Source organism: Pseudochelatococcus sp. B33, from assembly GCF_053570585.1.
The window spans coordinates 56,835-104,113 of the sequence record NZ_JBSEFH010000023.1 but is presented as its reverse complement, the minus strand read 5'-3'; the positions used below and the strand labels follow the sequence as shown (position 1 = coordinate 104,113).

The window sequence follows — 47,279 nt, the reverse complement described above, 5'->3', positions numbered from 1 at the left end:
GGCGTCGCTCTCTCGTCCCGAACTTAAACGACCTCTGCCTCTCCCGAAGCAGGCGGTCTACGAGCGCCCTGTCCGGCCAGATCTGCCGGGGCGGCGCCAACACGAATCCCCCTGCCCACACGCCTGTGGCGACCCCGCGGCCACCGGACCGGCCGCATTCGCCATGTCGGTGTTTGGAGCGGGTGAAGGGAATCGAACCCTCGTCATCAGCTTGGAAGGCTGTTGCTCTACCATTGAGCTACACCCGCGCGGCACAGTCCCGGAACGGGTGGTGGAGGAGGTTGGATTCGAACCAACGTAGGCGTAGCCAACGGATTTACAGTCCGTCCCCTTTAACCACTCGGGCACTCCTCCAGCCCATCCCGGCAGACCACCGCACGTAACATCATGCTGCCGCAAAAACCGCAGCACAACGTCCGCATCGGCGGAAGCAGCGGGCGGTACTTAGAGCGGAGCGCATCGCAATGTCAACACCTAATCCGCCCCTTTCGCCGCCCCGCGACGCGGGCGGACGCATCGTCCGGCGCCGCGAATGCGGATTGGCAAAAGCGCGCCGCTCGTGCGACGTATGCGCTTTGCATCAAGGGCATCCGGAATGACCGACGAATTCGACCGCACACAACGTAGCAGCCCCGGCAACAACCCGGCCCGGCGGGCGGACGGGCAAAGGCCGCGCGGACGGGCGGACGGCCGCCGCGCCCCTGAACGGACCAGCGGCGACGAGGAGGACGGCGTCATCCTTTATGGCTGGCATGCGGTCCACGAGGCGCTCGCCAACCCCCGGCGCCGGTTCCGGTCGCTGCTCGCGACGGAGAACGCCGCCCGCCGCCTCGCCGAGGTTTTCCACAGCCTTCCCGTTTCGCCCACCATCGTCCGGCCCTCCGAAATCGACCGGCGCGTCAGCGCCGACGCCGTGCACCAGGGGCTGCTGCTGCACGCCGAATCGCTTCCCGCGCTGACGATCGAGGACCTCGCGCCCGAATCGCTCATTCTCGTGCTCGATCAGATCACCGACCCGCATAATGTGGGCGCGATCGTGCGCACGGCCTGCGCCTTCGGCGTCGACGCCATCGTCACCACCGCCCGGCACAGCCCCGCCGCCACGGGCGTGCTCGCCAAGGCGGCCTCGGGCGGGCTCGAACACGTCCCCTTCGTCATCGTCCGCAATCTGGCGGGCGCGCTGCAGACCCTGTCGGAACGCGGATACCTGTGCGTCGGCCTCGATTCGGAGGGCGAGCACCCCCTCGCAGCCATCGAGGTGCGCCGCCCGCTGGCGCTGGTGCTCGGCGCGGAGGGCAAGGGGCTGCGCCAGCTCACCCGCGAACGCTGCAACGCTCTCGCAAGGCTCGACGTGCCCGGAAAGATCAAGAGCCTCAACGTGTCGAACGCCGCCGCCGTATCGCTCTACGACGTCACCTCCCGTCTCGCCTCCCCGGTCTGAAACCCCATGTTGCAATGCACCTACGACTTTAGAATCGCGACTTATTGCCAAGGGACAACAGTTACATCCGCAACTACCATTGGTGCTGGAGGATTGTTTCAGGCGCCGGCGAGCTCAGAAAAGGAAGCCCCGTCTGGCAATTCCGTTTGATTGTCGGCGAGCCCCGGAAGAGGGCGCCCGGCGGTCTGGCCGGACGGCGGCTCCGCGGTCCATCCGGTCGACTTGAGGAAACGCAACGAGGGACCACATCAAATGAGCTTTGCCAGCGCGTCGCCAGGGGCCCCGCCGAAGGCAGCCCCCATGACCCGGGAAGAGCGCAAGGTGATCATCGCCTCATCGCTCGGCACCGTGTTCGAATGGTATGACTTCTATCTCTATGGCTCTCTGTCGGCGATCATCGCCGCGCAGTTCTTCTCGGGCGTGAACCCGACAGCCGGCTTCATCTTCGCCCTGCTCGCCTTCGCGGCGGGCTTTGCCGTCCGTCCGTTCGGCGCGCTGTTCTTCGGACGGCTGGGCGACCTCGTCGGACGCAAGTACACCTTCCTGATCACCATCATCATCATGGGCCTGTCGACGTTCATCGTCGGCCTGCTGCCCAATTACGCCCAGATCGGCATTCTGGCGCCGGTGCTGCTGATCGCCCTCCGTCTGCTGCAGGGCCTTGCGCTCGGCGGCGAGTACGGCGGCGCGGCGACCTACGTGGCCGAGCACGCGCCGCCCGGACGGCGCGGCTTCTATACGAGCTTCATCCAGACGACGGCGACGCTCGGCCTCTTCCTGTCGCTGCTGGTGATTCTCGGCATCCGCACATGGCTCGGCGAGGAAGCGTTCCAGAGCTGGGGCTGGCGTATTCCGTTCCTCATCTCGATCGTGCTGCTCGCCATCTCGGTCTGGATTCGCACGCAGCTCGAGGAATCGCCCTCCTTCAAAAAGATGAAGAGCGAGGGCACCGGTTCCAAGGCGCCGTTGACCGAGGCCTTCGGCACCTGGAAGAACGCCAAGATCGGCCTTTATGCCCTCTTCGGCAGCACCGCCGGTCAGGCCGTGGTGTGGTATACGGGCCAGTTCTACGCCCTGTTCTTCCTGACGCAGACGCTGAAGGTCGATTCGGCCACCGCCAACATCCAGATCGCGCTGTCGCTGGCGCTCGCCACGCCGTTCTTCATCGTGTTCGGCTGGCTGTCCGACAAGATCGGCCGCAAGCCGATCATTCTCGGCGGCTGCCTGCTGGCCGCGCTGCTCTACTTCCCGCTGTTCAACGCGCTCACCCGCGCCGCGAACCCCGATCTGGCGGCGGCGCAGGCGTCGTCCCCGGTGACGGTCGTCGCCGATCCGGCCGAGTGCTCGTTCCAGTTCAACCCCGTCGGCACGGCCCAGTTCACCACGTCGTGCGACCTCGCCAAGAGCTTCCTGGCGCGCAACTCGGTGAACTATGAAAACATCGCAGCGCCGGCGGGCACCGTCGCGTCGATCCGGATCGGCGACCGGACGTTCGAAGCCTTCGACGCCCGCAACCTGGCCGCCGAGGAGCGCACGGCGCGCACCGCCCAGTTCCAGAGCGATCTGACCGCCGCCATCCGCGAGGCGGGCTATCCCGCCCAGGCGGACCCGGCGAAAATGAACTACCCGCTGGTCGTCGCCATCCTGTTCGTGCTCGTGCTGCTGGTGACGATGGTGTACGGGCCGATCGCGGCGCAGCTCGTTGAGCTGTTCCCGACCCGCATCCGCTACTCGGGCATGTCGTTGCCCTACCACATCGGCAACGGCTGGTTCGGCGGCTTCCTGCCCCCGACCGTGTTCGCCATGGTCGCGGCCACGGGCAATATCTACTACGGCCTCTGGTATCCGATCGCCATCGCCGTGATGACGCTGGTCATCGGCCTGCTGTTCGTGCCGGAAACCTACAAGCGCGATATCAACACATACAACACGTGACGCGCGCAACGCGTGACACACGCGGCGCCATACGCCGATGGACCATTGCACGCCGGGGGGAAACCCCCGGCGTTCTCATGTCCAAAATCCCGATGCGCTGGCCGGATCGTTCAGGGCCGCGCGATCACGCCGCCCGTTGCGGGCGCGGGCACGCCGGTGGTCGTCGGCAGCGACAGAGGCAGACCGTGGAGGCTGCGCACGGCAAGGAAGGCGAACGCCTGCGCTTCCATCGCGTCGGCCGACCAGCCGAGTTCGTCCGCGATCACCACGCGCGCGCCCGTATTGGCGCCGATGCGGCGCACCAGCTCGCGGTTTCGCGCGCCGCCGCCGCAAACGACCCACAGCTTGGGTGCACCGGGCAGCAGCGGAACGATATGCGCCACGGCGCGGGCGGAAAATTCCGTCAGCGTGGCCGCACCGTCAGCCACCGAAAGCTCGGACAGATTGGGCGAGACGAACGCGTTCCGGTCGAGCGATTTCGGCGGCGGCCGGACGAAGAAGGCATGGTTCATCAGGTTGTCGACGATCGCCTCGTTCACCTCACCGCGGCTGGCGTTGACGCCGTCGCGGTCGACGGGAGAGCCCGTCCGTTTCAGCATGAAATCGTCGATGAGGGCGTTGCCGGGACCGGTGTCACAGGCGATCAGCACGTCGCTGTCGGCCGATTCGACATAGGTGACGTTGGCGACCCCGCCCAGGTTGAGCACCGCGACGGGCCCCGCCGCCCCCGCCTTGCGCACGAGCGCCCGATGGAACAGCGGCACCAGCGGCGCCCCCTGCCCGCCGAGCGCCACATCGGCAGCCCGGAAATCATGCACCACGGGCACGCCGACGTGGTCGGCGAGCGCGCCGCCATCGCCGATCTGCACCGTGAGCGCGTCTTCCGGACGGTGCACCACCGTCTGGCCGTGGAAGCCGATCAGATCGACATCCCCCTTCCCCAGCCGGCAGGAGGCGAGAAAGCCGTCCAGCGCCCGGATATGGCGATGCGTAACCATGGCCTCCGCCTCCGCCAGCACGCCGGGACGGGCGACGCGGTCCGTCAGATTCGCAGCGGCGGCGAGCGCCTGGCGCAAGAGGAGGCGATCCGCCGTATCGTAGGGATGAAAGCCCGCCGGGCCCAGATTCCTGACCGAAACACCATCCGTTTCGACGAGGGCTATATCGATGCCGTCCATCGACGTGCCGCTCATCAAACCGATCGCCCGCAATATCTGATCCGCCATGATGACACCCCTCCCGGCGCACGCCGTTTTCTCGACCGGATGCTTTAGCGCGCAATCATTAAGACATTGCCTGCGGCCGCCGCAAAGGGCCATTCCGCGCGGAAGGAAGGTATGAATGACCCGCACCGATCAACGGACCGGCCCGGCGCTGGCGGCGCAAGCCCCTCGACCGAGACACCCCCGCCCCCCATCGGGGCGCGTCTTTTTTCGGCGCCTTCCCCGGCGCTGATTTCCATTCGCTGAACAACCTGATATAGACCGCCACTGCCCGGCAGACGGGCAACCCGCCAATCCACCATGTAAAGCAGACTGATGACAGCCTTCCGTTCCGACTTCCTCCGCGCGCTCGACGAGCGCGGCTTCATCCATCAGGTTTCCGACGCCGAGGGTCTCGACGCCCTCGCTCTGGAGGGGCGGATAACGGCTTACGTGGGCTATGACCTGACGGCAGCGAGCCTCCATGTCGGGCACATGACGAACATCATGATGCTGCGCCGTCTCCAGCAGACCGGACACAAGCCCATCGTGCTGCTCGGCGGCGGCACCACCCGCATCGGCGATCCCTCGTTCCGCGACGATGCGCGCCCGCTGCTCGACGATGCGCAGATCGAGGCCAACAAGGCCAGCATCAAGAAGGTGTTCTCGCGCTTCCTGACCTTCGGTGACGGCCCCGCCGACGCCGTGATGATCGACAACGCCGAATGGCTGGATGAGCTGAAGTACATCCCCTTCCTGCGCGATATCGGCCGGCATTTCTCCGTCAACCGCATGCTGAGCTTCGAATCGGTGAAGTCGCGCCTCGACCGCGACCAGTCGCTGTCGTTCCTCGAATTCAACTACATGATCCTGCAGGCCTACGACTTCCTGGAGCTGTCGCGCCGCTACGGCTGCCGGTTGCAGATGGGCGGTTCCGACCAGTGGGGCAACATCATCAACGGCATGGAGCTCGGCCGGCGCATCGACAACACCCAGCTCTTCGCGCTGACCTCGCCGCTGCTCACCACGGCCTCGGGCGCCAAGATGGGCAAATCGGCGGGCGGCGCCGTGTGGCTCAACGAGGACATGCTGTCGGCCTACGATCTGTGGCAGTACTGGCGCAACACCGAGGACGCCGACGTCGGCCGCTTCCTGCGCATCTTCACCGACCTGCCGCTTGACGAGATCGCCCGGCTCGAGGCGCTGGAGGGCGCGGAGCGCAACGAGGCCAAGAAGATCCTCGCCACCGAGGTCACCGCCCTGCTGCACGGACGCGAGGCGGCGGAAGCCGCCGCCGAGACCGCGCGCAAAACCTTCGAGGAAGGCGCGCTGGCGCAGGACCTGCCGAGCCACGACGTGGCGCGCGGCGTGATCGAGGCGGGGCTCGGCGTCCTCTCCGCCTTCGGCCCCGAGCACGCCGGTCTCGTCGCCTCCACCAGCGAGGCACGGCGGCAGATCAAGAGCGGCGGCCTCAAGGTGAACGATGTCACGATCACCGATGAAAAGGCCAGGCTGACGCTTTCCGACATCGGCGGCGAAGGCGTCATCAAGCTTTCTCTCGGCAAAAAGAAGCACGTCCTGCTGAAAATCGCCTGAGCGTGACGGGAACCATTGATCTCCCTACTTCGTTTCAAGAGCATCCACGGCAAGAAACGCCGGATAGGCAAGCCATGACTTGGCTGTCCATATCCGGCCACAGCGCTCAACCCGTTGCTGCTGGAAGAACATGGAAGGCCACCCGCGCCTTTCGCCCCCATAGCAGAAGGAGGAAACCATGGGTCGTCTCGATACAAGCGGAACCCTGATCGGCGCCGACAAGGTCGCCGGCACGCCCGTCTACAATGCCGAGGGCGAGAACCTCGGCTCCATCCACGATATCATGATCGACAAACAGACCGGCCGCGTCGCCTATGCGGTGATGTCGTTCGGCGGCTTCCTCGGTATGGGTGAGGAGTATCACCCGCTGCCGTGGGAGGCGCTGAAGTATGATCCCGGACAGGGCGGCTACGTCGTGCACCTGACGCGCGAGCAGCTCGAGGGCGCGCCGCACTTCAACGAAGACGAGGTTCCCCAATGGGGAGACCGCGTCTACGAGAAGCGCGTGCACGACTATTACGGCATCGGCCCGTACTGGATGTAACCGGGCGCGCTATTGCGCAGCGTAGAGCCTGCGGGCGGCGTCGGTCAGCGCCGCCCGCGAGGCGTCGTCGCTGTAGAACATGTGGCCGCCCCGCAGCACCTCGAGCCGCACGCGCGGCGCATTCGCCCCTTCGGCTCCCAGCGGGGTCAGGCGATCGATGATCAACTGGCTGTCGAAATAGGGCGTCACCAGATCGGTGGCGCCGTGCACGACGAGCGCCCTCAGGGCGGGATCGAGCGCCAGCGCGTTGCGCAGGTCGTTGACGGCCTCGGGCACGTTGTCGCGGTTGGCGCCCCAGTTCCAGCCGCGGTTCACCTCGTCGTTGAGCAGGCGATAGGGCGCATCGACACGCCATCCGATCGTGCGGCCGATGAAATCCGCCGCCGCGCTCGTCAGCGGCGCGAGGCTGGCGTTGAGAACCGGGTCCCTGGGCCGGAACGCCAGCGCGAACGGCAGCGGATCGAGGCCGAGCACGGCGGCATCGTAGATGCTCGCGACCGACTGGGTGTCGCGGCCGAGTTCGCGCGCCACCTGGGCAATGTCGAGGCGCCCCGCCTGGTTGGCGATGAACGCGCGGTCGAGCCCGGTGAAGCCCGCGACCCTGTCGACGATGCGCGCCACCGCATCACGATCGCCCGGCCCGCGCAGGAAATCCACCACGAACTGGCCGCGCGCGTATTCCTCGACCTCGCCCAGCGCCGCGCGCGAGAGGGGCTCACCCTTCTTCTGCAGGGCGAGCGCCGCGAGCGACGGCAGGCGGGTGGCAAACGACAGGGGCGAGCCGTCGCTGTCCGACTGGGTGGTGAAGTCGAGCACCGGGGAGATCATGACGATGCCGCTGACGCCGACGCCCTCGGTGTTCTGCAGCCGCGAGGCGAGCTTGGGCACGCGGAAGCCGCCATAGCTCTCGCCGACAAGGAATTTTCGCGATTGCCAGCGGTTGTTGTCGGTGAGATAGCGGCGCACCACGGCCGCCAGTGCGTTGATGTCGCCGTCGACGGACCAGACCGAGTTGCGCAGCTCGCGGCTGTCGCTGACGAAGCGGCTGTAGCCGGTTCCCACCGGATCGATGAACACGAGGTCGGTGAAATCGAGCCACGTCTCGGGGTTGTCCACGAGCGCCGGCGGCGCGGACGGCCCCTCGCCCGCGTTGCCGAACGACAGGCGCTTCGGCCCCAGCGCGCCGAAGTGCAGATAGGCGGAAGCCGCGCCCGGCCCACCGTTGAAGGCGAACGTCACCGGCCGGTCGCCCGCCGCCCCGCCTTCCAGGGTGTAGGCGACATAGCCGATCTCGGTCTGCGGCTCGCCGGCGTCGTTGCGCAGCACGATCGCGCCCGCCGTCACCTTGTAGTCCATTTTCCTGCCGGGGATCTCCAGCGACTGGCTGATGGTGGCCGGCGGCGGCAGCCGCAGGGCCTCGTCCCCACGCGGCCGGGCCGGCTCCTGCCGCTGCGGCGCGCCCGCCGCAGGACGGCCGCCCTCCTGGGCAAGGGCGGCAGCGGCCGGCGCCAACATCAGAAAGGCCGCCGCGGCGGCGGCAACAGCGCGTTTCGGCATCGTTCCGATCTCCACGAGTCATCCCTTTTTCGACCAGCGGCCGTTGTCGTCCTGTTGCCAGTAGGTCGCCTCCAGACCCATGGCGCGCACCTTGCGCCACTCGTCCCGCGCGCGGGCGAGAGCCGCGTCGTCGGTGCCGTCGAACAGCAGCACGATGCGCTGATAGTGCGCCGCATCGTCCCCGATCGACGCGCCGTCGACCAGAAAGCGGATATCGGCGTCGTTGAGGTTGGCGCTGCCCGTCGTCAGCAGCACCGACTCATGGGCGCAGTCGGGTTCCTGATCCGTGCAATGGGGCAGGAATCCGTCGTCGCGGTATGTCCACAGGTGGTCGTCGAGGGCGGCCATGCGTTCCGCCCCCGGCACCTCGATGGCGACGCGCCAGCCGCGCTCGACGCTTTTCTCGACGAGCGCGGGCAACACCGCCTCCAGCGGCTGGCGCTGCAGATGGTAGAACAGGACTTCGGTCATTCGACCTCGTAATGGTCCCGCACCAGCCGGTCGAGCAGCCGCACGCCCCAGCCCGATCCCCACGACTGGTTGGTGTCGGTCTGCTTCGCCGCCATGCCGGTGCCGGCGATGTCCAGATGCGCCCAGGGCGTGTCGTTGACGAAGCGCTGCAGGAACTGCGCCGCCGTGATCGAGCCGGCGAAGCGGCCGCCGGTGTTCTTCACGTCGGCGAACTTGGAATCGATCAGCTTGTCGTATTCGGCGGCGAGCGGCAGCCGCCACACCGTCTCGCCGGTGGCCTTGCCGGCCTTCGCCAGCCGGTCGGCGAGCTCGTCGTCGTTGGAGAACAGGCCGGCGTTCTCCTGCCCCAGCGCCACGAGAATGGCGCCCGTCAGCGTGGCGAGATTCACGATGAACTGCGGCTTGAAACGGCCCTGCGTGTACCACAGCAGGTCGGCGAGCACGAGCCGGCCCTCGGCATCGGTATTGATGATCTCGATGGTCTTGCCCGACAGCGACGTCACGATGTCGCCCGGCCGCTGGGCCTTGCCGTCGGGCATGTTCTCGACGAGGCCGATGATGCCGATGGCGTTGACCTTCGCCCTGCGCTTCGCCAGCGCATGAATGAGACCGACGACGGCGGCAGCGCCTGCCATGTCGCCCTTCATGTCCTCCATGCTGGCGGCAGGCTTGATGGAGATGCCGCCGGTGTCGAAGGTGACGCCCTTGCCGACGAAGGCCACCGGCTGCGCGTCATCCGCGGCGCCGTTCCAGCGCAGGATCACGACCTGGCTTTCGGAGCGCGACCCGCGCCCCACGGCCACGAGCGCGTTGAAGCCGAGTTCGGTCAGCTCCTTCTCGCCGAGCACCTCGACCGCGACGTCGAGCTGCGACAGCTCACCGGCGCGCCGGGCGAATTCCTCGGGATTGAGCACGTTCGGCGGCTCGTTGACGAGCTCGCGCGCCAGATTGACGCCCTGCGCCACCGCCTTGGCCGCCTTGCGGGCGGCCTTGGCCCCGGCGGTATCGGCAAGCAGCACGGTTACCGTCTCGGGCGCGGCGTCGCTCGCCTCGCCGTTGTCGTCCTTCTTGGCTGTCTTGTAGCGCTCGAAGCGATAGCCCCGCAGCGCCAGGCCGAGGGCGAAGTCGCCGGCGGCGGCGGGTGCGGCCGCCTCGCCGCCCGGCAGGTCGAACACGATGTGCGGTGCCGCACCCGTCAGCTTGGCGAGCGTCACGCCGCCGAGCCGCGCCCAGTCGGCGGCGGCGATGTCCTTGGGCGCGCCGAGGCCGACGACGACGAGCCTGTCGATGTCGACGCCCTGGGGTGCGGCGAGCGCGAGCGTCTTGCGTGCCTTGCCGGTGAATTTTTCGACTTTCGCCGCGCGGCGCACGAATTCGAGCCCGGGTTCACCCAGCCATTGCGTGACGAAGGGCGAAAACGTCAGATTCTCATCCGAGAAAACAACCACTTCGCCCCCTTCGGGACGAACGAGATCCTTGAACTCAACCTTTGTGCGACCGCTCATGAAATTCCTCACAAGATCCCGCCGATCACGGCGCCCGCCGAGCGCGGGCGGCCATCAGAGCATTTTCCGGCGTCCGCGTCGATCTCCCCGCCCCGCATTGCACCGATTTTCCAGATAACCCGTCCCGGCGATCGGTCGTGGCCGACACCTGATTTTGAACGGCGCCGGGCTTCGGCGCAAACGCCGCTTCCGGCCATCCGGCGACGGCTGCGAACGGGTGCAACCTTGCGCAACGGACGCAGACCGATTAGTTCGGTAGTGCTTCATCCGTCCGCCAGCCGACCGTGGCCTGGCCGGCGCCCCATAACCGGCAGCTCATGGCTGACAATCCGCAGCCGGCAACCAGAGCGCAGCATAACGACAACGTGATGACCCTGATCGAACGCTACATCCTGCGCAACGTGACGGTGGCGTTCGTCGCCTGCTTTCTGGCGCTGACGCTGGTCATCTGGATCACGCAGATCCTGCGCCAGCTCGATCTCGTCACCGGCCAGGGGCAGACGCTGGGCATCTTCCTGCTGGTGACGCTGCTGTCGCTGCCGGCACTCGTCGTCGTCATCGCGCCGGTGGCGGTGTTCATCGCCGCGCTCTACGCGCTCAACAAGCTCAACGGCGACTCGGAGCTGATCGTCATGAGCGCCGCCGGCATCGCTCCTGGCCGGCTGCTGCGCCCGTTCATGACGCTGGGGCTTGCGACCTTCGCGCTGGTCGCCGCCATGACGCTCTACCTCATGCCGGAGAGCTTCAACACGCTGCGCGACGTCATCACCCGCATCCGGGCCGACTTCGTCGCCAACATCGTCAAGGAAGGCCAGTTCACCACGCTCGATTCGGGCATCACCTTCCACTACCGGGAGAAATCCGGCGACGCGCTGCTCGGCATCTTCATGCAGGACGAGCGCGACCCGGAGAAGATTTCCGTCTACATCGCCGAGCGCGGGCAGACGGTGACGGTCGGCAACGACAGCTTCCTCGTGCTCGAGAACGGCTCCGTGCAGCGGCAGGAGGCGAACAGCCGCGACGCCGCCATCGTCACCTTCCAGCGCTACGCGCTCAACCTGTCCGTGTTCGCGGCGAGCGAGGCGGAGACCGTCTACCGCCCGCGCGAGCGCTCGACCGCCGCCCTGCTCGCGCCCGATCCCAGCGATCCGGTCTACCTCTATCAGGGTGGTCGCTTCCGCGCCGAGCTGCATGACCGCTTCTCCGCGCCTCTCTATTGCATTTCCTTCCTGCTGATCGCCTTCGCGGCGCTGGGCGAGGCGCGCACCACGCGCCAGGGACGGGGCGTGGCAATCGCGCTCGCGGTGCTCGCCGTGGGGCTTGTGCGCATCATCGGCTTCTTCGCCACGAGCGCGGTCGTCCGCGAGCCGCTGGCGGTGCTCGGCATCTACGGCGCGCCGCTGGTATCGAGCGCGATCGCGCTGTTCGTCATCTACGAAGGGCCGCGCGTGCGCCGCTTCGCGACAATGCTCGGGGACACCCTGACGCGCCGGCGGACCATGGCCGCAGCGGCCGGCACGCGAGGCGCATGATGCTGATCGGACCGACGCTGGGGCGCTATTTCGGCCGACGCTTCCTCGGCACCATCAGCGTGGTGTTCGGGACGGTGTTCGTGCTGGTCTATACGCTCGATTTCGTCGAGCTGATGCGCCGCGCGGGCGACGCACAGGACGCCACCGCCTACACCATGGCCTGGCTGTCGCTGCTGCGCACGCCCTCGGTCACCGAGGAGGTGCTGCCGTTCGCCGTGCTGTTCGGCAGCATCGCGGCGCTGCTCGGCCTCAGCCGCCGGCTGGAACTGGTGATCGCGCGCTCCGTCGGCATCTCCGCCTGGGGCTTCCTCTTGCCGGGCGTGGTCGCGGCGCTGCTGCTGGGGGTCGCCTCGGTCACGCTCTACAATCCGCTGTCGGCCACCCTGCGGCAGAAGGCGGCGACGCTGGAGGCGACCATCTTCTCCCAGGGCGCGTCGCTCAGCCGGCGCAACATCTGGATCCGCCAGAAGAGCGTCGACGGGCACGCCATCCTGCGCGCCGGCTCCGCCGTCGAGGAGACGGCCACGCTCCTCAACGTCACCGTGTTTCTCTTCGACGACGACAACGCCTTCACCGAGCGCATCGAAGCGTCGCGCGCCACGCTCTACAACGGCTATTGGGAGCTCGCCGACGCGCGGGTGATGTCGCTCGGCGAGGAGCCGCAGGTCTACGACAACTATCTGCTGGCGACGACGCTCGCGCCGGCGCAGGTGCGCCAGTCGTTCACGTCCGCGAGCTCGATCTCCTTCTGGCAGTTGCCGGATCTGATCGAGCGCACCGAGCAGGCCGGCCTCGACGCCCGGCCCTATCGCCTGCAGCACAATGTGCTGCTCGCCCGCCCCCTGCTGCTGATCGCGATGGTGCTGATCGCCGCTTCCGTTTCCTTAAGGTTCTTTCGATTTGGCGGAATTGCCAAGCTTGTTCTGGGTGGCGTTGTCGCCGGCTTCGTGCTTTATGTAGCGACGGAAATCATGCAGGACCTCGGCGGCGCGGGGATTCTTTCTCCTGTCGTAGCAGCGTGGTTTCCTGGGGTCGTCGGTAGTCTTTTGGGTATCCTCGCGCTGCTGTATCAGGAGGACGGCTAGCACGGGTGCCGGGGAGAGCTGCTCGGCGGGTGCATTTTGTGACGGACGCTCTCGCGCGTTTCGGCATAGGGTGCGCCGGACTGGAACGGGTGGGTTGCGTAGCAGGTGTTTCAGTTGAGGAGTGAGCGCTTGAGTCTCGGTTCCGTTGCCCGCATCGCGATTGTGTCTCTGCTCGGCGCCACTTTGCTGCCGGCCGCTGCCGTGCATGCGCAGCAGACCCTGAACGAACGCCTCGCCGCCGCCGGCGCGCGCAACGAGAGCGACAACCTCGTGGTCGACGCCGCCGAGATCGTCTACGACAACGACCGCAACACCGTGTCCGCCGTTGGCAACGTCAGCCTCTATTATCAGGGCCGCAGCCTGCAGGCGGACCGCGTCACCTACGACCGCAACACCAACCGCGTGCTGGCCGAGGGCAATGCCCAGCTCCGCGAGGCCGACGGCACGGTGGCGAGCGGCGACCGATTCGAGCTCACCGACGATTTTCGCGACGGCTTCATCGACTCGCTGCACGTCGAGACGTCCGAGAACACCCGCTTCTCGGCCCCGCGGGCGGAGCGGACCTCCGGCGAGACGACCACTTTCTCCAAGGGCACCTACACCGCCTGCGAGCCGTGCAAGCGCAATCCCGAGCGCCCGCCGCTGTGGCAGGTGCGGGCGGCAAGGATCATCCACAACAACAGCGAGCAGATGATCTATTACGAGGATGCCACCATCGAGTTCTACGGCATCCCCCTCGCCTACGTTCCCTATTTCTCGACGCCCGATCCCACGGTGCGCCGCAAGACAGGCCTGCTGACGCCGCGCTACACCTATTCGTCCGCGACCGGGTTCGGGGTCTCGACCCCGTTCTTCTGGGCGCTGGCGCCGGATTACGACCTGACGCTCACCCCCACGTTCCTGACCAAGCAGGGCGTTCTGGGCCAGGCGGAATGGCGTCAGCGTTTCATGTCGGGCTCCTACAACATCCGTGCCGCCGGCATCTTCCAGCAGGACGAAAGCGTGTTCCTGGAATCGCCGCTGGGCCCTCGCGACCGCGATTTCCGCGGCTCCATCGAGAGCTCCGGCCGTTTCGAGATCAACCGCTTCTGGCACTGGGGCTGGGATATCGCGCTCCTGTCGGACAAGTGGTTCCTCGACAACTACAACGTCCGCAGCGAGAGCCTGACCAACACGTTCTTCAAGGAATCGACGTCGACCGCCTATCTGCAGGGGCGTAGCGACCGGGCCTTCTTCGACCTGCGCGGCTACTACTTCAAGACCCTGGGGCAGGACGACTGGCAGAAGCAGCAACCCGTCGTGGCACCGACGCTGGACTACAACCGCCGCTTTCAGGGGCCGGGACGGCTCGGCGGCGAGTTCGAGCTCGACCTCAACGTCACCAACCTGTTCCGAGAGGCGGCGCAGTACGGGGCGATCCCCGGCTACGCCGCGCAATATTTCCCGCCGGGCACGCCCTATCAGACATGCGCGGTGTTCCAGTACGACCAGTGCCTCGTGCGCGGCATCGGCGGCCGCTACACCCGCGTCTCGACCAGCCTGAGCTGGCGGCGCGACTTCATCGACCCGCTCGGCCAGGTGTGGCAGCCCTTCGCCGGGCTGCGGGTCGACGGCTTCGCCCGGTCGCTCAATGCGACGCGGTTCCAGAACAACGAGATCGGGAACTTCCTCAACGTCAACGGCAACGACACGATCACCTCGCGCGTGACGCCGACCGTGGGCCTCGAATACCGCTATCCGTTCGTGGCGACCTCGGAGAAGTGGGGCACGCACACGATCGAGCCGATCGCGCAGATCGTCGCGCGTCCGAACGAGACCCGCATCGGGCAGTTGCCGAACGAGGATTCGCAGAGCGTGGTGTTCGACAGCACGAACCTCTTCGCCTGGAACAAGTTCGGCGGCTATGACCGGGCCGAGGGCGGCGTCCGCGCCAATGTCGGCCTCAAGTACACCGTGCAGACCGACGGCGGCGCCTTCGGGCAGGCGCTTTTCGGCCAGTCGTTCCATCTCGGTGGCCGCAATTCCTACCGGCAGTACGACATCTCTCACGCCGGGCAGGATTCGGGGCTGGAGAGTTCCCGGTCGGACTATGTCGCCGGCCTCTATGTCGCGCCGCGCCCGGGGTTCTCCTTCCTCGGCCATGCCCGGTTTGACGAGCAGGATTTCTCCGTCGAGCGTCTCGACGCGCAGGCAAACGCGTCCTTCGGGCGCCTCAACGCCGGCCTGGTGTTCGCCCGCTACGAGGCGCAGCCCGGCCTCGGCTATCCGTTCCGCCGCACCGGCCTCGGGCCGAATGCCTCGCTGAAGATCACGGACAACTGGTCGGTGAGGGGCTCCGTGCTGTTCGATCTCGATCGCGGCGTGGAGGAGCGCTACAAATACCAGGCCGGCCTCATCGACACCTATTCCAAGTCCAACACCTGGACCGCCGCCAACATGTCGCTCGGCATGACGTATCAGGACGAATGCGTCGTGCTCGATGTGGTCTACACGTCCAGCATGAAGGACAAGTCGTCGGGCACGAAGCGCTCGGATTCCACCATCATGGTGCGGCTCGAACTGCGCACGCTCGGCGAGATCAGCTTCTCGCAGGACGTCAGCGGCAGTTCCACCTCCGACGGCATCGTGCAGTAAGCGGCCGCGCCGGCAAGCAGATATCATGGGCCAGATCGATGATCTTCCGCCGCTGCGCGACATCGTGCGCGGCCACGAACTGGCGGCGAAGAAGTCGCTCGGCCAGAACTTCCTGTTCGATCTCAACCTGACCGCGCGCATCGCGCGCGCATCGGGACCGCTCGAGGGCGTCACGGTGGTGGAAGTGGGGCCGGGTCCCGGCGGCCTCACCCGCGCGCTGCTGGCGGGCGGCGCACAGAGGGTCATCGCCATCGAGCGCGATGCGCGCTGCCTGCCGATTCTGGCCCAGATCGGCGAGCGCTATCCCGGCCGGCTTACCGTCATCGAGGGAGACGCGCTGGAGGTCGACGTCGCGGCGCATATCGGCGAGGGTCCGGCGCGCATCGTCGCCAACCTGCCCTACAACGTGGCGACGCCCCTCTTGACGGGCTGGCTCACGGACGCGCGCTGGCCGCCCTGGTGGCAGTCGCTGACCCTGATGTTCCAGCGCGAGGTGGCGGAACGCATCGTGGCGACTCCGGGCGAGCCGAAGGACTACGGCCGGCTCGGCGTTCTATGCGGCTGGCGCACGGACGCGCACATCCTGTTTGACGTGCCGCCCTCCGCCTTCGTGCCGCCGCCCAAGGTCACCTCCTCGGTGGTGCACCTCATCCCCCGTTCCGCTCCCGCGCCGGTACGCACGGCAACGCTGGAGGCCGTGACTCAGGCGGCGTTCGGGCAGCGGCGCAAGATGCTGCGCCAGAGCCTCAAAAGTCTCGATCTGTCGGGAACGGACACGGACGTGGCCGCCATGATCGAACAGGCGGGCCTGCTGCCGACGGCGCGCGCCGAGGAGATTCCGGTGGAAGGCTTCGTGCGTCTCGCCAACGTCTACGACAGCCTGCGCCGCGGCCGGTGATTGAAGGCGATGATTGAAGGGTCGACTAAGTTTCTTCGGCCAGCAGCCCGTCGACGAACCGTCCCAGCCCGATGCGCCGGCTGCGCTTGAGGCGTTCCGCCGCCAGAATGGACAACAGCGCCCGGAACGCGTGATCGAGATCGTCGTTGACGATCACGTAATCGTAGGCGTCCCAGTGGCGGATCTCCTCACGCGCGTTGACGAGCCGGCGATCGATGACGTCCTGCGAATCCTCCGCCCGGCGCTCCAGCCGGGTGCGCAGTTCCGCGAGCGAGGGCGGCAGGATGAACACCGTCACGGCGTCGTCGCGCATGTGTTCGAGAATCTGCAGCGTGCCCTGCCAGTCGACGTCGAACACCATGTCGCGACCGCTCGCGAGCGTATCCAGCACGGGCTTGCGCGGCGTGCCGTAGAGGTTGCCGTGCACTTCCGCCCATTCCAGCAGATCGCCGCGGTCGCGCTGGAAAATGAACTCGTCCCGCGGGATGAAATGATAATGCACACCTTCGATCTCGGACGCGCGACGAGGGCGGGTGGTCACGGAAATCGACAATGAGAGGTCGCCGAGCTGCAGCAGGTCCCGGGTCAGTGTCGTCTTGCCGGCCCCGGAAGGCGACGACAGGATCAGCATCAGGCCACGACGCTGAATGGTGCTATCGGCTGTCATACTCATTCCCGATGTCTTCCGATCCGGGCCGCAGCCAAAACAGTTTGCATTTAATTTGAGCATCAAATTAAATGCAAGTTGCGGAAAACTATAAAAGGTAGAGAGGTTTGCACAGCAGAATCTGATTCAACATTAATACAAACTTCTCTACTCGATCGGCCGCAGTTGCGGAACCGTCTTGGGCGACGTCAGATCGTAACTCTTGTTTCTGAGCGGATCGAGTCGGGTGCCTTCCGAGGCATCGAACACCTTGACGACGCCGGCGGGAACCGTGGCCGCGGGGTCGACCGCCGCATCCTCCTGCGGCTTCGATTCGTCGCCGTCCTCGACGCGATCGATCCCCTGATCCGCGCCCGGGATCCCCTTTCTGCTCGCCTCGATCTTGCGCCACTCGCGCACGTTGCGGTTGTGCTCGTCGAGGGTCTTGGCGAAGCGGTGCCCGCCACTGCCGTCGGCGACGAAATAGAGATCGTCCGTTGCGGCGGGGTTCGCGGCGGCCTGCAGGGATGCCCTTCCGGGATTGGCGATGGGGCCGGGCGGCAGGCCGTCGATGGCATAGGTATTATACGGCGTCGGCTCGCTGATCTCGCTCTTGCGGATGCCGCGCCCCAGCGTCCCCTTGCCGCCGACGAGACCGTAGACGATGGTGGGATCGGACTGCAGCCTCATGCCCTGGCGCAGCCTGTTGACGAAGACCGCGGCGACACGCGCCCGTTCCTCCGGCACGCCGGTTTCCTTCTCCACGATCGACGCCAGGACGATGAGTTCGTCAGGCGATTTCAGCGGCAGTCCGGGTGCGCGTTTTTCCCACGCCTCGGCCACGGCCTTGCGATGCTCCGCCGCCATCCTGTCGATCACCGCCTGGCGCGACGTGCCGCGCGGCACGAGATAGGTTTCCGGCAGCAGCGAGCCCTCGACGGGCGCGGGCTTCACCTCTCCCGTGAGCAGGTCGTTCGCCAGCAGGCGCGCCACGACCTGATCGCTGGTCAGCCCCTCCGGAATGGTGATGGGATGCTGCACGCTCTTGCCGGAGACGAGCGTGTCCATCACGTCCTTCATGCTCGCGCCCGGGGCGAAGGCATACTCGCCGGCCTTGATGTTGTCGTTCGCGCCCAGCACATGCAGGCCGATGACGAAGATGAGCGGATGCGCGATCACCCCCTCGCGCTGCAATGTCTGGGCGACAATCTGATTGCCGCCCTTGACCGACACCACGCGGGTCTCGCGCAGCGGGCCGGGACCGTAGAATTCGCCGCGGCCGAAATAGATGGCGAAGCCGGCCGCCACAGCGCCGATCAGCAACAGGGTGAGAAAAGCGCTCAGGGCGGACAGGAAGCCGCCCTTCTGGCGGCCGGGCCGACGGCGGCTGCGTGGCGGCGGCGGCGGGGCCACGATCGGCTTGATGGCTTCGCCGGCGGAGCGGGGAGTGACGCGGCTATAGGGCGTCCCGCCATGCCTGACCGAACGCGGGTCCGATGGCCCATGATTCCTGTCACCAACCATATGAAAGCTCAGCCTCTCTCACATCGGCCTGTCGGCCCGATCCGGCGGCGATGCCCCCGGCTCCGCCGTCGCGACGCGCCAACCGGACGCGCCAGATCAGGATGGCTTTTCGCTGAGGCATAATCTTGTCCAAAAAGTGGTGTCCACGCTTTTGGCATCATGCCCTGGCCGCTATAGCGAAATGCATACCCTGCTCGCCAATCAAGCATCCGGATGGCGAAGAATCAAGGATGCGTTCGTGCCGCCGAAGCCGAAGGAGTTGGAGAGCACGGCGCCGACAGACGCTTTCCGGGCCTCGTGCGGGACGAGATCAAGCGCGGTCTCCACCGATGGATTGTCCAGATTGAGCGTCGCGGGCACGATCTGGTCGCGGATCGCCAGCACGCCGAAGATCGCCTCGACCGCCCCTGCCGCCCCCAGAAGATGCCCGATCGAGGATTTGGTCGATGACATGAGAACGCGCTCGCCGCTGTTGCCGAGCAGCCGCTCGACGGCCCGCAGCTCGATCTCGTCCCCGACCGGCGTGGAGGTGCCGTGCGCATTGATATAGTCGATATCGCGCACCGAGAGGCCCGAGCGCTTCAGCGCCGCCTGCATGCAGCGGAAAGCGCCATCGCCGTCCTCGGACGGCGAGGTGATATGATATGCGTCGCCGGACAGGCCATAGCCAACGACCTCGGCGTAAATGCGCGCCCCCCGCGCGATGGCGTGCTCGCGCTCCTCCAGCACGACGATGCCAGCACCCTCGCCCATGACAAAGCCGTCGCGGTCCCTGTCATAAGGGCGCGATGCGCGTTCGGGCGTGTCGTTGAAGGAGGTGGACAGCGCCCGGCAGGCGGCGAAGCCGGCCAGCGCCAGACGATTGACCGGGGATTCGGTGCCGCCGGCGACGATCACGTCGGCATCGCCGAGCGCCACGAGCCGCGCGGCGTCGCCGATCGCATGGGCCCCGGTCGAGCACGCGGTCACCACCGCGTGGTTGGGCCCTTTCAGACCGTGGGCGATGGAGACGTAGCCCGATGCGAGATTGATGAGCCGCCCGGGAATGAAGAACGGCGAGACGCGGCGCGGGCCGCGCTCGTGCAGCGTGATCGCCGCATCATAGATGCCGCCGACGCCGCCGATCCCGGAACCGATGAGGACGCCGGTCGAGACCTGTTCCGCATAGGTGGACGGATGCCAGCCGGCATCGTCGAGTGCCTGCTTCGCCGCCGCCAGCGCGTAAACGATGAACGGATCGACCTTCCGCTGTTCCTTCGGCTCCATCCAGTCGTCGGAATTGAAGCCGCCCTCGGTGTCGTCCGTGCCCGGCACGGTGCAGGCGATACGGCAGGGAAGATCGGAGGTATCAAAAGCCTCGATACGGCGAGCGCCGCTCACACCCGCGAGCAGCCTGCGCCACGTCGTTTCTATCCCGCAGCCGAGCGGCGAAACGACACCAAGACCTGTTACAACCACACGCCTCATGATCGACCACCCGCCTGCCTTGCCCCCATGCGAGCATCCGGATCGATGCCGATCAAGCCGCGCGCCCCCTCAGAACACGCCACGAATGGTTCCATCAGGCGGAAACGTTCTTCTCAAGAAACTTGATGGCGTCGCCGACGGTCACGATGGTTTCGGCGGCATCATCGGGTATCTCGACGCCGAACCCCTCCTCGAAGGCCATCACCAGCTCAACAGTATCAAGGCTGTCTGCGCCCAGATCGTCGATGAAATTTGCGGATTCCGTCACCTTGTCGGCTTCTACGCCCAGATGTTCGACGACAATCTTCTTAACGCGATCAGCGATATCACTCATATTTCGAATCCTTATCGTATTCACCGACAATTCCGGAGCGTCAACCGCCCGGACATCGTCACCAACTCACCTGCCGAACACATCTGCGTCACGCCAACCGCATTCCGCCCACTGCGTCGAGACGACACTGGCTACATGAGCGCGGTAACACAGACAACCCGACGACGCAAAATTCAGAGCATAACGGTACATCTGCCGATCAAGCGACCCGACCGCGCGAGGCGCACGCGAAGCACTCTCACGACCCGCCCGGGATACACCTGCCCGCCCGGACGATACATGCAACCGGTAATTGCAGACGTCATTCACCTTCCAGATGGTACTGAAAGCGTTACGTCCGGCAGTCCCGGCCAAACACGCAGGCCCGGCCCGCCATAACCTTACCCGAACCAAGTCTTACGCAGCAGTACCGGCCATTACACTCATACCTGCCGCGATACGATCATGAAAACACTGTCTTGCACAGCCTTTCGTGCAGGCCTCAGTGTGGTTGTTAACATACTCCTTACTCATTGGCGAGAGGAGAAAACGCCGTGACCGCATCCCGTAGATCGATATAACTATTTCATACCATTGCCATTCCGCCGTTCACATGCAGCGTCTGGCCGGTCACGTACCCCGCTTCGTCGGACGCAAGGTAAACCACTGCCGCCGCGATATCCTCACCGGCACCGAGGCGGCCGGCCGGAACGCGCGCCAGAATGGCCTCCCGCTGCTTCTCGTTGAGCACATCCGTCATCGGCGATTCGATGAATCCGGGCGCAACGACGTTGACGGTTATGCCCCGGCTCGCCACCTCCGCCGCGAGCGACTTCGACAATCCGATCAGCCCCGCCTTTGAGGCCGCATAATTGCCCTGTCCCGGGTTGCCGGTCACGCCGACGACCGAACTGATGCCGATGATGCGGCCGAAACGCCGCCGCATCATGCCCTTCAGCGCTGCCCGCGACAGGCGGAAAGCCGCCGTGAGGTTGACGGAGATGACCGCGTCCCACTCCTCATCCTTCATGCGCATCGACAGATTGTCGCGTGTCAGACCGGCGTTATTGACGAGAATGTCGAGCCCACCGAGCGCGGCCTCGGCCGCGGGCACCAGAGCCTCGACCTCCTCGGCCACCGACAGATTCGCGGGGCTCACATGCACCCGTTCACCGAGATCGGCGGCCAGCGCCTCAAGCGCCTCCCTGCGGGTGCCCGACAGGACGACCTCCGCGCCACGTGCATGCAGCGCCCTGGCGATGGCGCCGCCGAGACCGCCGGTCGCGCCCGTGACAAGAGCCTTCTTGCCCGATAACTGAAACACTTTCTCTTCCTCTCATCGCACCGATTGGAGCGCCGCGATGAATGCGGCGAAATCATCAGGCCCTCCGACGGACAGGGCACGCACACCGGACGCGATCCGTTTCGCAAGACCGGTCAATACTTTGCCGGATCCGAGCTCGACAAACACCTCAACACCTTCCGCCGCCATCGCGGCGACGCTCTCGCGCCAGCGTACCGTGCCTGTCACCTGGGACACCAGGGCCTCGCGAATATCGGCGGGGTTGTCGACGGGCGCGGCCAGAACGTTGGCGAATACCGGCACGAGCGGCTGTCGGACATCGACGCGCCCCAGCGCCTCGCGCATGCGTTCGGCCGCGGGCTGCATCAACGGGCAATGGAACGGCGCTGACACCGGCAGCAGGATAGCCCGCTTCGCGCCGCGCGCCTGCGCGAGTTCGATCGCCCGGTTGACCGCCCCGACGTGACCGGACACCACCACCTGTCCGGGGCCGTTATCGTTGGCGGCGGCGCACACCTCGTCCTGAGCCGCCTCCGCCGCCACCGCGACCGCGTCCTCGAAATCAAGCCCAAGCAAGGCTGCCATCGCCCCGAGGCCGACGGGAACAGCCGCCTGCATCGCCTCGCCGCGAATGCGCAACAGCCGCGCCGTATCCGCCACGCCGATGCTGCGCGCGGCTGCAAGCGCCGAATACTCGCCAAGCGAATGGCCAGCCACGAAGTCGGCGTCGCGGGCGATGTCGAGATCGGCTTCCGCCTCCAGCACCCTGATCACCGCCAGGCTTACGGCCATGAGCGCCGGCTGCGTGTTGACGGTCAGCGACAGGTCCTCGCTGCTGCCCTCCCATATCAGACGGCTCAAATTCTGGCCAAGCGCGTCGTCCACTTCCTCGAACACCAGCCGGGCGGACGCGAAGTTGTCCGCCAGCGCCTTGCCCATACCCACAGCCTGACTGCCCTGTCCGGGAAAGGTTAACGCAACCGCCATGACATCCTCCACCCTGGTTCGATCTTGCTCTCAAGCCGCGGCAATGGCTTCAGCGATGGCGTCGAGCGCCGCCTGCGACCGCCCGCCTTCGGGACCGCCGGCCTGGGCGAGGTCGCGCCGTCCGCCGCCGCCCTTGCCGCCCAGCTTCTCGGCACCGATCCGCACCAGCGCGACCGCATCGAAACGCTCGCTCGCATCGCCCGTCACGCCGACGACGATGCCGGCCTTGCCGTCCTCGGCGATGCCGACGATGGCCACGACGCCCGAGCCGATCCGCTTCTTGGCGTCGTCCACCAGGCTCTTGAGATCCTTCGGCTCGATGCCCGACACCGCTCGCGCCAGCAGCTTGACGCCGCCAATGTCGCGCACCGGCTCCTCCCCGCCGCCGGCGCCGAGCGCCAGCTTCTTGCGCGCCTCCGCCAGGTCGCGTTCGAGCTTGCGGCGCTCCTCGACCAGCGCCTCAAGCCGCCCGCCGAGATCGCCCACCGGTGTGCGCAGCAGATCCGAAATCCCGTGCAGAAGCTCGCTCTCCTCCACGAGATGCCGCCGCGCGCCCACGCCCGTCATCGCCTCGATGCGGCGGACACCCGACGCCACGGCGCCTTCCGACACCACTCGCACGAGGCCGATATCGCCCGTGCGCGTCACATGGGTGCCGCCGCACAGCTCGACCGAGAACGGCTTGCCCCCCGCCTCGGGTCTGGTGCCCATGCTGACGACCCGCACCTCGTCGCCGTATTTCTCGCCGAACAGAGCCCGCGCACCGGACTCGATTGCCTCGTCGACGGCCATGGAGCGCGTCACGACGGGCTCGTTACGCAGCACGAGCGTGTTGGCGAGATCCTCGATCTGGCGCAGTTCGCCGGCGCTGATCGGGCCGGGATGGCTGAAATCGAAGCGCAGCCGGTCGGGCGCCACGAGCGAACCCTTCTGCGCCACGTGATCGCCCAGTATTTCGCGCAGCGCCTCGTGCAGGAGATGGGTGGCGGAATGGTTGGCGCGGATGGCGGTCCGGCGTTCGTGGTCCACCTTCAGCGCGACAGCGCCCCCGGGCGAGAGCGCGCCTTCGCTCACCCGCACGCGATGCAGGAACACATCGCCGAGTTTCTTCGTCGTGCCGAACACCTCGGCCGACACTCCCGGCGCGGAGATCCAGCCGGTATCACCCACCTGACCGCCCGACTCGGCGTAGAACGGCGTCTGGTTGACCAGCACGACCCCCTCCTCGCCCGCGGCGAGCAACTGGACCTCGGCCCCGTCGCGCACCAGCGCCGTGACGACGCCCTCGGCCGACTCCACTTCATAGCCCAGGAACTCGGTCGGTCCAATGCGGTCCTTGAGCGAGAACCACAACGCCTCCGTCGCAGCCTCGCCCGAGCCCGTCCAGGCGGCGCGCGCCTGCTGGCGCTGGCGTTCCATCGCCGCATTGAAACCCTCGACATCGACACCGATTGAACGCGGACGCAGGGCATCCTGCGTCAGATCGAGCGGGAAGCCGTAAGTATCGTAGAGCGTGAACGCCACCTCACCGGAAAGCTCGCTGCCGGCAAGAAGGTCGCGGCTTTCGGCATCCAGTATGGAAAGGCCGCGCTCCAGCGTCTTGCGGAAGCGCCTCTCCTCCAGATGCAGCGTCTCGCCGATGAGCGACTGGGCGCGCACCAGTTCAGGGTACGCCTCGCCCATCTGCCGCACCAGCGCGGGCACGAGACGCCACATCAGCGGCTCACGCGCGCCGAGCAACTGGGCATGGCGCATGGCCCGGCGCATGATGCGGCGTACCACATAGCCACGCCCCTCGTTCGACGGCAGCACGCCGTCGGCGACGAGAAACGCCGACGCGCGCAGGTGATCGGCGATGACGCGGTGGCTCACCGCCTGCGGCCCATCGGGGTCGACGCCGGTCGCGTTGGCGACGGCTTCGATCAGCGCCCGGAACAGGTCAGTGGCATAGTTGTCGTGCGTGCCCTGCAGAACGGCGGAAATACGCTCGAGCCCCATGCCCGTATCGATCGACGGGCGCGGCAGCAGCAGCCGTTGGCCAGGCGCAACCTGATCGTACTGCATGAAGACGAGGTTCCAGATTTCGATGAAACGATCGCCGTTCTCGTCCGGGCTGCCGGGCGGCCCGCCGGGGATGTGCTCGCCGTGGTCGTAAAAGATCTCGGAGCATGGCCCGCACGGCCCCGTGTCGCCCATTGACCAGAAGTTGTCCGAGGTGGAGATGCGAATGATCTTCTCATCCGGCAGGCCGGCGATCTTCCTCCACAGACCGACGGCCTCCTCGTCCTCGGAGAACACCGTCACCAGCAGCTTCTTCTCCGGCAGGCCGAACTCGCGCGTGACCAATTTCCAGGCAAGTTCGATCGCGTGCTCCTTGAAATAATCGCCAAAGGAGAAATTACCGAGCATCTCGAAAAAGGTGTGGTGGCGGGCGGTATAGCCGACATTGTCGAGATCGTTGTGCTTGCCGCCGGCGCGGACGCACTTCTGGGAACTCGCGGCACGCGAATAGGCCCGTTTCTCCGCGCCGGTGAACACGTTCTTGAACGGCACCATGCCGGCGCTGGTGAACATCAGGGTCGGGTCATTGCGCGGCACGAGCGGGCTGGAAGGCACGACCTCATGGCCATTGGCCGCGAAATAATCAAGAAAAGTGGACCGAATCTCGTTTACGCCGCTCATCACGCCCTACCTGCGCCCTGCGGATGGCATGCCGTGCACCCATCCGCCGCCAATATCCCCCCGGTCTACCAGTTCATATCGAGAGCTGGCACCCGGGAGATGAAGCCCCGCCCGGAGGCAGGTAACATTCCCGAGCGCCTTTTCTAGAAGGATTTAACCCGTCTGCAAATACGAAATCGCCGAATCCGCCCCGTCCTCCGCCAGCTCGGCGCGTCGAACGGCGCGCCGCGAGAACCTCAGGCAGCGCCCTCATCCGTATCGTCGACCGGAGAATCGGCATTGTCCAGAATACGGTCGGCAAGCACAGAGGAGTTCTGGCGGATCGCCGCCTCGATCCTGTCGGCAATCTCGGGGTTGTTCTTGAGAAACTGCTTGGAGTTCTCGCGCCCCTGCCCCAACCGCTGGCTGTCGTAGGAGAACCATGCGCCGGACTTGTCGACGATGCCGCCCTTGACGCCGAGATCGAGCAATTCACCGAGCTTCGATACCCCCTCGCCGTACATGATATCGAACTCGACCTGCTTGAAGGGCGGCGCGACCTTGTTCTTCACCACCTTGACGCGGGTGGTGTTGCCGACGATCTCGTCGCGGTCCTTGATCGAACCGATACGGCGAATGTCGAGGCGGACGGAGGCGTAGAACTTGAGCGCGTTGCCGCCCGTGGTCGTCTCCGGCGAGCCATACATGACGCCAATCTTCATGCGGATCTGGTTGATGAAGATCACCATCGTGTTGGAACGCGAGATGGAGGCCGTGAGCTTGCGCAGCGCCTGGCTCATCAGCCGGGCCTGGAGCCCCGGCTGCATGTCGCCCATGTCGCCCTCGATCTCGGCGCGGGGCGTCAGCGCCGCCACCGAATCGACAACGAGCACGTCGATCGCCCCCGAACGCACCAGCGTGTCGCAGATTTCAAGTGCCTGCTCGCCCGTATCGGGCTGCGAGATCAGCAGGTCGTCAAGGTTCACGCCCAGCTTGCGCGCATAGACCGGATCGAGCGCATGCTCGGCGTCGATGAAGGCGCACGAGCCGCCCTTCTTCTGCGCCTCGGCGATGGTGTGCAGCGCCAGCGTCGTCTTGCCCGAGGACTCGGGACCGAAAATCTCGACGATGCGCCCGCGCGGCAACCCGCCGACCCCCAGCGCGATGTCGAGGCCAAGGGAACCCGTGGACACGGTCTCGATCTCAATCTGTCCCTGCGCCTTGCCCAGCCGCATGATGGAGCCCTTGCCGAACGCGCGTTCGATCTGGGCCAGGGCGGCGTCCAGCGCCTTCGTCTTGTCCATGGAACTACCTTCTACGAGTCGCAAACCGGCCTGAGACATCTCGATTAATCCTTATGGTAGGTCGCCCGCCATTTCAACGTGCGTCCGGTTCATCTGCACAGGCCAAGTGTACATAATTTGTTCTTGCGCACAAGTTCTTTTTATGTTCTCAATGCAACATTCGTCGCGAGTAGCTGACACAGGCGTCGCAGGTGAAGAGAATGGCCGACGCGGGGTCGGCTCTCAGACAATATCGGGAGTTTATCGTGTCCGGCCTTCGTCTACAATTCCGACGACGTCTCGGCGCTGCGGTCGGCGCCGAGCACCAGTGCCTCGATCCGCTCCACCACGACGGCGGCGAGCACCTCGGGATCGGGGCCTGCGGCGTCGAGGCGGATTTCGGGGTCGAGCGGTGGTTCGTAGTCCTGGCCGACGCCGGTGAAGGCGGCAATCTTGCCCTCCCTCGCCTGGGCATAGAGCCCCTTGGGATCGCGTTCGGCGCAGACCTCGGCCGGCGCGTCCACGAAGATCTCGACGAACTCGCCCGGCGCGAAGCGCTCGCGCACCCGGTCACGGTCGGCGCGGAAGGGCGAGACGAAGGCGCACAGCACGATCAGGCCCGCATCCGCCATCAGCCGCGCCACCTCGCCCACGCGGCGGATGTTCTCCGTGCGCGCCGGTGCGTCGAAGCCGAGATCGGCGTTGAGCCCCTGCCGCAGCGCGTCGCCGTCGAGCGTCATAGTGTGGCGGCCGAGCGCGTGCAGCTTCGCCTCAACCAGATTGGCGATGGTCGACTTGCCCGAGCCGGGCAGCCCGGTGAACCACAGCACGAGCGGCCGCTGGCGCTTGATGTCGGCGCGCGCGGCGCGGTCCACGTCGAAGCCATGGCGGTGCACGTTGGTGGCGCCGAGCGCCTCGACCGCCATCCCGGCCGCGACCGTCGCATTGCTATAGCGGTCGATGAGGATGAAGGCGCCCATCTCGCGGTTGTCCGCGTAAGGATCGAAGGCGATCGGCACCAGCGTCTCGATCTCGACAAGGCCGATGGCGTTGAGGCCGAGCGATACGACGGGCGTCTGCGCCAGCGTTTCGATATCGAGATAGTGGCGGATGGCACGTACCGTCGCGGGCACCGCGCGCGTGCCGAGCTTGAGGTTGTAGGAACGGCCGGGCACCAGCATCTCGTCGGCCATCCAGACAAGGCGGGCGGCAAGCCGCGTCGCCACGATCGGCCGATGGCGCGGATCGACGAACACCTCGCCGCGCGGCGCGTCGATCTCATCGGCGAGCACCAGCGTCACGGCATCGCCTGCTTCGGCCGCCGACAGATCACCGTCGAAGGTGACGATGCGTGCAACCCGGCTGCGCTTGCCGGACCCCGCCGCGACGACGGCATCGCCCACCGTGACGCGGCCGCCGGCGATCGTGCCGGAGAAGCCGCGAAAATCGAGATTCGGCCGGTTGACCCATTGCACCGGAAAGCGGAACGGGCCGTTGCCGTCGCGCGCCTCGATATCCACCGTCTCCAGATGGCCGAGCAGCGTCGGCCCCTCGTACCAGGGGGTCGCATTGCTCGGTGCGGAGACGTTGTCGCCGAAGCGGGCCGAGAGCGGGATGGCCTGCACGGTCAGGAAGCCGAGGTCTTTCGCGAACACCTCATAGTCGGCCACGATGGCGCCGAACGTCGCCTGATCGAAACCGACGAGGTCGATCTTGTTCACGGCGAGCACGACATGGCGGATGCCCAGCAGCGAGGCGATGACGCTGTGGCGGCGCGTCTGGGTGAGCAGGCCCTTGCGCGCGTCGATCAGGAGGATCGCGAGGTCGGCGTTCGACGCGCCGGTCGCCATGTTGCGGGTGTATTGCTCGTGGCCGGGCGTGTCGGCGACGATGAACGAGCGGTGCGGCGTCGAGAAGTAGCGATAGGCGACGTCGATGGTGATACCCTGCTCGCGCTCCGCCTCCAGCCCGTCCACCAGCAGGGCGAAGTCGATGTCACCGCCGGTGGTGCCGACCCGCCGGGAATCGTCCTCAAGCGCGGTAAACTGGTCATCGAGCACGGCGCGCGTCTCGTAGAGGAGGCGGCCGATCAGCGTCGACTTGCCGTCGTCGACAGAGCCGCAGGTGAGGAAACGCAGCAGCCCGCGCGCCGCGGGCCTGTCCACGGCGTCCACGCCGGCACCGAATCGAGGACCGGGCAACGGGCGAACGGCGTTGAGGCGAACGGCGTCCATTCAGAAATATCCCTCGCGTTTCTTGCGTTCCATCGATGCGCCGCTGTCCTTGTCGATCACCCTGCCCTGCCGCTCCGATACCGACGAGGCTTCGAGCTCGGCGATGATGTCGGCGAGCGTCTCCGCGTCCGATTCGATCGCCCCGGTCAGCGGATAGCAGCCGAGCGTGCGGAAACGCACCTTGCGGATCTGCGGCGTCTCACCGGAGACGAGCGGGAAGCGCTCGTCATCCACCATGATCAGTGCCCCGTCGCGCTCCACGACAGGACGCTCGGCAGCGAAGTAGAGCGGCACCACCGGGATGTTCTCGGCAGCGATGTAGTGCCACACGTCGCGCTCCGTCCAGTTGGAGAGCGGGAACACGCGCATCGATTCGCCCTTGGCGATCTGCGTGTTGTAGAGGTGCCAGAGTTCCGGGCGCTGGTTGCGGGGATCCCACGCATGCGTCGCGGTGCGGTGGGAGAACACGCGCTCCTTGGCGCGGCTCTTCTCCTCGTCGCGGCGCGCACCGCCAAAGGCGGCGTCATAGCCGCCGACATCGAGCGCCTGCTTCAGCGCCTCGGTCTTCATCACCTGCGTGTGAACCGCCGAGCCCGATGTGAACGGACCGATGCCGCGGCGCACACCGTCCTCGTTGACGTGCACATGCAGATCCCAGCCGTATTCGCGGGCGATCCGATCGCGAAAGCTGATCATCTCGCGGAATTTCCAGGTGGTATCGACGTGGAGCAGAGGAAACGGCGGCTTGGACGGATAGAACGCCTTGCGCGCCAGATGCAGCATCACCGCCGAATCCTTGCCGATGGAGTAAAGCATCACCGGCTTGCGGAACTCCGCCGCGACCTCGCGAATGATGTGGATCGACTGCGCCTCGAGCCAGGCGAGATGCGGCGACAGCCGACGGGGCGAACCTGTGGATATCAAAGCCCCCGGCGCGGCTGCCGTCACGGTTTTCCTTTCGAAACGATCTGTTGATAACATTGAGGAATCTGATGCTCCCAGAAAAATCCGACATGCCCGTGTGTCTGCAAGAGATGCCGTCAGGCGGCCGGGCCAAGGCGCGGCTACGCGGCACCCTGCGTGGCGCGCAGCCGGCGGCGCAGGCTGCTCACCGGCTGCTCGGCGCCTTCGAGCGAAGCCGGCTGATAGTGTTCACGCACGAAGACCACCGCACCCGTGCGCAAGGCCTCGATCGTGCCATGGTGCCGGACTTCGAGCGCGTCGAAGCCGCAGCGGTGCAGGGCGTGGATCTGGTCGCGCAGCACGTCGCCCTGCGCTCGCAATTCGCCTTGGTAGCCGAGCTTGTCGCGCAGGATACGCGCCGTGGAATATTGACGGCCGTCGTTATACTTCGGGATGTCGAGCACGATGACCCCGAAGCGGCGCACATCCTGCTCCAGTCCTGCCAGCGTCTCCCCCGACTGCAGGACGAGGCCGACGGAATCGGCCCGCCCCTGCAGGGCGTCGCGCTCGGCGAGATAGCGCTCCTTGCCCACGACGATCGCTCCGTCAGCGGGCAGCGGCGCGTCGGCCTCGATGAACCGCCATTCGTCGTCAACGAACGCGCCGTTCCTGAACAGAGCCATCAGGCACTCCTCTTCGTCACACCGGCGGCCGAAACATGAATGCCGCACTCAGTCTTCGCCTGCCCGCGCCAGCGCCCGGCACGCGGATCCTCCCCCGGCGCGACCGGCGAGGTGCACGGTGCGCAGCCAATGGAGGGATAGCCCTTCGCCACCAGGGGATGGCGCGGCAGGTCGTGCTGGCGCAGATAGGCGACGAGCTCGCCCGCCCCCCAGGTCGCCAGCGGCGAGACCTTGATGTGGGTCGCGTCCGTCTCGAACACCGGCAGCGCCAGCCGCGTCGACGCCTGGAAACGCTTGCGCCCGGTGATCCAGGCGGTAAACGGCGTCAGCGCCCCGGCCAGCGGCTCGACCTTGCGCAGGTGGCAGCAGCGGTCGGGGTCGATGCTGAACAGCGCGCCGTAGGGATCGGCGGCCTCCATCGTCTCCGGATCGGGTCCGACGCTGCGCACGTCGGAGAGCCCAAGCCGCGCGACGAGCGTGTCGCGGTAGGCGAGCGTTTCGGGAAACAGCCGGCCGGTATCGATGAACACCACCGGCACGGCCGGATCGATGCGGGACGCGAGATGCAGCAGCACGGCCGATTCCGCACCGAAGCTCGACACCAAGGCGATCCGGCCCGGGAACACCTCGGTGAGCGCCACCCGCAGCACCTCTTCCGCCGGCAGGTCGCCGTAGGCGACATTCAGCGCCTCGACCCGCGCGAGATCGGGCCTAGCCTGCGGCGCATCGTCAGGCCGCGACTGGCGTTGCGCCATAGAGAGCCTCCTTGAACGGCGCCTCGCCGACCCGACGGAAGAAGGCCAGGAACGGCTCTTCCGGGCCGCTGCGCTGCGCGATGTAAGTGTTCACCACGGTTTCGATGGCGTCGACGATATCGTCGGTCGAGAAGCCGCGCCCGACGATGGAGCCGATGGAGCAGGTCTCGTCTCCGGAACCGCCGAGCGTGATCTGGTAGAACTCCTCGCCTTTGCGGTCGACGCCGAGAATGCCGATATGCGCCACGTGGTGATGGCCGCAGGCGTTGATGCAGCCCGAGATCTTGATCTTCAGATCGCCGATCTCGTGCTGGCGGGCGATGCTGGCGAAGCGCTCGCTGATGCGCTGCGCCAGCGGGATCGAGCGCGCGTTGGCGAGCGAGCAATAGTCGAGGCCGGGGCAGCAGATGGTATCGGTGATGAAACCGGCGTTGCCGGTCGCGACCCCCGCCTTCTGCAACGCGGCAAACACGGCCGGCACGTCATCCAGCTTCACGTGCGGCAGCACGAGGTTCTGTTCATGCGACACGCGCAGCTCATCGAACGAATAGCGCTCGGCAATATCGGCGATGACCTCCATCTGCTCGGCCGTGGCGTCGCCCGGTACGCCGCCGACCGGCTTGAGCGAGATCGTGACGACGCCGTAACCCGGCGCCTTGTGGGGCGCGAGGTTGCGTTCCACGAATTCGGCCAGTTGCGTGTCCACCACCTTGGCGCGCTCCAGCGTCTCGGAACGCTCGGGCAGTGTCTCGAATGCGGGCGGCGCGAAATAGGCGCCGATCGCCTCGATCTCCTCGTGCGGCAGGGTGAGCGCGCCGCGGCTCCTGATGTCCTCGTATTCTTCCTCGATCTGGCGGCGCACCTCGTCGAGCCCCGCCTCGTGCATCAGGATCTTGACACGAGCCTTGAACTTGTTGTCGCGCCGGCCGAACTGGTTGTAGACGCGCAGGATCGCCTCGCAATAGCTCAGAAGCTCGGATTCGGGCAGGAAGTCGCGCACCTTCTTGGCCACCATGGGCGTGCGCCCGAGCCCGCCGCCGACATAGACGGTGAAACCGCGCTCGCCCGCCTCGTTCTCGACGATCTGCAGGCCGATGTCGTGCACCTGGATGGCGGCGCGGTCATGCGCTGCGCCGTTCACCGCGATCTTGAACTTGCGCGGCAGGTAGGTGAACTCGGGATGCAGCGACGACCATTGCCGCAGGATTTCGGCATAGACGCGCGGATCGGCGATCTCGTCGCGCGCCGCGGCCGCGAAATGGTCGGCCGAGACGTTGCGGATGCAGTTGCCGGAGGTCTGGATGGCATGCAGCTCCACCTTCGCGAGATCGTCGAGGATGTCGGGCACGTCCTCCAGCCCGATCCAGTTGAACTGGATGTTCTGGCGGGTGGTGAAATGGCCGTAGCCCTTGTCGTAGCGGCGCGCGACATGGGCGAGACCCCGCAGCTTGGCGCTGCTCAGCGTTCCATAGGGAATGGCGACCCGCAGCATGTAGGCATGCAGTTGCAGATAGACACCGTTCATCAGGCGCAGTGGGCGGAACTCCTCCTCGGTCAGCTCGCCGGCGAGCCTGCGGCGCACCTGGTCGCGGAACTCCTCGACGCGGCCGTTCACGAAGCGGCGGTCGAATTCGTCATAACGATACATTCCGAACTCCCAGACGGTTCAAGTAGCGGAAGCGGGCGCGTGACGGCCCAGGATCACGGAAGTGCCGGCCGTGGGACCGCCTGCGGCGCGGATGGCTTCGCGCAGCACGAGGGGAACGATCGCCTCCCCCTCACGCTTCACATTGACCAGATAGGCGCCCACGACGAGATTACGATGCTCGTCCTCGACACCGGCCCCGGAGAGCGCAGCCACGGCCTCCTCGTCGTCGACGACCTCGGCCGCGTTGATATCCGTCGACCACTTCCCGGCCGGGGTGCGAAACACCACGAGCCCCGAATGCAGATCGTTCGCCGTCAGCACCTGCGGAATGGCCGCTTTCGCATCACGTTTCATATCTACTCCGCAGCAGCGAGTGGTTGCACCGACGACACGGGCACGGCGATCGGCTCCGCGAAGCCGAAATCGCCGACCGCCACCGCATCGCCGACCAGGATGAGCACCGGCCCGAAAATATCGTCACGCCCGGCGAGGGCCGGCAGATCGGACAGCGGTCCGATGAGCGCGCGGCTGTCGGCACGGCCAGCGTTCTCGATGACGGCGACGGGCGTCGACGGCGAGACGCCGTGGCGCACCAGTCGCTCGAAGGTCTCGGCCGCGACGCTGCGGCCCATGTAAATGCCGATGGTGCCGCCGGAGCGTGCCACTTCCGGCCAGCCGTTCGGCTCGGCACCGCCCGCCCCGTGCCCGGTGGCGAACACGACCGAGGACGAGACGCCGCGCAGCGTCAGCGGCACCGCATAATCCGCCGCCGCGGCGAGCGCGGCGGTCACGCCCGGCACCACCGTGTAGCGGATGCCGGCGGCGCGAAGCGCCGCGATCTCCTCGCCGCCGCGCCCGAACACGAGCGGATCGCCCGCTTTGAGCCGGGCCACGTGGCGTCCCTCGCGAGCGAGCTTCACCAGCAGGTCGTTGATCGCCGCCTGCGTCACGGAATGCTTGCCCTTGGCCTTGCCGACCGAGATGCGCTCGGCGTCGCGTCGGCCCATGTCGACCACGGCTTCCGGCACGAGCTGGTCGTGCACGATCACGTCGGCCCGCTGCAGCAGGCGCTGGGCGCGCAGGGTCAGCAGATCCTCGGCGCCGGGGCCTGCGCCGATCAGCCAGACGACGCCCTCCTCCTCGGCCGCCTGTGACAGCGCCGACAGCGCATGGCGGCGCGCCCCCTCGATATCGCCCGCGAGCGCCAGTTCCGCCCCGCGCCCATCGAACAGCGACGACCAGAAGCGCCGCCGCTGCGGATTGGTCGGCAACGCGGCGCACACGCTCTGGCGCACGACACGGGCAAGCTCGCCGAGCCGGCCGAACTCCGGCGCCAGCAACGCCTCCACCGCCGCGCGCACGCGCTGGGCGAGCACTGGCGCGTAACCGTCCGTGGCGATGGCCACCGACACCGGCGCGCGGTCGACGATGGCCGGAAGGGCGAAATCACACAACTCCAGCCGATCCACCACATTGACGGGAACCCCCGCCGCGCGGCCGAGATCGGCCAACGCCGCGTCACGCCCGTCATCGCCCGTGGCGACGAACAGCAGGGCCGCCCCCTCGATGTCCGCGCGGGAGGGCGCGCGCCGATGCAACACAACGCCATTGGACTCGACCAGCGCGTCGAGTTGTGGCAAGATATGCATTGCGAACACGACAGGCTTGCCCTCGGTGCGCAGCAACAGACGCAGCTTGGCAAGCGCTTCCTCGCCCCCGCCGACGAGAATCAACGGCCGGCCGGCCACATCGTAGGAAACGGGAAAGAAACGCAACCGAGCCACGGATTGACTGCCACCCTTGCTAGCATATTCTGATTGCTTGCAGATCCCGCCACGTTCCCCACGAACGCGATCGGGGCTGCAACCATGCGGAACGGCGACGCGCGCCAATTGCCGAGGTCCACGGCATTTCCCGCTCAAAAACGACAAATAACGCTAGCACATGTGTTTTTAATTTAAAATACATATTTTGTATGTATTTTAAAACCGGGCAGATAAGTATATAAAATCAGTGATATTTTCCTCAAGGATTTCACCGCTCCATGGAAACGGCGAAACTCTCTCTTGTCTTTTTTTTGAGCGAACTTTTGAGCAAATTCCGATCGATTGCATGATCCCGTTCGATCGGAAAGCGCTCTGGCGACAAGGTGGCGGAAGTGTGCGAGGGATGCAACCCGCGCCCTGCCCCGCTCCATTCTTCCGCGGTCGTCTCCCGCCGCCCTCCACGTTTGCCCCTGGAGGGCGCTCTGTCTCACCGGTGTCCGCCGGCTTATTCTGCGGGGAACAGCCTGGCTTTATGGAGTTTGAGCCCGACGCGGTCTGCCACGCTGATGCTCTGGTCCGAGGGAATCTCGGCCTCGATGAGGGCATCGGAGAAGGCGACGCGGATCTCGGCGCGCCGACCATTGACCGTGCGCCGCAGCGACACCACGATGCCCGGAATGCCGGTGCCCGGCTCCGTCAGCGTCAGTTCGTTGGGGCGCAGGTAGATGTTGTGCCGGCCATCGGCCGTGCCCGGCGCGGCGGCAACGTCGAGCGCGTCGCCCGCAAGCCACACCTTGCCCCCGCGCACCTCCACGGGCAGCGACACCGTGTCGCCCAGGAACGACAGCACGAACGGCGAGGCCGGGTTCTCGTAGACTTCGTCCGGCGTGCCCACCTGTTCCAGCAGGCCATTCGAGAGGATCGCCACGCGGTCGGCGAGCTCAAGCGCCTCGTCTTGGTCGTGCGTCACGAACACCGTCGTGTGGCCCGTGCGGTCGTGGATGTCGCGCAGCCAGCGGCGCAGGTCCTTGCGCACCTTGGCGTCGAGCGCCCCGAACGGCTCGTCCAGCAGCAGCACCCGCGGCTCCACCGCAAGCGCCCGCGCCAGCGCCACCCGCTGACGCTGGCCGCCCGACAATTGCGCCGGATAGCGCCTGCCCAGGTCGTTGAGCTGCACCAGATCGATCAGCTCCTCCACCCGCCGCCCGATCGCGGCCGGGGACGGACGCTCGCTGCGCGGGCGCACCTTCAGCCCGTAAGCGATGTTGTCCGTCACCGTCAAGTGCTTGAACAGCGCGTAGTGCTGGAACACGAACCCCACCCGCCGCTGCTGCACCGTCAGGTCCGTCGCGTCCTCGGCGCCGAAGAACACGCTGCCGGCGGTCGCGAACTCGAGGCCCGCGATGATGCGCAGCAGCGTCGTCTTGCCCGAGCCCGAGGGCCCGAGAAGCGCCACGAGCTCCCCCGGCTGGATCGCCAGATCGACGCCGCCGAGCGCCCTGAACCCCTCGTACTCGCGCTCGATCCCCTCGACGCGGATCCCTACCGTGCCCGGCGCGCGCGCCCTAGTGTCGGCCGTGCCCGGGGAGGGCGTCTGCAAAGCGCCACTCAAGGATGGACTTGGCTGCAAGGGTGACGAGGGCGAGGAGGGCGAGGAGCGAAGCGACCGCAAAGGCTGCTGAGATGTTGTATTCATTGTAAAGGATCTCAATGTGGAGCGGCATGGTGTTCGTTACGCCGCGAATGTGACCGGAAACGACGGCGACCGCCCCGAACTCGCCCATGGCGCGCGCGTTGCACAGCAGAACGCCGTACAACAGGCCCCAACGGATGTTCGGCAGCGTCACCGTCAGGAAGGCGGTGAACCCGGAGGCGCCAAGCGACAGTGCTGCTTCTTCATCGGTATTGCCCTGCTCCTGCATCAGCGGAATGAGCTCGCGCGCCACGAACGGGAACGTCACGAACACCGTCGCGATCACGATTCCCGGCAGCGCGAAGATGATGCCGATGTTGTGCTCCCTCAGGAACGGGCCGAAATAGCCCTGCGCCCCGAAGAGCAGCACGAACACGAGACCCGACACCACCGGCGACACCGAGAACGGCAGGTCGATCAGCGTCACCAGGAAGCTCTTGCCCGGGAACCGGAACTTGGCGATCGCCCACGAGGCGGCAACGCCGAACACCAGGTTCAGCGGCACTGCGATCGCGGCCACCGTCAGCGTCAACTGGATGGCATGGCGCGCATCCGGCTCCGCGAAGGCCGAGAAATAGACGTCGAGCCCGCGCTTGAACGCTTCCACGAACACCGTGATCAGCGGCAGCACCAGAAACAGCGCCAGGAACAACAGCGCGACGGTCAACGCCACCGCCTTCACTGCGGGGCTTTCCGTCGTCACGGAACGGCGCAGTACCTCGTGCGCCGCCGAGCGCTCGGCGATCCGCCGGCTCGCCTCGGCCGCGCTCGCCCGCACCGCATCGGCGGCGGGAGGGGAGACGTTCTCAGACATAGCCAAACCTCTTGCGGCTCCACGCCTGGATCAGATTGATGATCAGCAGCACCGAGAACGAGATCGCCAGCATCACCGTCGCGATGGCGGTGGCGCCGGTGTAGTCGAACTCCTCCAGCTTGATCACGATCAGCAGCGGCGCGATCTCGGAAACGTAGGGCAGGTTGCCGGCGATGAAGATCACCGAGCCGTATTCCCCCACTGCCCGTGCGAACGCCAGCGCGAGCCCGGTCAGGATCGCCGGAATGAGCGGCGGCAGCAGCACGCGCCACACCGTCTGCCCGCGCTGCGCCCCCAGCGTCGCCGACGCCTCCTCGAGCTCCCGGTCGATCTCCGCGATCAGCGGCTGCACCGTGCGCACCGTGAACGGGATCGTCACGAACACGAGCGCGATGAAGATGCCGAGCGGCGTATAGGCGATGCGGATGCCGTAGGGCGCGAACAGGCTGCCGATCAGCCCGTTCTGCGCGTAGAGCGCCGACAGCGCGATGCCCGCCACCGCCGTGGGCAGCGCGAACGGCAGGTCCACCGCCGCGTCGATCAGCCGCCGGCCGGGAAAGGTGTAGCGCGTCAGCACCCACGCGATCAGCACGCCGAACACCGAACCGAACACGGCCGCGAGGAACGAGGTTCCGAAGCTCAGCGTCAGCGCCGCCGCCACGCGCTGGTCGGTGGCCACGGCCCAAAGGCCCGAGAAGCCCATGCCCGATGCCCGCAGGATCAGCCCGCCCAACGGGATCAATACGATGATGCTGAGATAGAGGACCGTATAGCCGAACGCGACACCGAACCCGGGAATGACGCTGGGCGCCGGAAAGCGCGACTGCGGGTTGCGGCCCGAGCCGCGCCCCGCCGGGCGCCGTCCCGGGCCGGCCGGTGCTGCTGTTGCTGACGGAGAAGCTGCGGACATGTGGCAACGACTTTCGACGGAAAAGACAAACAAATGCCGCGGCGAAAAAGGAAACGGCGGGGAAAGGAAACGGCTCCGCCGCGCGAAGCCGCCATCGGGATCCTTTCAACGCCCCCTCATCGCCGCGGCTCGCGGATTAACGCTGGGCGACCACCTTGCTGATCTCGTCGAACACCGAGCCGTCGCCGAAGAAGCGCTTCTGGATCGTCTCCCAGTCGCCGAACTTGTCTTCGGCCCGGAACAGCTGCAGCTCTTCGAACTTCGGCACCTCGCCCGCCGCCACCGTCTCGGGGCGCGAGGGACGATACCAGTTCTTGGCGATCACGGTCTGCGCCTCGGGCGAGTACAGGAAGTCGAGGTACGCCTCGGCCGCCTTGCGCGTGCCGCGCTTCTCGACGTTGCCCTCCACCAGCGCCACCGGCGGCTCGGCGGAGATCGAGAACGGCGGCACCACGATGTCGAACTTGTCGGGACCGAATTCGTTCAGGATGAGGTGCGCCTCGTTCTCCCACGCCGGCAGCACGTCGCCGAGCTCACGCTGCGCGAAGCTGATGGTCGAACCGCGCGCGCCCGGGTCGAGAACCGGAACGTTCTTGTAGAACTGCGTTACGAACTCCTGCGCCTTGGCGTCGTCGCCGCCCTGATCGAGCGCGAAGCCCCAGGCGGTGAGGAAGTTCCAGCGCCCGCCAGCCGACGTCTTGGGGTTGGGCGTGATGATCTTCACGTCCTCGCGCACCAGATCGTCCCAGTTCTTGATGTTCTTCGGGTTGTCCTTGCGCACCACGAACACGACCGTCGATGTGTAGGGCAGGCCGCCGTTGGGCAGCTTGTCGCGCCAGTCCTTGGGGATGAGGTCCGTCTCGCGCGCGATCAGGTCGATGTCGGAGGCGATGCCGAGCGTCACCACGTCCGCCTCGAGCCCTTCGATGACCTTGCTCGCCTGGCCGCCCGAACCGCCGTGCGAGGTGCGCACGACGACGTCCTCGCCCGTCTCCTTCTTCCAGTGCGCCTGGAACAGCTCGTTGAGCTCCCGGTAAAGCTCGCGCGTCGGATCATACGACACGTTCAGCAACGTCGTCTGCGCGGCGGCGGGAGCCGAACCAGCAACCCCCGAGAGCGCGACCGTCAACGCCGACGCAACGCCGAGAACCGCACGCCGCGACAGCAAACCCGCGCCCGGCCGAGACAAAAACCTCAAAAGCATAGCCCTCTCCATCAGCCACAAAAAACATCAACGTGATCCGATGGCCATTCTTAACCTGCCATAATCATAATTCAATACCTTTTTTGTAAATTATATTAATTCACTGGGTTTATGTGTGAAAACGCTCGCCCGCACGATCGAACGCCTCTACATTGCAATAGCTCAAACTATTGTTGCAGAAGCGAAATCGGGAGAGGTCCTTTTTAATATTATAAATTCTATGTATTTTATATTTTATTGACAAGCCGCCTTTTTTGGGCGATACGTGACCTGTTCGCCGGTCGATCGAAAGAGAGCTGGCGAACCGCGGTGATTTGAACGTGCAGCTTGCGCCGCGTGATCAAACGCTAAAGCGCCACGAGTGAGTTCGTGGGCTCAATGCGCGCAGGGGATTATCTGAACGGTCCGATACTGGATTCGAAGGAACCCTTGCTCCATATGCAGGAGAGAACCATGGCACTTTCTTGGAAACATCAAGGCGCCGCTCAAATAATTGGCGCTGCAACAAAAAAGACCAGTGGGGATGAAAACGCTGCCAAAAAAGGGGAAATCGTCGATCAATCCGTCTCTCGTCATGCAACCTACATGAACGTATGGCTTGCGTCAGCAGCGTGTTGCACCTGTTCGCGTTAGTCACAGAGCGTTTTCGCAGGGAGCCTCAGTACGCCGGCCGCGGCCGGCCGTTGGCCCCGGATTTGCATGGTGGAACCGGTTCATACCGGTGGGAGCTGAAATGTTTGACAATTACTTGATAGAAGTCTCCGGCAAGCCGGCCGGGATTATCGCCCGCGACACGAACGGCTATCGCTTTCACGCTTCGGAGAGCGCCTTCAACGACCTTGACGGGCAGATCTTTGCCGATCCGCAAACGGCGGAACGCGCTGCCCGCAAACTTCTCGCCAAACGTCGCCCAGGCGGCAACACACGCGACGGACAGCGCACCGCCGACGAAAGCGGGTTCATACCCGCCTGACGGGGTTACCGATCGGATGGATATCCGGTCGGCCGGCCAACAGAAGCCGAACGGACAACAGGGCGGTTCAATGCTTCATGGAGGCACTGAGCCGCCCTCTTCGTTGGGCTGTCCTGCCAGGCCGCGGGTAGTGCAGCGGCGTCTCGCCCATGGGGGGCTGCTCCCGCCGCGCAGGCGAATTGGACACACCTGCGGTTTTTCGCATCAAGCCTTCACGGCGAATGGTTTAATCCGGCGAGCAATTGCTCTAGAAGGTCGCATCCGGTTCGCCGCGCGCGGCACCGTTACCTGCTGTCGACGTGGTGTGAACCTTGGCGTTGCGTGTCAATGCGGCAATTGCCGCCGCTCGAAAATTCGGATCATTCATTGCCGGCATGGCGATGGTGGGGGCCGTTCGCAGCGCTTTCGGCCTGCTGCGCCTGCTGGGGCCGGACCGTGCCAGCGACTGGGGCGGCGCGCTCGCCCGCACGATCGGCCCGCTGCTTTCCGTCCACAAGGTCGCGCTCGCCAACATCCGCGCCGCCTTTCCCGAGGCCGACGAGGGCCGGGTGCGGCAGATCGCGCTGGGCGCATGGGAAAATCTGGGGCGCACCGGCGCCGAATACGCCCATCTCGACACGCTGTTCGACTACGACTATTTCGATCCCCGGCCCGATGGGCGGGTCGAAGTCGTCGGCATCGAGCATTTCATCGCCCTGCGCGACGACGGACGACCGGGAATCGTGTTCTCCGCCCACCTCGGCAATTGGGAACTGCCGGCCATCTGCGCCAGCCGCTACGGCCTCGATACGACGGCGATCTACCGCGAGCCCAACGATCCGGCGGTGGCGCGGGCCGTGCACGAGACGCGCTCGCGCACCATGGGCAATCTGCAGGCGGCGCGCCAGGGCGCCGCCTTCGCCATGGCGGGCGTGCTGGAGAAGGGCGGGCATCTCGGCATGCTGATCGACCAGCATTTCACCCGCGGCGTGACGGTGCCGTTCTTCGGCCGCCCGGCGCTGACGAATCCGATTCTGGGCAAATTCGCCAACCGATTCGACTGCCCGGTCCACGGCGTGCGCGTGATCCGCCTGCCGGGAAACCGGTTCCGCATCGAGCTCACGCCCCCGCTCGACCTGCCCCGCGACGCAGCGGGCCACGTCGACCCCGCCGGCGCCATGGTGGCGATGACCGCGGTAGTCGAGGGCTGGGTGCGCGAGCACCCCGAGCAATGGCTGTGGATGCACAGGCGCTGGCGCGTGCCGCCAGCCGCACCCTCCTCCCCCTCTCCCTGAGGCCCCGAACGGGGGAATGCTCAGCTCAATGCCGAGGGTCGCGCGTCATCAAGCTGTCGAAACGAGGTGGCGCTCGATGAAAAGTCATCTCGCTCTAACGTGACTTCCATTCCCGTGCCGATTACTGTTCACTGGCGTCCAGCACACGCTTGAGGGCGTCAACCAATGGAAGGCAGGGGCGGCGCAAGCCGCTCCCGGGGATATATCGTCTCTGACAGACATGGCAACAGTGCGCACTCCCTTCAATGCGATCGCGACCGCAGATGCTCCGGACGACACCGGAGTGGCGCCGCGCCGCGCCGGCAGGGCCATTTCAGGCGGAACGCACAGTTCTTTCAGGCGAATCGGATTGCGGTCCGCCGGCGGCGTGCTGGCGCTGCTTATGGCGGGAACGGTGCTGCCGGCCGCAGCGCAGCCGGCGGGGGAAGGCGCGCCCAAACGCGCCGTCGTCGAACTGTTCACCAGCCAGGGCTGCGCCTCCTGCCCGCCGGCGGACCGCCTGATATGCGACTATGCGCGCGACAGCAGCATGGTCGTGCTCACCCTGCCCGTTACCTGCTGGGATTATATCGGCTGGCGAGACACGCTGGCACGCGAGAAATTCACCAAACGCCAGCGCATCTATGCCAAGCTGCGCGGCGCCCGGCGCATCTATACACCACAGGTGGTGATCAACGGCGTCGTGCACATGATCGGCTCCGACGAAGCCGCGCTGCGGAAGGCGCTGGCACCCGGGTCCGCATCGGCGGCGGAGCTGCCGGTGAAGGTCAGCATCGCGCGCCACGGCGACGTCTTCCGCATCGTCATCGCCGCCGGCCCCGCGGGTGAACGCGCGACGATCCTTCTTGCGCCCTTCTATCGGGAGCAGACGGTCGCCGTCGAAGGCGGCGAAAACCAGGGCAGCCGGCTCACCTACGCGAACGTCGTCAGCGATCTCGTACCGCTCGCGCCGCTGCTGCCCGCCGCACAGTCCGCCGAGCCGCTCGTCATCGACCTCGCGCGACGCGACGCCCTGCCGGACAACACCGACGGCTTCGCGATCCTCGTGCAGAGCGGCGATCCGCACAGCCCCGGACGCATGCTCGGCGCGGCCTCCTTCGTGATGAAGACCACATACTGAAAGCGGCGGAGCCGGGGCCCGCCGCTCAAATCGACAATCGAATTGGACACAAACCGCTATGCGCGCTCCAGCGCCTCGGGCGAGGCGGGGACGATCTCGACCGATTCGCCGCAGCCGCAGGCCGATGTCTGGTTCGGGTTGTTGAACACGAAGCCCGACGAGATCTTGCCGACCGCGTAGTCCATCTCCGTGCCGAGCAGGAACAGCACGGCCTTCGGGTCGACGACGAGCCGCACGCCCTTGTCCTCGACCACGTCCTCGCCGGGCGCGACGCTCTCGGCGTATTCCATGGTGTATTCCATGCCCGCGCAGCCGCCCTTCTTCACGCCGAGGCGAACGGCGGCGACGGGCCTGTCGGAATTGTCGAGAATTTCGCGCAACCGCTCCGCCGCCGCCTCAGTCAGGGTGAGAACCTGAAACCGCGGGCGCTTGCGGGGCGCTGCCGATGCGGGCGTGTTGTGCGACGATGTCATTCTGACCGGTCCTTCAGCCGTGCCGCCGGAATCCGCCGGCGGCCTCCGTCATAAAGATAGGTGCTCCCTCGCCCGCCGTCGAGGGACTCACCACATGTCGAGCGCGACCCGCGCCTCGTCCGACATGCGGCTCTGATCCCATGGCGGGTCGAACACCATGTTGACCGTCACCCCCTGCACGCCGTGGATGGAGCCGACCGCGGCCTCCACCCAGCCCGGCATCTCGCCCGCCACCGGGCAGCCGGGGGCGGTGAGCGTCATGTCGATCTCGATATGGCGGTCATCGCTGATGTCGACGCGGTAGATGAGGCCGAGCTCGTAGATATCGACCGGAATCTCCGGATCGAACACCGTCTTCAGCGCGGCGATGATGTCTTCCGTCAGCCGCTCGATCTCGCCTTCCGGCAGCGCGGAACCGACCGGCGTCACGGCAGCGGCCTTGCTCTCTTGCTCGCTCACAAACTCTCTCCCACGGGCCTGGCAATCAACCAGTCAGGCAACTGGCGGTTCAGGCGAAAAGCTGTTCAGCCTTCCTCAGCGCCTCGACCAGAATATCTACCTCTTCCTTCGTATTATACAATGCGAACGAGGCGCGGCATGTCGCCGTCGTGCCGAAACGGGCCAGCAGCGGCTGGGCGCAATGGGTGCCGGCGCGCACGGCGACGCCGGCGCGGTCGATCACGGTCGCGACATCGTGAGGATGCGCGCCGCGCATCTCGAACGACAGGATCGCCCCCCGCTCCCGGGCACGCCCGAGAATGCGGATCGAGTTGAGGCTGCCGATCTGCTGCTGGGCGTAATTGCGCAACTGCTCCTCGTGGTTGAGGACCGCCGTGCGGCCGAGCCGGTCGACGTAGCGGATCGCGGCCGCGAGGCCGATCGCTTCCACGATCGGCGGCGTGCCGGCCTCGAACCTGTGCGGCGGCGTGTTGTAGGTCACGTTGTCGAGCGTGACGCTCTCGATCATCTCGCCGCCGCCGTTGAAGGGCGGCAGTTCCTCCAGCCAGCGCGACTTGCCGTAGAGCACGCCGATACCCGTCGGCCCATAGACCTTGTGGCCGGTGAAGACATAGAAGTCCGCGTCGAGATCGCGCACGTCGACGGGCAGGTGCACCGCCCCCTGGCTGCCGTCCACCAGCACGGGGATGCCGTGGGCATGCGCGATGCGCACGATATCCTTGATCGGCAGGATGGTGCCGAGCACGTTCGACATGTGCGATACGGCGACGATCCGGGTGCGCGGGGTCAGCAGCGCCTCGAACTCGTCGATGAGGAAGTTGCCGTCGTCGTCGACCGGCGCCCATTTCAGCACCGCGCCCCGGCGCTCGCGGTGGAAATGCCACGGCACGATGTTGGAGTGATGCTCCACGATCGAGAGGACGATTTCGTCTCCCGCGCCGATATGCGCCCGGCCGAAGCTGTCGGCCACGAGGTTGATGGCCTCGGTGGCGGAGCGGGTGAACACGATCTCGTCCGTGCTCTCGGCGTTGAGGAAGCCGCGCACCGTCTCGCGCGCGTCCTCGAACGCCTCGGTCACGGCATTGGCGAGATAATGCAGCCCCCGGTGCACGTTGGCGTATTCGCGCTCGTACACGCGGCTCATGGCGTCGATCACGGCACGGGGCTTCTGGGCAGAGGCGGCGCTGTCGAGATACACGAGCGGCTTGCCGTAGACCTCCCGCGACAGAATCGGGAAATCCCGACGCACCGCATCCACATCGTAGCTGCCACTCGTCACAACGCCGGTCATAGATACCTCGCTTTAGATCATATTATCGTTTCACGGAAACGCTGATATAATCCAACTCTTTGATTTTGAGCGAATTCCGATCGATCGGATGCTCCCATCCGATCGGAAAGCGCTCTGGCGCCGCCCGCCCGTTGTGCAGCGCGTTAGCCGTCCATAAACCCACACTTACGAACGCTTTTCCAGCCTCTTTACCGCAATGGCGTTCATCGCCTCGCGCATGGTCTCACCCGAAATGAGTTCCTCGAATGCCTCGCCGATAAAGGCTTGCAGCAGCAGCGCCTCCGCTTCGGCCTGCGGCAGCCCGCGCGCCTTGAGGTAGAACAGCAGTTCCTCGTCGAGCTCGCCGCAGGTCGCGCCGTGCGCGCATTGCACATCGTCGGCCCAGATCTCGAGCTCCGGCTTGTTGTTCATCGTCGCGCCCGGCGACAGCAACAGCGCCGCCGACATCATGCGCCCGTCCGTCTTCTGGGCGTCCTGGCGGACGATGATCTTGCCCTGGAAAACGCCGGTCGCGTCGCCGTCGACAATGGTCTTGAACAGTTCGCGGCTCTCGCCGCCCGGCACCGCGTGGTCGACCACGAGCGTGGTGTCGGCATGCTCCTCGCCGGCGATCACCGTCACACCGCCGAGCGTCGCCCGCGCGTCCTCGCCCTCATAGGCGACGAAGAGCTGATGCCGCGAGGCCGAGCCGCCCGCCACGAGATTGATCGAGCGGAAATCGGCCTTCGCCCCCAGCGCCGCCGTCACCGTGGACAGGGCAAGCGTGCCCGCGGCCTCGGCGTTGACGCGGACGTGCTCGACCCGCGCGCCGTCGCCGATCATGAACGCGACCAGGCTGTTGGGTTGCGCCGCGATGGTGCCTTCGTGCGATTCTGCGATGGTCAGCGATGCCCCCTTCTCCACCAGCACCAGCACGCGCACCGAGGTCGCGAACGGTGCGTCGCCGTGGTTGATGAAGCGCAGATGCAGCGGCACGGCGATGTCCTGCCCGGCCCCGACATGCACGATGATGCCGTCGCCGAGGAAGGCCGTGTTGAGTTCGACGAGCGTATTGCCTCTCGCCACCTCGACCTGATCAAGGTCAGCGAGCGCCGGGTGCCCCTCCGCCAGCGCCCGCGCCAGCGGCGTGACCGTCACCCCTGCCAGCGCCTCGCCCCCGTCCACCAGATGGCCATTGACGAAATCGATCCGCACCGCCGGCACGTCGGCCAGCACGCGCGCGCCGGCGCGGGCGGCGTCGATCAGGCTGGCATCGGGGCGCGGCGCGGGCGGGGCGGCCTCGCGCAGCAGCGCGCGCAGGTCCGTGTACTTCCACTCCTCCACCCGCCGGTTCGGCAGGCCGTCGCGCTCGATGCGGGCGATGGCCTCGGCGCGGCGCACGCTGCCGCCGTCGCCATCCGGCAGTCCGGGCCTCAGGTCCCTGAAGTACTCAACCAGCCGGGCCTCGGCGGGAAACAACTGGGCGGCCGGATGGGTGGGCACAAAATTCGTCGTCATGTCCGCCTCACGCCGCCTCGGTTCCGTATTCAGCGTAGCCGCCCGCCTCGAGCTCCAGCGCGAGCTCCTTGTCGCCCGAGCGCACGATGCGGCCCCTCGACATGACATGCACGGTATCGGGCACGATGTGGTTGAGCAGCCGCTGGTAGTGCGTGATCACCAGGAACGAGCGCTTGCCGTCGCGCAACGCGTTGACACCCTCGGCGACGATCCGCAGCGCGTCGATGTCGAGGCCGGAATCGGTCTCGTCCAGGATGCAGAACCGGGGCTCGAGCAGCGCCATCTGCAGGATCTCCATGCGCTTCTTTTCACCGCCGGAAAAGCCGACATTGAGCGCCCGTTTCAGCATTTCCTGATTGATGTGAAGGCTTTCCGCTGCCTTCTTCACCCGGCGCATGAAATCGGGCGTGGTCAGTTCCGCCTCGCCGCGCGCCTTCAGCTGGGCGTTGAGGATCGCCTTCAGGAACGACATCGTGGCGACGCCCGGGATCTCCAGCGGGTACTGGAAGGCCAGAAACACGCCCCTGGCCGCGCGCTCGTGCGGCTCAAGCTCGAGGATGTTCTCGCCATCGAGCAGGATCTCGCCGTCGAGGACCTCATATTCCTCCTTGCCGGCGATGACATAGCTCAGCGTCGACTTGCCCGACCCGTTCGGACCCATGATGGCGGCGACCTCGCCGTCGTGCACCGTGAGATCAAGGCCGTTGAGGATCCGGTTGCCCTCGATTTCAACCACGAGATTTTTGATGTCGATCATTCTTGTTTCCTTCAAGTCCCGTCATGCTGACGCCTGCGGAACTCCGTGCCGCGATCGCGAGACCGGCGGCGGCTCATTAGTTTGCGAACCCGGCTGTCAGCCGACCGAGCCCTCCAGGCTGATCGAGATCAGCTTCTGCGCCTCGACCGCGAATTCCATGGGCAATTGCTGCAGCACGTCCTTGACGAAGCCGTTGACGATCAGCGCGATCGCCTCTTCCTCGTCGAGGCCGCGCTGGAGG

Annotated in this window: 41 protein-coding genes and 2 tRNA genes (1 of these 43 only partly in view); 12 read left to right on the top strand and 31 right to left on the bottom strand. The window is 66.2% G+C overall.

Translation table 11 applies throughout. The features are described 5' to 3' along the window. Positions 1 to 174: 174 nt before the first annotated feature. Together ACUSIJ_RS22645 and ACUSIJ_RS22640 are read right to left on the bottom strand one after the other, a co-directional pair. A tRNA-Gly gene (locus ACUSIJ_RS22645) sits at positions 175 to 248 on the bottom strand. Positions 249 to 269: 21 nt separating this feature from the next. Continuing rightward, a tRNA-Tyr gene (locus tag ACUSIJ_RS22640) sits at positions 270 to 354 on the bottom strand. 241 nt (positions 355 to 595) lie between these two features. On the opposite strand from ACUSIJ_RS22640, the gene rlmB reads away from it, so the two are divergent. Beyond that, positions 596 to 1,441 carry a 23S rRNA (guanosine(2251)-2'-O)-methyltransferase RlmB gene (rlmB, locus tag ACUSIJ_RS22635; RefSeq protein ID WP_449310686.1) on the top strand — a complete coding sequence of 282 codons (846 nt, stop codon included), beginning with the start codon at positions 596 to 598 and terminating at the stop codon, positions 1,439 to 1,441. A gap of 300 nt (positions 1,442 to 1,741) precedes the next feature. After that, a complete protein-coding gene (locus ACUSIJ_RS22630) occupies positions 1,742 to 3,376 on the top strand; it encodes an MFS transporter (protein WP_449310685.1) in 1,635 nt (544 codons plus the stop codon). 110 nt (positions 3,377 to 3,486) lie between these two features. Here the strand turns inward: ACUSIJ_RS22630 and ACUSIJ_RS22625 are convergent, their stop codons facing one another. After that, positions 3,487 to 4,602 (bottom strand): anhydro-N-acetylmuramic acid kinase, encoded by a 1,116-nt coding sequence (locus ACUSIJ_RS22625; RefSeq protein ID WP_449310684.1) that lies wholly within the window; start codon positions 4,600 to 4,602, stop codon positions 3,487 to 3,489. Between the two features lie 312 nt (positions 4,603 to 4,914). Here ACUSIJ_RS22625 and tyrS point away from each other — a divergent pair, with 312 nt between their 5' ends. Both tyrS and ACUSIJ_RS22615 read left to right on the top strand, forming a co-directional pair. After that, positions 4,915 to 6,174, top strand: a complete 1,260-nt coding sequence (tyrS, locus tag ACUSIJ_RS22620; RefSeq protein ID WP_449310683.1) for a tyrosine--tRNA ligase — start codon at positions 4,915 to 4,917, stop codon at positions 6,172 to 6,174. A 178-nt stretch (positions 6,175 to 6,352) separates the two neighbouring features. Further along, positions 6,353 to 6,718: a PRC-barrel domain-containing protein gene (locus tag ACUSIJ_RS22615; RefSeq protein WP_449310682.1), complete on the top strand. Its 366-nt coding sequence runs from the start codon at positions 6,353 to 6,355 to the stop codon at positions 6,716 to 6,718. A 9-nt stretch (positions 6,719 to 6,727) separates the two neighbouring features. Here the strand turns inward: ACUSIJ_RS22615 and ACUSIJ_RS22610 are convergent, their stop codons facing one another. Genes ACUSIJ_RS22610 through ACUSIJ_RS22600 form a run of 3 tightly spaced genes read right to left on the bottom strand, consistent with a single transcriptional unit; the run spans position 6,728 to position 10,251 of the window. After that, the gene (locus ACUSIJ_RS22610) at positions 6,728 to 8,275 is read right to left on the bottom strand and encodes a S10 family peptidase (RefSeq protein ID WP_449310681.1); all 1,548 of its coding nucleotides are present in this window, start codon (positions 8,273 to 8,275) and stop codon (positions 6,728 to 6,730) included. 18 nt (positions 8,276 to 8,293) lie between these two features. Beyond that, complete coding sequence (locus ACUSIJ_RS22605; RefSeq protein ID WP_449310680.1) at positions 8,294 to 8,746, bottom strand: DNA polymerase III subunit chi; 453 nt, start codon at positions 8,744 to 8,746, stop codon at positions 8,294 to 8,296. Continuing rightward, a complete protein-coding gene (locus ACUSIJ_RS22600) occupies positions 8,743 to 10,251 on the bottom strand; it encodes a leucyl aminopeptidase (protein WP_449310679.1) in 1,509 nt (502 codons plus the stop codon). Before ACUSIJ_RS22600 ends, ACUSIJ_RS22605 begins: the two co-directional genes overlap by 4 nt. A gap of 368 nt (positions 10,252 to 10,619) precedes the next feature. Between ACUSIJ_RS22600 and lptF the strand changes: the two genes are divergently transcribed. The 4 genes from lptF to rsmA all read left to right on the top strand — a co-directional run bounded on the left by lptF (position 10,620) and on the right by rsmA (position 16,400). After that, positions 10,620 to 11,783: an LPS export ABC transporter permease LptF gene (gene lptF / locus ACUSIJ_RS22595; protein WP_449310678.1), complete on the top strand. Its 1,164-nt coding sequence runs from the start codon at positions 10,620 to 10,622 to the stop codon at positions 11,781 to 11,783. Further along, positions 11,783 to 12,868 (top strand): LPS export ABC transporter permease LptG, encoded by a 1,086-nt coding sequence (gene lptG, locus ACUSIJ_RS22590; RefSeq protein WP_449310692.1) that lies wholly within the window; start codon positions 11,783 to 11,785, stop codon positions 12,866 to 12,868. The genes lptF and lptG overlap by 1 nt, the downstream gene beginning before the upstream one ends. Before the next feature lie 129 nt (positions 12,869 to 12,997). Next, positions 12,998 to 15,502, top strand: coding sequence for an LPS-assembly protein LptD (locus tag ACUSIJ_RS22585; RefSeq protein ID WP_449310677.1), 2,505 nt, complete (start codon positions 12,998 to 13,000; stop codon positions 15,500 to 15,502). A gap of 25 nt (positions 15,503 to 15,527) precedes the next feature. Beyond that, positions 15,528 to 16,400 carry a 16S rRNA (adenine(1518)-N(6)/adenine(1519)-N(6))-dimethyltransferase RsmA gene (gene rsmA / locus ACUSIJ_RS22580; RefSeq protein WP_449310676.1) on the top strand — a complete coding sequence of 291 codons (873 nt, stop codon included), beginning with the start codon at positions 15,528 to 15,530 and terminating at the stop codon, positions 16,398 to 16,400. Between the two features lie 25 nt (positions 16,401 to 16,425). Here rsmA and gmk read toward each other — a convergent pair whose 3' ends face one another. The 19 genes from gmk to ACUSIJ_RS22485 form a co-directional block, all read right to left on the bottom strand. Next, positions 16,426 to 17,067: a guanylate kinase gene (gene gmk, locus ACUSIJ_RS22575; RefSeq protein WP_449310675.1), complete on the bottom strand. Its 642-nt coding sequence runs from the start codon at positions 17,065 to 17,067 to the stop codon at positions 16,426 to 16,428. A 147-nt stretch (positions 17,068 to 17,214) separates the two neighbouring features. Next, positions 17,215 to 18,570, bottom strand: a complete 1,356-nt coding sequence (gene mltG, locus ACUSIJ_RS22570) for an endolytic transglycosylase MltG (RefSeq protein WP_449310674.1) — start codon at positions 18,568 to 18,570, stop codon at positions 17,215 to 17,217. 201 nt (positions 18,571 to 18,771) lie between these two features. Then, complete coding sequence (gene fabF, locus ACUSIJ_RS22565; protein ID WP_449310673.1) at positions 18,772 to 20,037, bottom strand: beta-ketoacyl-ACP synthase II; 1,266 nt, start codon at positions 20,035 to 20,037, stop codon at positions 18,772 to 18,774. A 94-nt stretch (positions 20,038 to 20,131) separates the two neighbouring features. After that, positions 20,132 to 20,371, bottom strand: a complete 240-nt coding sequence (locus ACUSIJ_RS22560) for an acyl carrier protein (RefSeq protein WP_433456653.1) — start codon at positions 20,369 to 20,371, stop codon at positions 20,132 to 20,134. Between the two features lie 565 nt (positions 20,372 to 20,936). Further along, the gene (gene fabG, locus ACUSIJ_RS22555; RefSeq protein ID WP_449310672.1) at positions 20,937 to 21,674 is read right to left on the bottom strand and encodes a 3-oxoacyl-[acyl-carrier-protein] reductase; all 738 of its coding nucleotides are present in this window, start codon (positions 21,672 to 21,674) and stop codon (positions 20,937 to 20,939) included. Positions 21,675 to 21,686: 12 nt separating this feature from the next. Beyond that, positions 21,687 to 22,640, bottom strand: coding sequence for an ACP S-malonyltransferase (fabD, locus tag ACUSIJ_RS22550; RefSeq protein ID WP_449310671.1), 954 nt, complete (start codon positions 22,638 to 22,640; stop codon positions 21,687 to 21,689). A gap of 30 nt (positions 22,641 to 22,670) precedes the next feature. After that, positions 22,671 to 25,322, bottom strand: coding sequence for an alanine--tRNA ligase (gene alaS, locus ACUSIJ_RS22545; protein WP_449310670.1), 2,652 nt, complete (start codon positions 25,320 to 25,322; stop codon positions 22,671 to 22,673). A 236-nt stretch (positions 25,323 to 25,558) separates the two neighbouring features. After that, positions 25,559 to 26,644, bottom strand: a complete 1,086-nt coding sequence (gene recA, locus ACUSIJ_RS22540; RefSeq protein WP_449310669.1) for a recombinase RecA — start codon at positions 26,642 to 26,644, stop codon at positions 25,559 to 25,561. 221 nt (positions 26,645 to 26,865) lie between these two features. Continuing rightward, positions 26,866 to 28,818 (bottom strand): sulfate adenylyltransferase subunit CysN, encoded by a 1,953-nt coding sequence (gene cysN, locus ACUSIJ_RS22535; protein ID WP_449310668.1) that lies wholly within the window; start codon positions 28,816 to 28,818, stop codon positions 26,866 to 26,868. Continuing rightward, positions 28,819 to 29,799, bottom strand: a complete 981-nt coding sequence (cysD, locus tag ACUSIJ_RS22530) for a sulfate adenylyltransferase subunit CysD (protein ID WP_449310667.1) — start codon at positions 29,797 to 29,799, stop codon at positions 28,819 to 28,821. It lies immediately after the preceding gene. Positions 29,800 to 29,882: 83 nt separating this feature from the next. Beyond that, positions 29,883 to 30,404, bottom strand: coding sequence for a DUF934 domain-containing protein (locus ACUSIJ_RS22525; protein ID WP_449310666.1), 522 nt, complete (start codon positions 30,402 to 30,404; stop codon positions 29,883 to 29,885). Further along, positions 30,404 to 31,159, bottom strand: a complete 756-nt coding sequence (locus ACUSIJ_RS22520; RefSeq protein WP_449310665.1) for a phosphoadenylyl-sulfate reductase — start codon at positions 31,157 to 31,159, stop codon at positions 30,404 to 30,406. The genes ACUSIJ_RS22525 and ACUSIJ_RS22520 overlap by 1 nt, the downstream gene beginning before the upstream one ends. Then, positions 31,134 to 32,807, bottom strand: coding sequence for a nitrite/sulfite reductase (locus ACUSIJ_RS22515; RefSeq protein ID WP_449310664.1), 1,674 nt, complete (start codon positions 32,805 to 32,807; stop codon positions 31,134 to 31,136). Before ACUSIJ_RS22515 ends, ACUSIJ_RS22520 begins: the two co-directional genes overlap by 26 nt. Positions 32,808 to 32,825: 18 nt before the next feature. Beyond that, positions 32,826 to 33,161 carry a DUF2849 domain-containing protein gene (locus ACUSIJ_RS22510; RefSeq protein ID WP_449310663.1) on the bottom strand — a complete coding sequence of 112 codons (336 nt, stop codon included), beginning with the start codon at positions 33,159 to 33,161 and terminating at the stop codon, positions 32,826 to 32,828. A gap of 2 nt (positions 33,162 to 33,163) precedes the next feature. Beyond that, positions 33,164 to 34,591 (bottom strand): siroheme synthase CysG, encoded by a 1,428-nt coding sequence (gene cysG, locus ACUSIJ_RS22505; protein WP_449310662.1) that lies wholly within the window; start codon positions 34,589 to 34,591, stop codon positions 33,164 to 33,166. A 487-nt stretch (positions 34,592 to 35,078) separates the two neighbouring features. Next, the gene (locus ACUSIJ_RS22500; RefSeq protein WP_449310661.1) at positions 35,079 to 36,173 is read right to left on the bottom strand and encodes a sulfate/molybdate ABC transporter ATP-binding protein; all 1,095 of its coding nucleotides are present in this window, start codon (positions 36,171 to 36,173) and stop codon (positions 35,079 to 35,081) included. Next, complete coding sequence (cysW, locus tag ACUSIJ_RS22495; protein WP_449310660.1) at positions 36,139 to 37,080, bottom strand: sulfate ABC transporter permease subunit CysW; 942 nt, start codon at positions 37,078 to 37,080, stop codon at positions 36,139 to 36,141. Before cysW ends, ACUSIJ_RS22500 begins: the two co-directional genes overlap by 35 nt. Next, the gene (cysT, locus tag ACUSIJ_RS22490; protein WP_449310659.1) at positions 37,073 to 37,990 is read right to left on the bottom strand and encodes a sulfate ABC transporter permease subunit CysT; all 918 of its coding nucleotides are present in this window, start codon (positions 37,988 to 37,990) and stop codon (positions 37,073 to 37,075) included. Before cysT ends, cysW begins: the two co-directional genes overlap by 8 nt. A 136-nt stretch (positions 37,991 to 38,126) precedes the next feature. Continuing rightward, entirely contained in the window at positions 38,127 to 39,194 is a 1,068-nt protein-coding gene (locus ACUSIJ_RS22485) for a sulfate ABC transporter substrate-binding protein (protein WP_449310658.1), read from the bottom strand. A gap of 453 nt (positions 39,195 to 39,647) precedes the next feature. Here ACUSIJ_RS22485 and ACUSIJ_RS22480 point away from each other — a divergent pair, with 453 nt between their 5' ends. The 4 genes from ACUSIJ_RS22480 (at position 39,648) to ACUSIJ_RS22465 (ending at position 42,561) form a co-directional block, all read left to right on the top strand. Further along, positions 39,648 to 39,827, top strand: a complete 180-nt coding sequence (locus ACUSIJ_RS22480; RefSeq protein ID WP_449310657.1) for a hypothetical protein — start codon at positions 39,648 to 39,650, stop codon at positions 39,825 to 39,827. Between the two features lie 88 nt (positions 39,828 to 39,915). Then, complete coding sequence (locus tag ACUSIJ_RS22475) at positions 39,916 to 40,167, top strand: hypothetical protein (RefSeq protein ID WP_449310656.1); 252 nt, start codon at positions 39,916 to 39,918, stop codon at positions 40,165 to 40,167. Positions 40,168 to 40,502: 335 nt separating this feature from the next. After that, positions 40,503 to 41,441 (top strand): lipid A biosynthesis lauroyl acyltransferase, encoded by a 939-nt coding sequence (locus tag ACUSIJ_RS22470; protein ID WP_449310691.1) that lies wholly within the window; start codon positions 40,503 to 40,505, stop codon positions 41,439 to 41,441. 349 nt (positions 41,442 to 41,790) lie between these two features. After that, a complete protein-coding gene (locus tag ACUSIJ_RS22465) occupies positions 41,791 to 42,561 on the top strand; it encodes a DUF1223 domain-containing protein (protein WP_449310655.1) in 771 nt (256 codons plus the stop codon). Positions 42,562 to 42,617: 56 nt separating this feature from the next. Here the strand turns inward: ACUSIJ_RS22465 and ACUSIJ_RS22460 are convergent, their stop codons facing one another. The 6 genes from ACUSIJ_RS22460 to sufB all read right to left on the bottom strand — a co-directional run. Then, complete coding sequence (locus ACUSIJ_RS22460) at positions 42,618 to 43,034, bottom strand: HesB/IscA family protein (RefSeq protein WP_449310654.1); 417 nt, start codon at positions 43,032 to 43,034, stop codon at positions 42,618 to 42,620. Positions 43,035 to 43,121: 87 nt separating this feature from the next. Next, positions 43,122 to 43,463, bottom strand: a complete 342-nt coding sequence (locus tag ACUSIJ_RS22455) for an SUF system Fe-S cluster assembly protein (RefSeq protein ID WP_449310690.1) — start codon at positions 43,461 to 43,463, stop codon at positions 43,122 to 43,124. Between the two features lie 79 nt (positions 43,464 to 43,542). Then, the gene (locus ACUSIJ_RS22450; protein WP_449310653.1) at positions 43,543 to 44,784 is read right to left on the bottom strand and encodes a cysteine desulfurase; all 1,242 of its coding nucleotides are present in this window, start codon (positions 44,782 to 44,784) and stop codon (positions 43,543 to 43,545) included. Between the two features lie 165 nt (positions 44,785 to 44,949). Continuing rightward, positions 44,950 to 46,281: a Fe-S cluster assembly protein SufD gene (gene sufD, locus ACUSIJ_RS22445; RefSeq protein ID WP_449310652.1), complete on the bottom strand. Its 1,332-nt coding sequence runs from the start codon at positions 46,279 to 46,281 to the stop codon at positions 44,950 to 44,952. A 7-nt stretch (positions 46,282 to 46,288) separates the two neighbouring features. Beyond that, entirely contained in the window at positions 46,289 to 47,038 is a 750-nt protein-coding gene (gene sufC / locus ACUSIJ_RS22440; RefSeq protein ID WP_449310651.1) for a Fe-S cluster assembly ATPase SufC, read from the bottom strand. 96 nt (positions 47,039 to 47,134) lie between these two features. Further along, positions 47,135 to 47,279, bottom strand: partial view of a Fe-S cluster assembly protein SufB gene (gene sufB / locus ACUSIJ_RS22435; protein WP_449310650.1) — the 3' portion only. Its footprint extends 1,328 nt past the window's final position; 145 of the gene's 1,473 nt are visible here — the last part of the coding sequence; its start codon lies off the right edge, out of view — the gene reads right to left on this strand; its stop codon occupies positions 47,135 to 47,137.

Excerpts from the sequence above, each read along its gene's own strand:
- rlmB (WP_449310686.1), top strand. The coding sequence starts at position 596 with ATGACCGACGAATTCGACCGCACACAACGTAGCAGCCCCGGCAACAAC.
- ACUSIJ_RS22630 (WP_449310685.1), top strand. The coding sequence starts at position 1,742 with ATGACCCGGGAAGAGCGCAAGGTGATCATCGCCTCATCGCTCGGCACC.
- ACUSIJ_RS22625 (WP_449310684.1), bottom strand. The coding sequence starts at position 4,602 with ATGGCGGATCAGATATTGCGGGCGATCGGTTTGATGAGCGGCACGTCG.
- tyrS (WP_449310683.1), top strand. The coding sequence starts at position 4,915 with ATGACAGCCTTCCGTTCCGACTTCCTCCGCGCGCTCGACGAGCGCGGC.
- ACUSIJ_RS22615 (WP_449310682.1), top strand. The coding sequence starts at position 6,353 with ATGGGTCGTCTCGATACAAGCGGAACCCTGATCGGCGCCGACAAGGTC.
- ACUSIJ_RS22610 (WP_449310681.1), bottom strand. The coding sequence starts at position 8,275 with ATGCCGAAACGCGCTGTTGCCGCCGCCGCGGCGGCCTTTCTGATGTTG.
- ACUSIJ_RS22605 (WP_449310680.1), bottom strand. The coding sequence starts at position 8,746 with ATGACCGAAGTCCTGTTCTACCATCTGCAGCGCCAGCCGCTGGAGGCG.
- ACUSIJ_RS22600 (WP_449310679.1), bottom strand. The coding sequence starts at position 10,251 with ATGAGCGGTCGCACAAAGGTTGAGTTCAAGGATCTCGTTCGTCCCGAA.
- lptF (WP_449310678.1), top strand. The coding sequence starts at position 10,620 with ATGACCCTGATCGAACGCTACATCCTGCGCAACGTGACGGTGGCGTTC.
- lptG (WP_449310692.1), top strand. The coding sequence starts at position 11,783 with ATGCTGATCGGACCGACGCTGGGGCGCTATTTCGGCCGACGCTTCCTC.
- rsmA (WP_449310676.1), top strand. The coding sequence starts at position 15,528 with ATGGGCCAGATCGATGATCTTCCGCCGCTGCGCGACATCGTGCGCGGC.
- gmk (WP_449310675.1), bottom strand. The coding sequence starts at position 17,067 with ATGACAGCCGATAGCACCATTCAGCGTCGTGGCCTGATGCTGATCCTG.
- mltG (WP_449310674.1), bottom strand. The coding sequence starts at position 18,570 with ATGGTTGGTGACAGGAATCATGGGCCATCGGACCCGCGTTCGGTCAGG.
- fabF (WP_449310673.1), bottom strand. The coding sequence starts at position 20,037 with ATGAGGCGTGTGGTTGTAACAGGTCTTGGTGTCGTTTCGCCGCTCGGC.
- ACUSIJ_RS22560 (WP_433456653.1), bottom strand. The coding sequence starts at position 20,371 with ATGAGTGATATCGCTGATCGCGTTAAGAAGATTGTCGTCGAACATCTG.
- fabD (WP_449310671.1), bottom strand. The coding sequence starts at position 22,640 with ATGGCGGTTGCGTTAACCTTTCCCGGACAGGGCAGTCAGGCTGTGGGT.
- alaS (WP_449310670.1), bottom strand. The coding sequence starts at position 25,322 with ATGAGCGGCGTAAACGAGATTCGGTCCACTTTTCTTGATTATTTCGCG.
- recA (WP_449310669.1), bottom strand. The coding sequence starts at position 26,644 with ATGTCTCAGGCCGGTTTGCGACTCGTAGAAGGTAGTTCCATGGACAAG.
- cysN (WP_449310668.1), bottom strand. The coding sequence starts at position 28,818 with ATGGACGCCGTTCGCCTCAACGCCGTTCGCCCGTTGCCCGGTCCTCGA.
- cysD (WP_449310667.1), bottom strand. The coding sequence starts at position 29,799 with ATGTTATCAACAGATCGTTTCGAAAGGAAAACCGTGACGGCAGCCGCG.
- ACUSIJ_RS22525 (WP_449310666.1), bottom strand. The coding sequence starts at position 30,404 with ATGGCTCTGTTCAGGAACGGCGCGTTCGTTGACGACGAATGGCGGTTC.
- ACUSIJ_RS22520 (WP_449310665.1), bottom strand. The coding sequence starts at position 31,159 with ATGGCGCAACGCCAGTCGCGGCCTGACGATGCGCCGCAGGCTAGGCCC.
- ACUSIJ_RS22515 (WP_449310664.1), bottom strand. The coding sequence starts at position 32,807 with ATGTATCGTTATGACGAATTCGACCGCCGCTTCGTGAACGGCCGCGTC.
- ACUSIJ_RS22510 (WP_449310663.1), bottom strand. The coding sequence starts at position 33,161 with ATGAAACGTGATGCGAAAGCGGCCATTCCGCAGGTGCTGACGGCGAAC.
- cysW (WP_449310660.1), bottom strand. The coding sequence starts at position 37,080 with ATGTCTGAGAACGTCTCCCCTCCCGCCGCCGATGCGGTGCGGGCGAGC.
- cysT (WP_449310659.1), bottom strand. The coding sequence starts at position 37,990 with ATGTCCGCAGCTTCTCCGTCAGCAACAGCAGCACCGGCCGGCCCGGGA.
- ACUSIJ_RS22485 (WP_449310658.1), bottom strand. The coding sequence starts at position 39,194 with ATGCTTTTGAGGTTTTTGTCTCGGCCGGGCGCGGGTTTGCTGTCGCGG.
- ACUSIJ_RS22480 (WP_449310657.1), top strand. The coding sequence starts at position 39,648 with ATGGCACTTTCTTGGAAACATCAAGGCGCCGCTCAAATAATTGGCGCT.
- ACUSIJ_RS22460 (WP_449310654.1), bottom strand. The coding sequence starts at position 43,034 with ATGACATCGTCGCACAACACGCCCGCATCGGCAGCGCCCCGCAAGCGC.
- ACUSIJ_RS22450 (WP_449310653.1), bottom strand. The coding sequence starts at position 44,784 with ATGACCGGCGTTGTGACGAGTGGCAGCTACGATGTGGATGCGGTGCGT.
- sufD (WP_449310652.1), bottom strand. The coding sequence starts at position 46,281 with ATGACGACGAATTTTGTGCCCACCCATCCGGCCGCCCAGTTGTTTCCC.
- sufC (WP_449310651.1), bottom strand. The coding sequence starts at position 47,038 with ATGATCGACATCAAAAATCTCGTGGTTGAAATCGAGGGCAACCGGATC.